The 56,168-nt window shown below is 60.7% G+C and carries 57 protein-coding genes and 1 tRNA gene (2 of these 58 cut by a window edge); 34 read left to right on the top strand and 24 right to left on the bottom strand.

What is annotated here, in order from left to right; all coding sequences use genetic code 11:
* Both QRN60_RS12015 and QRN60_RS12020 read right to left on the bottom strand, forming a co-directional pair.
* Window positions 1–479: the 5' portion of a TrmH family RNA methyltransferase gene (locus QRN60_RS12015; protein WP_004429996.1), read on the bottom strand. 376 nt of this gene lie to the left of the window's left edge; only the first 479 of its 855 coding nucleotides appear in the window; its start codon is at window positions 477–479; its stop codon lies beyond the left edge, outside the window.
* Window positions 469–861: a hypothetical protein gene (locus QRN60_RS12020; RefSeq protein ID WP_004429994.1), complete on the bottom strand. Its 393-nt coding sequence runs from the start codon at window positions 859–861 to the stop codon at window positions 469–471. Before QRN60_RS12020 ends, QRN60_RS12015 begins: the two co-directional genes overlap by 11 nt.
* Before the next feature lie 38 nt (window positions 862–899).
* Between QRN60_RS12020 and QRN60_RS12025 the strand changes: the two genes are divergently transcribed.
* From QRN60_RS12025 to rpoH, 3 genes are all read left to right on the top strand, one after another.
* Window positions 900–1,922, top strand: coding sequence for an RluA family pseudouridine synthase (locus tag QRN60_RS12025; RefSeq protein ID WP_004429992.1), 1,023 nt, complete (start codon window positions 900–902; stop codon window positions 1,920–1,922).
* A 287-nt stretch (window positions 1,923–2,209) separates the two neighbouring features.
* Window positions 2,210–3,034 (top strand): class I SAM-dependent methyltransferase, encoded by an 825-nt coding sequence (locus QRN60_RS12030; protein ID WP_020811946.1) that lies wholly within the window; start codon window positions 2,210–2,212, stop codon window positions 3,032–3,034.
* A gap of 166 nt (window positions 3,035–3,200) precedes the next feature.
* Window positions 3,201–4,103, top strand: coding sequence for an RNA polymerase sigma factor RpoH (rpoH, locus tag QRN60_RS12035; RefSeq protein ID WP_003491840.1), 903 nt, complete (start codon window positions 3,201–3,203; stop codon window positions 4,101–4,103).
* Window positions 4,104–4,452: 349 nt separating this feature from the next.
* Here the strand turns inward: rpoH and QRN60_RS12040 are convergent, their stop codons facing one another.
* Window positions 4,453–6,750, bottom strand: coding sequence for a hypothetical protein (locus QRN60_RS12040; protein ID WP_165000630.1), 2,298 nt, complete (start codon window positions 6,748–6,750; stop codon window positions 4,453–4,455).
* A 70-nt stretch (window positions 6,751–6,820) separates the two neighbouring features.
* Window positions 6,821–8,119, bottom strand: a complete 1,299-nt coding sequence (locus tag QRN60_RS12045; RefSeq protein WP_004429984.1) for an adenylosuccinate synthase — start codon at window positions 8,117–8,119, stop codon at window positions 6,821–6,823.
* 241 nt (window positions 8,120–8,360) lie between these two features.
* On the opposite strand from QRN60_RS12045, the gene QRN60_RS12050 reads away from it, so the two are divergent.
* On the top strand, window positions 8,361–9,248 hold the full coding sequence (locus QRN60_RS12050) for an EamA family transporter (RefSeq protein WP_162692636.1): 888 nt from the start codon (window positions 8,361–8,363) through the stop codon (window positions 9,246–9,248).
* Window positions 9,249–9,340: 92 nt separating this feature from the next.
* Here QRN60_RS12050 and QRN60_RS12055 read toward each other — a convergent pair whose 3' ends face one another.
* Window positions 9,341–9,874 carry a transglutaminase-like cysteine peptidase gene (locus QRN60_RS12055; protein ID WP_060723664.1) on the bottom strand — a complete coding sequence of 178 codons (534 nt, stop codon included), beginning with the start codon at window positions 9,872–9,874 and terminating at the stop codon, window positions 9,341–9,343.
* A 666-nt stretch (window positions 9,875–10,540) separates the two neighbouring features.
* Here QRN60_RS12055 and QRN60_RS12060 point away from each other — a divergent pair.
* Window positions 10,541–11,125, top strand: a complete 585-nt coding sequence (locus QRN60_RS12060; protein ID WP_004429977.1) for a transglycosylase SLT domain-containing protein — start codon at window positions 10,541–10,543, stop codon at window positions 11,123–11,125.
* A 168-nt stretch (window positions 11,126–11,293) separates the two neighbouring features.
* Here QRN60_RS12060 and QRN60_RS12065 read toward each other — a convergent pair whose 3' ends face one another.
* The 5 genes from QRN60_RS12065 to QRN60_RS12085 all read right to left on the bottom strand — a co-directional run bounded on the left by QRN60_RS12065 (window position 11,294) and on the right by QRN60_RS12085 (window position 15,548).
* On the bottom strand, window positions 11,294–11,908 hold the full coding sequence (locus tag QRN60_RS12065) for an alpha/beta hydrolase (RefSeq protein ID WP_111834089.1): 615 nt from the start codon (window positions 11,906–11,908) through the stop codon (window positions 11,294–11,296).
* 256 nt (window positions 11,909–12,164) lie between these two features.
* On the bottom strand, window positions 12,165–13,109 hold the full coding sequence (locus tag QRN60_RS12070; RefSeq protein WP_004429973.1) for a VOC family protein: 945 nt from the start codon (window positions 13,107–13,109) through the stop codon (window positions 12,165–12,167).
* A 163-nt stretch (window positions 13,110–13,272) separates the two neighbouring features.
* Entirely contained in the window at window positions 13,273–14,349 is a 1,077-nt protein-coding gene (locus QRN60_RS12075; protein WP_129565096.1) for a siderophore-interacting protein, read from the bottom strand.
* Window positions 14,350–14,420: 71 nt separating this feature from the next.
* Window positions 14,421–15,134: a uracil-DNA glycosylase gene (ung, locus tag QRN60_RS12080; protein WP_031233587.1), complete on the bottom strand. Its 714-nt coding sequence runs from the start codon at window positions 15,132–15,134 to the stop codon at window positions 14,421–14,423.
* Between the two features lie 18 nt (window positions 15,135–15,152).
* Entirely contained in the window at window positions 15,153–15,548 is a 396-nt protein-coding gene (locus QRN60_RS12085) for a VOC family protein (RefSeq protein WP_004429967.1), read from the bottom strand.
* Between the two features lie 253 nt (window positions 15,549–15,801).
* On the opposite strand from QRN60_RS12085, the gene QRN60_RS12090 reads away from it, so the two are divergent.
* Entirely contained in the window at window positions 15,802–16,158 is a 357-nt protein-coding gene (locus QRN60_RS12090; RefSeq protein WP_020809365.1) for a YbaN family protein, read from the top strand.
* Window positions 16,159–16,174: 16 nt separating this feature from the next.
* Here the strand turns inward: QRN60_RS12090 and QRN60_RS12095 are convergent, their stop codons facing one another.
* From QRN60_RS12095 to QRN60_RS12105, 3 genes are read right to left on the bottom strand one after another with little or no spacing between them, the layout of a single operon-like run.
* Window positions 16,175–16,957 (bottom strand): heme ABC transporter ATP-binding protein, encoded by a 783-nt coding sequence (locus QRN60_RS12095; RefSeq protein WP_060723668.1) that lies wholly within the window; start codon window positions 16,955–16,957, stop codon window positions 16,175–16,177.
* A complete protein-coding gene (locus QRN60_RS12100) occupies window positions 16,954–18,042 on the bottom strand; it encodes a FecCD family ABC transporter permease (RefSeq protein WP_060723669.1) in 1,089 nt (362 codons plus the stop codon). Before QRN60_RS12100 ends, QRN60_RS12095 begins: the two co-directional genes overlap by 4 nt.
* Window positions 18,039–18,932, bottom strand: coding sequence for a heme/hemin ABC transporter substrate-binding protein (locus QRN60_RS12105; protein ID WP_112278474.1), 894 nt, complete (start codon window positions 18,930–18,932; stop codon window positions 18,039–18,041). Before QRN60_RS12105 ends, QRN60_RS12100 begins: the two co-directional genes overlap by 4 nt.
* A gap of 186 nt (window positions 18,933–19,118) precedes the next feature.
* On the opposite strand from QRN60_RS12105, the gene hmuQ reads away from it, so the two are divergent.
* From hmuQ to QRN60_RS12150, 9 genes are all read left to right on the top strand, one after another.
* Complete coding sequence (hmuQ, locus tag QRN60_RS12110) at window positions 19,119–19,466, top strand: heme-degrading protein HmuQ (RefSeq protein ID WP_004429958.1); 348 nt, start codon at window positions 19,119–19,121, stop codon at window positions 19,464–19,466.
* Window positions 19,467–19,475: 9 nt separating this feature from the next.
* The gene (gene hutX, locus QRN60_RS12115; protein ID WP_112278475.1) at window positions 19,476–20,000 is read left to right on the top strand and encodes a heme utilization cystosolic carrier protein HutX; all 525 of its coding nucleotides are present in this window, start codon (window positions 19,476–19,478) and stop codon (window positions 19,998–20,000) included.
* A 183-nt stretch (window positions 20,001–20,183) separates the two neighbouring features.
* Entirely contained in the window at window positions 20,184–20,573 is a 390-nt protein-coding gene (locus tag QRN60_RS12120; protein ID WP_223564872.1) for a hypothetical protein, read from the top strand.
* 151 nt (window positions 20,574–20,724) lie between these two features.
* A complete protein-coding gene (locus QRN60_RS12125) occupies window positions 20,725–21,264 on the top strand; it encodes a DUF2975 domain-containing protein (RefSeq protein ID WP_111792962.1) in 540 nt (179 codons plus the stop codon).
* 9 nt (window positions 21,265–21,273) lie between these two features.
* Complete coding sequence (locus QRN60_RS12130; RefSeq protein WP_080866411.1) at window positions 21,274–21,516, top strand: helix-turn-helix domain-containing protein; 243 nt, start codon at window positions 21,274–21,276, stop codon at window positions 21,514–21,516.
* 93 nt (window positions 21,517–21,609) lie between these two features.
* On the top strand, window positions 21,610–22,386 hold the full coding sequence (locus QRN60_RS12135) for a YbaY family lipoprotein (protein WP_020809374.1): 777 nt from the start codon (window positions 21,610–21,612) through the stop codon (window positions 22,384–22,386).
* 206 nt (window positions 22,387–22,592) lie between these two features.
* The gene (purU, locus tag QRN60_RS12140) at window positions 22,593–23,477 is read left to right on the top strand and encodes a formyltetrahydrofolate deformylase (RefSeq protein ID WP_004429922.1); all 885 of its coding nucleotides are present in this window, start codon (window positions 22,593–22,595) and stop codon (window positions 23,475–23,477) included.
* A gap of 45 nt (window positions 23,478–23,522) precedes the next feature.
* Window positions 23,523–23,819, top strand: a complete 297-nt coding sequence (locus QRN60_RS12145) for a type II toxin-antitoxin system RelE/ParE family toxin (protein ID WP_020011654.1) — start codon at window positions 23,523–23,525, stop codon at window positions 23,817–23,819.
* A 4-nt stretch (window positions 23,820–23,823) separates the two neighbouring features.
* Complete coding sequence (locus tag QRN60_RS12150) at window positions 23,824–24,129, top strand: addiction module antidote protein (protein ID WP_060723677.1); 306 nt, start codon at window positions 23,824–23,826, stop codon at window positions 24,127–24,129.
* A 13-nt stretch (window positions 24,130–24,142) separates the two neighbouring features.
* Here the strand turns inward: QRN60_RS12150 and QRN60_RS12155 are convergent, their stop codons facing one another.
* Together QRN60_RS12155 and QRN60_RS12160 are read right to left on the bottom strand one after the other, a co-directional pair.
* Complete coding sequence (locus QRN60_RS12155; RefSeq protein ID WP_129565097.1) at window positions 24,143–25,537, bottom strand: sensor histidine kinase; 1,395 nt, start codon at window positions 25,535–25,537, stop codon at window positions 24,143–24,145.
* Window positions 25,534–26,214, bottom strand: coding sequence for a response regulator (locus tag QRN60_RS12160; RefSeq protein ID WP_003491888.1), 681 nt, complete (start codon window positions 26,212–26,214; stop codon window positions 25,534–25,536). Before QRN60_RS12160 ends, QRN60_RS12155 begins: the two co-directional genes overlap by 4 nt.
* A 50-nt stretch (window positions 26,215–26,264) precedes the next feature.
* On the opposite strand from QRN60_RS12160, the gene QRN60_RS12165 reads away from it, so the two are divergent.
* From QRN60_RS12165 to dps, 10 genes are all read left to right on the top strand, one after another.
* The gene (locus tag QRN60_RS12165; protein ID WP_371412712.1) at window positions 26,265–27,362 is read left to right on the top strand and encodes an ABC transporter substrate-binding protein; all 1,098 of its coding nucleotides are present in this window, start codon (window positions 26,265–26,267) and stop codon (window positions 27,360–27,362) included.
* A 481-nt stretch (window positions 27,363–27,843) separates the two neighbouring features.
* Window positions 27,844–28,752: a Bug family tripartite tricarboxylate transporter substrate binding protein gene (locus QRN60_RS12170; RefSeq protein ID WP_153463847.1), complete on the top strand. Its 909-nt coding sequence runs from the start codon at window positions 27,844–27,846 to the stop codon at window positions 28,750–28,752.
* The gene (locus QRN60_RS12175) at window positions 28,749–29,243 is read left to right on the top strand and encodes a tripartite tricarboxylate transporter TctB family protein (protein ID WP_060723679.1); all 495 of its coding nucleotides are present in this window, start codon (window positions 28,749–28,751) and stop codon (window positions 29,241–29,243) included. Before QRN60_RS12170 ends, QRN60_RS12175 begins: the two co-directional genes overlap by 4 nt.
* Window positions 29,244–29,350: 107 nt before the next feature.
* On the top strand, window positions 29,351–30,868 hold the full coding sequence (locus QRN60_RS12180) for a tripartite tricarboxylate transporter permease (RefSeq protein ID WP_004429907.1): 1,518 nt from the start codon (window positions 29,351–29,353) through the stop codon (window positions 30,866–30,868).
* 128 nt (window positions 30,869–30,996) lie between these two features.
* Window positions 30,997–31,257 (top strand): hypothetical protein, encoded by a 261-nt coding sequence (locus QRN60_RS12185; RefSeq protein ID WP_060723731.1) that lies wholly within the window; start codon window positions 30,997–30,999, stop codon window positions 31,255–31,257.
* A gap of 335 nt (window positions 31,258–31,592) precedes the next feature.
* The gene (locus QRN60_RS12190; protein ID WP_099085886.1) at window positions 31,593–32,531 is read left to right on the top strand and encodes a siderophore ABC transporter substrate-binding protein; all 939 of its coding nucleotides are present in this window, start codon (window positions 31,593–31,595) and stop codon (window positions 32,529–32,531) included.
* Between the two features lie 149 nt (window positions 32,532–32,680).
* Window positions 32,681–33,646, top strand: a complete 966-nt coding sequence (locus QRN60_RS12195) for an ABC transporter permease (RefSeq protein ID WP_004429900.1) — start codon at window positions 32,681–32,683, stop codon at window positions 33,644–33,646.
* Window positions 33,639–34,607, top strand: a complete 969-nt coding sequence (locus QRN60_RS12200) for an iron chelate uptake ABC transporter family permease subunit (RefSeq protein WP_004429898.1) — start codon at window positions 33,639–33,641, stop codon at window positions 34,605–34,607. Before QRN60_RS12195 ends, QRN60_RS12200 begins: the two co-directional genes overlap by 8 nt.
* Window positions 34,604–35,362 (top strand): iron ABC transporter ATP-binding protein, encoded by a 759-nt coding sequence (locus tag QRN60_RS12205; RefSeq protein ID WP_004429896.1) that lies wholly within the window; start codon window positions 34,604–34,606, stop codon window positions 35,360–35,362. Before QRN60_RS12200 ends, QRN60_RS12205 begins: the two co-directional genes overlap by 4 nt.
* A 122-nt stretch (window positions 35,363–35,484) precedes the next feature.
* Window positions 35,485–35,973: a DNA starvation/stationary phase protection protein Dps gene (dps, locus tag QRN60_RS12210; RefSeq protein WP_004429894.1), complete on the top strand. Its 489-nt coding sequence runs from the start codon at window positions 35,485–35,487 to the stop codon at window positions 35,971–35,973.
* 70 nt (window positions 35,974–36,043) lie between these two features.
* On the opposite strand, the gene QRN60_RS12215 is transcribed toward dps, so the two are convergent.
* The gene (locus tag QRN60_RS12215) at window positions 36,044–36,265 is read right to left on the bottom strand and encodes a hypothetical protein (protein WP_004429892.1); all 222 of its coding nucleotides are present in this window, start codon (window positions 36,263–36,265) and stop codon (window positions 36,044–36,046) included.
* Window positions 36,266–36,633: 368 nt separating this feature from the next.
* Between QRN60_RS12215 and QRN60_RS12220 the strand changes: the two genes are divergently transcribed.
* Together QRN60_RS12220 and QRN60_RS12225 are read left to right on the top strand one after the other, a co-directional pair.
* Window positions 36,634–36,708: transfer RNA gene (locus QRN60_RS12220), tRNA-Gly, on the top strand.
* A gap of 313 nt (window positions 36,709–37,021) precedes the next feature.
* Window positions 37,022–38,983, top strand: a complete 1,962-nt coding sequence (locus QRN60_RS12225; RefSeq protein ID WP_129565099.1) for a methyl-accepting chemotaxis protein — start codon at window positions 37,022–37,024, stop codon at window positions 38,981–38,983.
* A 210-nt stretch (window positions 38,984–39,193) separates the two neighbouring features.
* Here QRN60_RS12225 and QRN60_RS12230 read toward each other — a convergent pair whose 3' ends face one another.
* Together QRN60_RS12230 and QRN60_RS12235 are read right to left on the bottom strand one after the other, a co-directional pair.
* A complete protein-coding gene (locus QRN60_RS12230; protein ID WP_129565100.1) occupies window positions 39,194–40,027 on the bottom strand; it encodes an aldo/keto reductase in 834 nt (277 codons plus the stop codon).
* 62 nt (window positions 40,028–40,089) lie between these two features.
* Window positions 40,090–41,271, bottom strand: a complete 1,182-nt coding sequence (locus tag QRN60_RS12235; protein WP_129565101.1) for an MFS transporter — start codon at window positions 41,269–41,271, stop codon at window positions 40,090–40,092.
* Window positions 41,272–41,462: 191 nt separating this feature from the next.
* Between QRN60_RS12235 and QRN60_RS12240 the strand changes: the two genes are divergently transcribed.
* Window positions 41,463–42,362 carry a LysR family transcriptional regulator gene (locus tag QRN60_RS12240; RefSeq protein ID WP_020808778.1) on the top strand — a complete coding sequence of 300 codons (900 nt, stop codon included), beginning with the start codon at window positions 41,463–41,465 and terminating at the stop codon, window positions 42,360–42,362.
* A 25-nt stretch (window positions 42,363–42,387) separates the two neighbouring features.
* Here the strand turns inward: QRN60_RS12240 and QRN60_RS12245 are convergent, their stop codons facing one another.
* Window positions 42,388–43,287, bottom strand: coding sequence for a LysR family transcriptional regulator (locus tag QRN60_RS12245; RefSeq protein WP_003504061.1), 900 nt, complete (start codon window positions 43,285–43,287; stop codon window positions 42,388–42,390).
* Between the two features lie 147 nt (window positions 43,288–43,434).
* Between QRN60_RS12245 and QRN60_RS12250 the strand changes: the two genes are divergently transcribed.
* The 4 genes from QRN60_RS12250 to QRN60_RS12265 all read left to right on the top strand — a co-directional run bounded on the left by QRN60_RS12250 (window position 43,435) and on the right by QRN60_RS12265 (window position 49,317).
* Window positions 43,435–44,244, top strand: coding sequence for an alpha/beta hydrolase fold domain-containing protein (locus QRN60_RS12250; RefSeq protein WP_020011674.1), 810 nt, complete (start codon window positions 43,435–43,437; stop codon window positions 44,242–44,244).
* Window positions 44,245–44,299: 55 nt separating this feature from the next.
* The gene (locus tag QRN60_RS12255; RefSeq protein WP_080864148.1) at window positions 44,300–45,490 is read left to right on the top strand and encodes an efflux RND transporter periplasmic adaptor subunit; all 1,191 of its coding nucleotides are present in this window, start codon (window positions 44,300–44,302) and stop codon (window positions 45,488–45,490) included.
* A gap of 136 nt (window positions 45,491–45,626) precedes the next feature.
* Complete coding sequence (locus QRN60_RS12260) at window positions 45,627–48,821, top strand: efflux RND transporter permease subunit (protein ID WP_003504054.1); 3,195 nt, start codon at window positions 45,627–45,629, stop codon at window positions 48,819–48,821.
* A 292-nt stretch (window positions 48,822–49,113) separates the two neighbouring features.
* Window positions 49,114–49,317 (top strand): hypothetical protein, encoded by a 204-nt coding sequence (locus QRN60_RS12265; protein ID WP_020810176.1) that lies wholly within the window; start codon window positions 49,114–49,116, stop codon window positions 49,315–49,317.
* A gap of 25 nt (window positions 49,318–49,342) precedes the next feature.
* On the opposite strand, the gene QRN60_RS12270 is transcribed toward QRN60_RS12265, so the two are convergent.
* The gene (locus tag QRN60_RS12270) at window positions 49,343–50,188 is read right to left on the bottom strand and encodes an endonuclease/exonuclease/phosphatase family protein (protein ID WP_099085882.1); all 846 of its coding nucleotides are present in this window, start codon (window positions 50,186–50,188) and stop codon (window positions 49,343–49,345) included.
* A gap of 48 nt (window positions 50,189–50,236) precedes the next feature.
* Entirely contained in the window at window positions 50,237–51,697 is a 1,461-nt protein-coding gene (locus QRN60_RS12275; RefSeq protein WP_107675963.1) for a phospholipase D-like domain-containing protein, read from the bottom strand.
* Window positions 51,698–51,921: 224 nt separating this feature from the next.
* On the opposite strand from QRN60_RS12275, the gene pdxY reads away from it, so the two are divergent.
* Together pdxY and QRN60_RS12285 are read left to right on the top strand one after the other, a co-directional pair.
* Window positions 51,922–52,797 carry a pyridoxal kinase PdxY gene (pdxY, locus tag QRN60_RS12280; protein WP_003504045.1) on the top strand — a complete coding sequence of 292 codons (876 nt, stop codon included), beginning with the start codon at window positions 51,922–51,924 and terminating at the stop codon, window positions 52,795–52,797.
* Between the two features lie 174 nt (window positions 52,798–52,971).
* Complete coding sequence (locus QRN60_RS12285; protein WP_003504043.1) at window positions 52,972–53,613, top strand: carbonic anhydrase; 642 nt, start codon at window positions 52,972–52,974, stop codon at window positions 53,611–53,613.
* Between the two features lie 196 nt (window positions 53,614–53,809).
* On the opposite strand, the gene QRN60_RS12290 is transcribed toward QRN60_RS12285, so the two are convergent.
* The 3 genes from QRN60_RS12290 to QRN60_RS12300 all read right to left on the bottom strand — a co-directional run.
* Window positions 53,810–54,625 carry a lytic murein transglycosylase gene (locus QRN60_RS12290; protein WP_003504041.1) on the bottom strand — a complete coding sequence of 272 codons (816 nt, stop codon included), beginning with the start codon at window positions 54,623–54,625 and terminating at the stop codon, window positions 53,810–53,812.
* A gap of 221 nt (window positions 54,626–54,846) precedes the next feature.
* On the bottom strand, window positions 54,847–55,881 hold the full coding sequence (locus QRN60_RS12295; RefSeq protein ID WP_003504038.1) for an aspartate-semialdehyde dehydrogenase: 1,035 nt from the start codon (window positions 55,879–55,881) through the stop codon (window positions 54,847–54,849).
* A 110-nt stretch (window positions 55,882–55,991) separates the two neighbouring features.
* On the bottom strand, window positions 55,992–56,168 hold the 3' portion of the coding sequence (locus tag QRN60_RS12300) for a hypothetical protein (protein ID WP_003504036.1). It continues 54 nt past the right edge of the window; the window shows 177 of its 231 coding nt (coding positions 55–231); the start codon falls outside the window, past its right edge; it ends in the stop codon at window positions 55,992–55,994.

A 56,168-nucleotide genomic window follows, 5' to 3' on the forward strand; every position in this document is an offset into this window, starting at 1 on the left:
TAAAAGGCCGCCGCATTGCGGAACATCGCCCCAAGATTATCGTGATTGGAAATGCCGCAGCCCACGAGCACCAGTGAAGACGGAGGAAGCGCCGCCGTCATTTCGGTAAGCCCGCGATCCTGAACCCGGCGGCCGAGCGCCAGAATGCCGCGATGCAGGTGAAAACCGACAATGCCATCAAGCACCGGCGCTTCGGCCACGTAAACCGGCACATCATCAGGAAAATCGGCAAGAATATCCGCAACGCCGGAAAGCCGGTTGCGCAGGATCAGGATGCTTTCCGCTGCAAAATCACCACCCGCCTTGTGGGCGGCTGCCAGCATGCGCAGCACCACCGTGCCTTCGGCAATGAAACGCCCCTGCCGGCCGGTGAGGTCGCGCTCGCGAATATCGCGAAAGGCGGCGATGCGCGGATCGGCGGGATCCCCGACCGGGATCAGCGCCCGCCCGTCCAGCAGGTCACTGCCCTCACTGGCCATCAACAGTCACATCGGCAAGGAACCGGCCGGCCGCGACGTTGAAAACCAGCGCCTTGCGCGTGCCGTTGGCGAGCCGGCCGTAAAACAGCATGTCGCCGCCGGAATAGCTGACATTGTCGATCGTGAAGCCCTGCGGCAGGCTGGCGGTGACGGCAAGCGGGCCATTACCGGTCGGGACGGCGAGGTTTGGCGCTTCCGCCTGGGTCTGAACCGCTTTCGACGGCCCCATCGCCTTGTAGACAACCGCACCGAAGACGGCCATAAGGCTGATAAACATCACGGAGCCCGACACGATCTGCAAACGGATCATCTTGCGGCGAACTTTTTCCATGGCCGGATCAAGCGGCTTGTCTTCCTGTTCGTCTTGCTCGATCTGCGTCATCGGGTTCCCTGAAATGCTGATGGATCGGAAAAATAAGAATGAACGACCCCTTTAAACAAGGCGGAGACGCAAGGAAAGTCCTGATTGCCGGGGAAGACGCCGAAGGCCGCCTCGATTCCTGGCTGGCGGGCGAGGTGAGCGGCGACTTCTCCCGCAGCCGCCTGAAGGCGCTGATCGAGCAGGGCGCGGTTTCTCTCAACGGCCAGCCGGTGACGGAGCCGAAAAAGAAGGTGCATCCCGGCGATCGCATCGAGATCGTGATGCCGGAACCGGAAGACCCGGAACCCAAGGGCGAGGACATTCCGCTCGACGTGGAATATGAGGATGAAGACCTGATCGTGCTCATCAAGCCCGCCGGGCTCGTCGTGCATCCGGGCGCCGGCAACTGGACGGGAACGCTGGTCAACGCCCTCATCCACCATTGCGGCGACAGCCTCTCCGGCATTGGCGGCGTCAAGCGGCCGGGCATCGTGCACCGGCTGGACAAGGAAACGTCAGGCGTCATGGTCGTGGCGAAGAACGACAATGCCCACCGGCATCTCGCCGCGCAATTTGCCGATCACGGCCGCACCGGACCTTTGGAGCGGGCCTACAAGGCCATCGTCTGGGGCCGCCCGCGCACCCTGCGCGGCACCATCGACGCAGCACTCGGCCGCAGTGCCGACCGCACCAAACGCGCCGTCAAACACGAGGATTCGGATGACGCTCGCGAGGCGATCACCCATTATGAGGTGATGGAGCGTTACCATGAACGACCGGACGCCACCTGCCTCGCCTCGATGGTGGAATGCCGCCTGGAAACCGGCCGCACCCACCAGATCCGCGTGCACATGGCCCATATCGGCAATCCGCTGATCGGTGATCCCGAATATGGCGCCGCCTTCCGCACCAAGGCGAACCTGCTGGAAGAACCGGCAAAAAGCACCGTTGGCCGCTTTCCGCGCCAGGCGCTGCATGCCTATCTGCTCGCCTTCGAACATCCCCGTACAGGCGAGGTGATGGAGTTCGAAACCGACCTGCCGGATGACATGGAAGCGCTGCTCGCCGCATTGCGCGGCTGAAAAACCCGCATGGCGCGGTCAAAAAAACTGCGCCATGTATTTCGCCGGAAGCCCCGGATAATAAAAAAAGATTAGCGGATAGCGATATTCCGCAGTCGGTCCTTTTTATAGACCGCCCCAATTTCGCTTCAATCGTCACACCTCCTCGGCCCCCGCAAAGCTTGAAACCGCCGCCGTGAAAACCGTGGCCGCACAAGAGCTTGGCGACCACTGACGCCGCAGGAAACGCCGAACGTTCAATTCGCCTCCCTCGAACGGAACCGGCATGATGACGGGATCTCTCGCGAATGAATATCGAAGACCGCCAGTTTATATTTCAGGAGTTGCGCAGCGTCGAAGGCTATATCGATCCGCCCGATGCGCTTGTCTTCAAGGCGCTGCTGCAGGCGCAGACGAGCCGGGGTCTCGATGGCGGCATGGCGGAAATCGGCGTTTATTATGGCCGCTCCTATTTCCTGCTGCGCAAATTCGCCCAGGCACAGGAAAAGGTGCTGGGCGTCGACCTGTTCGATCTCGACCCGCCCGAAGATGGTAGCCTCGACCAATATGAGCGCCTGATGGAAAACGGCCGCCGGCTGGGTTTTGCGATGGATGAGGAACTGATCATCAGGGGCGACAGCACGCGGCTGGCACCCGCCGACATCACCTCGAAGATCGGCCCGGCCCGTTTCTTCAGCATCGATGGCGGCCACCACCTGCACCATGTGCTGGCCGATGCGAAACTGGCGATGGAGGTGATCGCGCCGCACGGCGTCATCGTCTTCGACGACACCTTCAACCCCGCCTGGCCGGAGGTGACGGTGGGCGTCGCCGATTTCCTTCGCACCCATGGCCATAACCTCGTCTGCTTCGGCATGACCAAATACAAGACCTATGTCTGCCGGCGGGAATTTCACGCGACCTATGCCGGCGCGATTGCCGCCGATCCCGATCTGCAGGGGTTGGGCCATGTCGAGACGCAGTTCCTCGGCTCGAAGGTGATTCGCCTGCACAATCCCATGCGCCGGCGGGTCATGTATGAGCTGATGGTGCGCTCCGGCCTTGGCGGTTTTTCGGAACGAATCTACCGTTCGAAAGTTAAACAGGTCAAAGAGGGTGTCGCCTCAACATAACGCATGTGTGAACGCAGCGTTCGCTTGAAACGCGGCGGGCGCGTACATATCTGTCACATGGGTTCGTGCGGGGTCGGTAACGACCCGCAGCTTACGGTGCGCCTCCGGTGGGTTAATCGCCGACCAAAGAGGGTGCCGTTCCAGACCATAGATAAGGGGGTGCTTTATGGCCCGCAATAGTTTGCCTACGATTACAGCCGGCGAAGCCGGTCTCAATAGATATCTCGACGAAATCCGTAAATTCCCGATGCTGGAGCCGCAGGAAGAATACATGCTTGGCAAGCGTTACGCCGAGCATGGTGACCGCGACGCCGCCCACAAGCTCGTCACCAGCCATCTGCGTCTCGTCGCCAAGATCGCCATGGGTTACCGCGGTTACGGCCTGCCGATCGGCGAAGTCGTGTCCGAAGGCAATGTCGGTCTGATGCAGGCGGTCAAGAAGTTCGATCCGGAACGTGGTTTCCGTCTGGCCACCTATGCCATGTGGTGGATCAAGGCTTCGATCCAGGAATATATCCTGCGCTCGTGGTCGCTGGTGAAGATGGGCACGACGGCCAACCAGAAACGCCTGTTCTTCAACCTGCGCCGGCTGAAAGGCCGCATCCAGGCGATCGACGACGGCGATCTGAAGCCGGAACACGTCAAGGAAATCGCCACCAAGCTGCAGGTTTCCGAGGAAGAAGTCATCTCGATGAACCGCCGCCTGCATGGCGACGCCTCGCTGAATGCGCCGATCAAGGCGTCCGAGGGCGAATCCGGCCAATGGCAGGATTGGCTGGTGGATGACCATGAAAGCCAGGAAGCCGTGCTGATCGAGCAGGACGAACTGGAAACCCGCCGCCGCATGCTGGCCAAGGCCATGGGCGTGCTGAACGACCGCGAACGCCGCATCTTCGAGGCCCGCCGGCTTGCCGAAGACCCGGTGACGCTGGAAGAACTCTCCTCCGAGTTCGACATCAGCCGCGAACGCGTGCGTCAGATCGAGGTTCGCGCCTTCGAGAAGGTGCAGGAAGCGGTGCAGAAGGAAGCGCTGGAAGCCGCGCGTGCTTTGCGCGTGGTGGATGCTTAAGGCGACACTCTCTTAAGGAGAGCACGCCATCCACGAACGACATCATCCTCGGCCCTCGGCCGAGGATTTTTTATGTGTGAAAGCCAAACGGGGATAAATGTCCGGCAACGCCCGTTGCCAACCGTTGAGCCCTCACCATGACAACCCATCGACCGTCATTCCAGCCTTAAGAGCCGGAATCCAGGCGACGCGCGTCTGCGCGGCGAGAAGAGTCCTTTCAGCCCAAGGGCTAGGGCTGGCTGGATACCGGCTCAAGGCCGGTATGACGGAAGAGGGAATCTCGCCGGGCAATAAGCCAGTGCTTGGATATGTTGAAATGTTAAGGGCGGCCTGGGCCGCCCTTAAATCATCACTGTCCGGTCGCCGGCGCTGCCGCCGCCCATTCGCTGAGCGCCTTGTCGAAGGCGGCGATGCCGTCATTGCCCTTTTGCAGGGTCAGCAGCGCACGCCGGCCATTGCGATACGACACCGGAATATCGATCCAGTTGCGGCTCTTCAGAAGCTCCAGATTGGTCTTCATCGCATCCGGGAAGTCGTTGAGCGCGATCATGTGGAAATCGTCGGTGATCTTGGCCGGAACCGCGATCAGCGCGTTGCCGCGATCCTGCTCGGTGCTCTTCATCGCAATGCGCTGGACACTGTCGATGGCGCCACCTTCGAAGCCGGGCGAAACCGAGAAGACGATCTCGATCAGATGGCTCGCCGGCAGCGACGGATCGGTATTGCGCTTGAAGGTGATGAGCGCGCTGAGGCCACGGCCGGGAACCGTGATCTGGCCCTGCACGGTGGGCGAAGGTTTGCCTTCGCCGTCACTTTCCTGTTGCAGCGACCAGGAAACGCTGCCCTGAATGGCGGTCGGAACCGTCTGGCCCAGCACTTCCTCATAAAGGAACATGCGGTCGCCGGTAGCGGCAGCGGCAGGCTGCTGCGCCGGCGGCGTGCCAGCCGGGGTTCCGGCGGGCGCACCGGCATTATTGGCCGGAGCCTCGCCCGCGGGCGGCGGCGCGACATTCTGCTCATAGACCGACTGGCCTTCGGCCGTCACCGGCTGGCCGTTCGCACCGGCGGCAGGTCCCTCGTCACGCTCGGTGCCATCGGCCAGAAGCCGCTGGGTAAACTTGGTGCCGGTGACGGAGCCGTCATCGCCATGGGTCGGGGTCTGATGGTTGGTCGGGGTTGTCGGCTGCTGCCCGGTGGCGGGCGGCTGCTGGGTCGCCGGCGGTGTCGGCGTCTGCGCCTCACCCGTGCCGTTCGAAGAGGTCTGGGTGTTGCCGCCGTTCTGTGCGGAACTGACCAGCCCGCCTACCATATCGTTCAGCGCATCGCGGTTCATCCACACGGCATAACCGCCGCCGGCAAGCAGCGCCACGCCGACAAGGGCAAGCACCAGCGACGCATAGTTGCGACGCGGTTTCTTCTTGACCATATAGGCGGGCGTCGCGGCGGCAGCGCCCACGCCATTCGTTTCGTCCGAAGCCTGACGGGTGGACGGCGACGCGCCGTCATAACCGATCAGCTCGTCCAGATCGTCCCAGGGTGTGCGTTCCTTATTGTCCTTTGCCGCGGCCTGATCACCGAAGGGATCGTTATCCGCGCGCGGCAGCGCCGGCGCGTCCTTGGCGGGAATGGCAATATCCGCATCCTGGAAGTAAGACGAGAAATCCTCGACCACGGCTGTCTTTTTCGGAGCCTGCTCTTCCGTCTGGCGATGTTCGTCAAAATCGTGCCGACCACCAAAGGCGGGCGCGTGCTCCACGGCGGCAGGGCCCAAATGGTCGTCCGCCTCGCGACGCTCATCGTCTTCGTAAGGGGCCGGCTCGAAGCTTACTTCCGGTTCCTGGTAATGCTGCGCAGCGTAACCGGCAACGAGCGGACGTTCGTCGGTCTCGTTGCGAACCTCTTCATATTCCTCGGCGGCCGGACGCAGATCGTCATCCCGCGCTTCATCGAGCTTGCGCCAGTCATCCTCATCCACCGGCTGTGCCCAATGGGAAGGAACGGAATCATCGGCGGGGCCGGGCGCCGTTTCAGGCTCCGGCTGTTGAGCCGGCTCTTCATCCGCCCGCGTGAAATAGGTGCCAACGGCCTCGTCGGAAACGTGTGCCGGGGCCGGAGCGGCATGAACCGTTTCCGGCGCATCATAAAGCTCTTCCGGCTCGTGTTCGCCGTGACGCTGCTCCTCATCGGCAACGGCTTCGACGTGCCGGGGCTCTTCCTCTTCGGCCGGTTCTTCGTAAACCGGCTCCGGCTGTGCAGGCTCGGCGGGTGCGGGCTCTTCATAGACCGGCTCGTGCCGTTCCTCTTCCTGCTCAGCCTGTTCCACAGGTTCGGCGGCGCGGGCCTCGTCTGCGTCGGCAGCATCCTGCTGGTAGTAGGATGCCGCCGTCTCTTCGGCTGCCGGGGAGATAGCGTCATCATCCTCAAGCGCGGGAAGCGCCTCGGCATATTCGCTGTCGACCTCGGCAATGGCGGCGTCCAGCTTGGCGATCTGCCGGCGCAACAATTCTTCCGGCGGACGTGGCTTCATATTCTCGAGTTGGCGCACAACCGCACTGCGCGCCTTGTCGTAAACCTTCGCCCGGTTTTCGGGAGTATTGTTCGCCAAGCCATCCACGGCCTTGCGAATGACTGCTACAAAATCCGCCATAAGCACTTTCTCGTCGTGACCGGCGACGTACCGGCCCGATATGGTTTATGAATCTAGATCGCCGAGGACATTAATCCTCAAACGGATCAGTCACAAGTATGGTGTCGTCACGCTCCGGACTTGTCGACAGAAGCGCGACAGGCGCCCCGATCAATTCCTCGACCTGACGGACATATTTGATTGCCTGAGCAGGCAAATCCGCCCATTTTCGGGCACCGACGGTAGATTCTTTCCAGCCTTCCAGCGTGACGTAGATCGGCTCGACGCGCGCCTGCGCGCCCTGGCTTGCCGGAAGATGATCGATTTCCTGGCCGTCGAGCTTGTAGCCGACGCAGATTTTCAGCTCGTCGAGACCGTCGAGAACGTCAAGCTTGGTGAGTGCGATGCCGGTAATACCATTGGTGGCGACCGACTGGCGCACCAGTGCGGCGTCGAACCAGCCGCAGCGGCGCTTGCGGCCGGTGACGGTGCCGAATTCATGACCCTTTTCGCCCAGGAACTGGCCGATCTCGTCATTCAGTTCGGTCGGGAACGGGCCTTCGCCAACACGGGTGGTGTAAGCCTTGGTGATGCCGAGAATGTAACCCAGCGAACCCGGCCCCATGCCCGAACCGGCAGCGGCCTGGCCGGCAACCGTGTTGGAAGAGGTCACATAAGGGTATGTGCCATGGTCGATATCGAGCAGCGAGCCCTGCGCACCTTCAAAGAGGATGCGCGCACCGGCGCGGCGCTTCTTGTCGAGCAGCAGCCACACGGTTTCGCTGAACGGCAGGATGCGCTCGGCGATAGAGCCCAGCTCTTCCATAATCGTCTCATGCGAGACTTCGGCCGCGCCGAAACCACGACGAAGCGCATTGTGATGCGTCAGGATACGATCGACCTTGGCGGAAAGCGCCTCCATGTCGGCGAGATCCATGACGCGGATGGCGCGACGGCCAACCTTGTCTTCATAGGCCGGGCCGATGCCGCGGCGGGTGGTGCCGATCTTGGTGCCGCTGTTGGAGGCGGCGTCTTCGCGCATACCGTCCAGCTCGCGGTGCAGCGAAAGAATGAGGGTGGCATTGTCGGCGATACGCAGGTTTTCCGGTGTCACCTTGACGCCCTGCGCTTCCAGACGGCCGATTTCAGCGATCAGCGCATGCGGATCAACGACGACGCCATTGCCGATGACGGCAAGCTTGCCGGGACGCACGACGCCGGACGGCAGAAGCGAAAGCTTGTAGCTGACACCGTCGATGACAAGTGTATGGCCGGCATTATGGCCGCCCTGATACCGCACGACGACATCTGCCCGCTCGGACAGCCAGTCGACAATCTTGCCTTTGCCTTCGTCGCCCCATTGCGAGCCGACCACCACAACATTCGTCATTTCTTGCTTTCCTGCTCATGGCGCTTGCGCGCCCGATAACCCGATGGGAAACCCAAACCCGCGAATGTATACTGTGTTGTTTTACGGAAAGCGACCCTGTTTCTTATGGAGAATTTTGCTTTTTCCGTGACAAGGCGCGGATTTCCCGCATTATCTCGCCCCGTGGGGGCCAAGCGCGGGCGCAAGACCGCCATTCACCCCTTAGCCGTTTTCCCGCCCCGTGAAGAAGCGAAACATCAGCGTGCCCTCCAAAGCCTATATCGCCCTCATCATCGCCACGCTCTGCTGGGGCGGCAACACCGTTGCCGGCAAGCTCGCCGTCGGCCACATCAGCCCCATGGCCTTCACCTTCCTGCGCTGGGTCTTTGCCGTCGCCATCATCTTCGCCATTTCCGTGCCGCAGCTCATCAAGGACTGGCCGGTGGTGAAAAAGCGCCTGCCCTATTTCCTCGTGCTCGGCAGCGTCGGTTACACAGCCTTCAACGTGTTTCTCTACACGGCCCTGCAGCACACCTCGGCCATCAACGCCGCCGTCATCCAGGCCGGCATTCCCATGGTTATCTTCGTGCTGAACTTCATCCTGTTCCGCACCCGCGTGCTGTTCGGCCAGATCGCCGGTTTCTGCCTCACCATTTCAGGCGTGGCACTGCTCGCCTCGCATGGCGATCCGGTCTCGCTGCTGCAGCTGGAAATGAATGCCGGCGACGCCGTCATGCTGCTCGCGGTTCTGGTCTATGCCATCTACACCGTCATTCTGCGCTGGAAACCCACGGTTGACTGGCGCACGCTGATGGCCATCCCCGCCTTTTTTGCCCTTCTCACCTCCGTCCCGCTGGTTTTCTGGGAAATGTCGCGCGACAGCGTCATCTGGCCGGATCAAAAGGGCTGGGTGCTGGTGGTCTATGCCGCCATTTTTGCGTCGCTCATCGCGCAGATCCTCTACATCAAGGGTGTGGAACAGATCGGCGCCAACCGCGCCGGCCTCTTCATCAACCTCGTGCCCGTCTTCGGCACGTTGCTGTCCGTCTTCGTGCTCAGCGAAACCCTGCACACCTATCAGATCATGGCGCTCATCATGGCGCTGGCCGGCATTGCCGTGGCGGAACGAAAAAAATCGCCGGCATCCTGAACCCATAAGGGTCAGGAAAACCGGCGTAGTCTGGCAGGCATGAAAGAATGGAGCATCGGATCGAAAACTGTTTCCGATGCTCGAACGAGAGGTCAGAGCGCGGTTTCGCGCTCAGCCGGAGAAAGGACGGCGTTGCCGAGGACGATATCGCCCTTGTCGGTGGTAACGATCAGCACTTTTTCGAGCGATCCGTCATTGTTCAGCGAAAAGGCAAGGCGCAGGGCGCTCGAAGACCAGCCGGCGCCGGCGAGCGCAGCACGCTTGATCGCGGCGCAATCACCGCAATCGCCAAGGCTTAACGACGGCGTTGCCGGAACATCGGCTGCAAAACCGGAAAAATAATCATCGAGCGCGCCCATTGTGGCGTTCACATCGCGGTTGACGCGCAGCAGTTCCTCGCGGCGCTCGCCGGTCAGCGGCGCGGCGATGGTGGAAACGCATTGGCCGGCGGAAAGAACGCAGCCATCAAAACCACCCGGCGCGGAAATGCCGATCTGGGTGACGGCGCTTTTCTCGACGGCGGCAAAACCACGGGCAAAACCGGCAGCACCGGCCGCATCGGCATGGGTGGACATGGAAGCAACGGCAATTCCGCAGATGGCGGCAGCAATAATCTTCTTCAGCATTTCATACCCCGTTTTGCGATCCGCCGGCTTGTGCCGGTCTCGATTTCTGTTTCGTGGAAGCGTCTCTTTCAAAGGCCGCTCCCCGTCTGTGATCCCACAATGGCACACGACTGTTTTCAGCCGCTTTAAGCCGATTGCTACAATTTTATCGGTTTTCATTTTTGTACAGAGAACACTTTTTTTCGAATATGCGCCGGTATCGTCGCCGCGAATTCCGGGGCAACGTCGGGAAGCGATAAAGGGGCCGCATCGCTGCGGGGGGTATCAAAGGGTAGTGCAGGGTTTTGCAGACGATGCGGCCCCGGCTTCAAACATATGACCCGCCCACCAAACCGGTTCCTGTTTGGAGGATGGGCATATGCCGGCCGCCTCAACCGTGACATCGGGAAACTCCCCGGTTTCGGCCGCCTGCCCCGCCCATCCTGCGCCGCGCGCACGCCTGATAACCGGGATGGGCCGAGTATAGCCGGGCCGGCGGGACCGGGGATGCGCGGGGATAAACGCATCTTGAAAAAGGCGCTCGGGGGGCGGTTTCGCCCCATCCCGGACACAGGAATTTTCAGCGGGTTAACAGGCCCTTGATCGGCGGCATTTGAATTAACCTTGTCTTAAAACCCGACGTTAATGGTTAGCAATTTAAGAATAGCGGAACGAAAGGGTTCCGTTATGCGTGGCGTATCTGCCGTTGTTTTCCTGATGCTCGTTCTCGCCGGCTGCGCCACCGCACCGTCGCAGGTGACCAATGCCTGCGCGATTTTCGAGCAGCGGAACGGCATCTTCAACAATTGGCGGCGCGATGCGAAAGCGGCCGAGCGCGAGTTCGGCGTGCCCGTGCCTGTCATGATGGCGACGATCTACACCGAATCCGCCTTCCGCCCCTATGCACGGCCGCCCCGCACCAAGCTTCTCGGCTTCATTCCGTGGAAACGCCAGTCGACGGCCTATGGTTATGCGCAGGCGCTTGATGGCACATGGAGTGTTTACCAGCGTGAAACAGGCCGCTGGTCGGCAAGCCGCACCGATTTCACCGACGCCATCCACTTCGTCGGCTGGTATCACGCCAAGAGCCGTCGCGAAAACGGCATTTCGCTGAACGACCCCTACAATCTCTACCTCGCTTATTATTCCGGCCATGGCGGTTATGCGAAGGGCAGCTGGCGCAACAATTCCGCGGTCCAGAAGGCCGCCCGCCGCTCCGCCAACATGGCGATGCGTTACGAGGCGCAGCTGCAGCAATGTGGATATCGCTGAGGCTGGGGCGGGAATAGCCTAGTCTGCGGTTGCTAGTGCCCAAACCTCTCCTCCGTCGTCCTCGGATCAAGCCCGAGGATGACGTCGAGTTTGTGTGACGCTTTGTCAGGAACTGACATGCGCCTGAGTTCCCCACCTGAGGGAGAAAGCCGATAGTAGCGGCGCACTTTACGCCCCGTAAGCCGCCAGAAAACCCCTGACCGCATCGATCTCGCCGGAGCGGATTTCATGCCCACCCGGGTGCCACACGGTTTCCACCGTGCCGCCCTGCGCCTTGAGGTTCTGTTCCAGCGCCTTGGTCAGCGGTACGGGGCAGATCGGATCGCGCTCACCGGCGGTGATCAGCACCCGGCGCGTGGCTTTGGCGGGGGAGGTCTTCGGCTCGAACGGGATGAGCGGATGCATCAGCACCGCAGCATCGAAAAGCTCGGGCTGTTCGATCAGCACATTGGCAAGAATATTCGCGCCATTGGAAAAACCGAGGCCGATGACCGGACCGGCCTGATAATGCTCCCGGTTCGCCTTGACGAAATCGGCGAGCTTTTCGGTTGCGCGCTGAAGGTCCGCCATGTCGTAGACGCCCTCGCCCGTACGCCGGAAAAACCGTGCCGCGCCGTGTTCGGAAACATCGCCGACCGGCGAGAGAATGGTGGCCTCAGGCAACAGACGCGAGCCGAAATCGAAGAACTGGTTTTCATCACCGCCGGTGCCGTGCAGCAAGACGAAAAGCGGAGCACCCGCAACGCCGGCGCGGGATTTGTGGAAATAGCTGTCCTTGGTCATGGGAGAATCCTTTCTGAAAGGAGGAGGTTCAACGGCTTCCGCGCGGCCTCTTCGGCCAGGCGGGGCGATCAGATGGAGCAAACGGATGCGGCTTGTTTCTTCTCCCCGCCGGGGAGAAGGTCGCGGCAGCGGGATGAAGGGGGCACGGGTGCGATCTATAGCTGACGTTGCCCCCTCATCCGACCCTTCGGGCCACCTTCTCCCCAAACGGGGAGAAGAAATACGTGGCAATGTCCTGCCAAACGCTATCGAGCGGTTAAACCGCCTTCTCGTCGCCCAGCGGCTCCAGATGCTCTTCCAGCACGGAGCGCAGATGCGCATGCTGGGTCGGCAGCTTCAGCGCCTCGCCGAGATGGGCGGTGTCCTCGTCGCGGTCGAAACCGGGCTCGTTGGTGGCCACCTCGAACAGCACGCCGCCCGGGGTGCGGAAATAGATCGCCCAGAAATAATCGCGGTCGATGACAGGCGTCACCTGATAGCCGGTATCCATCAGCGCTTTGCGCACCTCCAGCTGCTTTTCGCGGTTTTCGACCGCAAAGGCGATGTGGTGCACGGACCCTGCACCCAACCGCGCGCCAGAGATATTCGGCATGGTTTCGATGTCGATAAAGTCAGCACCGTTACCGCCGGGCATACCGAGGCGCAGAACGCCGTCCTGGCGATCCACTTCCTGATAGCCCATGAATTTCAATAGCTCGGCCGTCGCACCTTCATCGCGAAGTCGCAACGAGGCACCCTGAAAGCCGTGGATCGCCTGATCCGCGCCGACGCCGTTGCCGATCCACTGCGCACGATTGTCGTCCCTGACTTCAACCAGCGCAAAACCGTCTCCATCGGGACCTGCGAAATGCAGGCGCTTGTTGCCAAAGGCTTCATCGGCCTTCAGGCCATCCACGCCGGCCTTGGAAAGACGGTCCTGCCAGTAGCCGAGCGATCCCTCGGGAACGGAAAACAGCGTCGTGCCCACTTCACCGGTGCCGGGACGGCCACGAGCGATATGCGGGAACGGGAAATAGGTCATGACGGAGCCGGGCGTGCCGACTTCATCACCATAATACAGGTGATAGACGTCAGGCGCGTCGAAATTGACCGTCTTCTTCACCCGGCGCAGGCCGAGCGTATCGGTGAAAAAACTGTTGTTCTGACGCGCGCTCGCCGCCATCGACGTGACGTGGTGCAGGCCCTTGATCTGGTTGAGCATGATAAACCCCTTTTTGCCTGGCGAGCCTCATGGTTGGGCCTGCCCTGTTCATGGCGTAAAGATGGGGTAACAGCGCTCTCAGGCATAGAGTGGACAACGGGAACGGATTGTTCCCGAATGGTGAACGATAAAACCGACTGTTCAACGAGCCCGATGGGGCAGTTCAATGATCGTCGGCAACGCCCAGGGTCCAGTAGCCGACGGCGCGCAGCGACGCTTTCGGGAAAGAAATCTCGTCGGTGAGGAAGGATTTTGCCGCCCTCGCCTCGGATTTTTCGCAGGCGACAAAGACGTGCAGGCCTTCATGATCCGCGCTCCAGGCATGGTCGCGCAACGCCTTTTCAATGAGGCCGGCGGTGCCGGCGGGCTTGCCGCGGCGATAAAGCCATGTCCACTCGACATTCGCCGCGCAGACGATCTCCTGCCGCTCGGCTTCGTCATCGACTTCAGCATAGACGTTGAGCTTTTTCCCAGCCGGCATTTCGGCTGCCATGCGCAGCATCACCGGCAGCGCCGTCTCGTCACCGGCGAAGACATAACGCTCGGCTTCCGGGCAAACACCGCTCGGGCCGATGATGCCGAGAACATCGCCGGGCTTCGCCGTCGCACCGAAGGTCGCGCCCGGCATGTGGTCGCCCTCATGCATGACGAAGTCGATATCGACTTCACCACGCGCGATATCGCCAGAACGGATGGTGTAGACGCGCCGTGTGAGAAGATCATCGCCCGCCGGCCAGACGATCGCCCCGGTGGGCGCAAGATAAGGCCAGATCGGTGCGCGGGCCTGATCCGGCACCAGAAGCAGGCGCACATGCATGCCGCCGGTCAGCAGCCTTTCGATGCCGCTTTCGACCGATACCACCAGCCGGCGCATATGCGGTGTCAGATTATAGGCGCGGGCGACCTTGCCGACGAAAAGATTGGGCAGTTCACGCTGCTGCGCGCCATGGCCGCTCCAGCGGAAATCCAGCCCCGTCTCGCCGGAGAATTCGACGATATGCTCGGCCACCATGGCCTTTACCGACATCAATATATGTTCGGAAATGCAGCTGACCCTTGCAGCGAAATGGCCGCCTTCGGCGCTGAAGCTGCCATGGCCATATTCGGTCTTGAACCGCACTGTCGCACCGTCGCGTTCCATCTCCATATGCTCGGAAAAATGATCCTCAAAAGCATCGACGATCGACAGCGGATCGGACAGCGAGACGGAGGTTTCGGCAGACAGGAGAGACACGGGCATAATCCTTCACTTTGTAGTCCGGTTATCTTTAATCCCGACAACCGCAAAGCGTAAAGACATTTTATGAGTATCTAGAGAAGGTTTTTGTCACTGCCCGCCGTTTCAGGCAATTGCCAGTCGATCGGCTGGCGGCCATGGGAGACGAGAAAGGCGTTTGCCTTGGAAAAATGGCCATTGCCGAAAAAGCCGTTATGGGCCGAAAGCGGGGACGGATGCGGCGAGCGCAGCACGAGGTGCTTGCGCTGGTCCACGAAGGCCGCCTTCTTCTGGGCATAGGAGCCCCAGAGCAGGAAGACGACATGGTCGCATTCGTCGTTGACAGCGCGGATGACGGCGTCGGTGAATTTTTCCCAGCCCTGCCCCTGATGCGAGGCGGCGCGGGACTCTTCCACCGTCAGCACGCTGTTGAGCAGAAGCACGCCCTGTTTTGCCCAGCTTTCCAGAAAGCCGTGACCCACCGGGCGAATGCCGAGATCGGCCTGCAATTCCTTGTAGATATTGACGAGCGAAGGCGGAATGCGCACGCCGGGCTGGACGGAAAAGCACAGCCCATGCGCCTGGCCAAGCCCGTGATAGGGATCCTGGCCTAAAATGACGACCTTGACCTCATCGAGAGGCGTGAGATCGAGAGCGCGGAAATATTCCGCGCCCTTCGGGAAGATGCGCTTGCCGGCGGTCTTTTCGGCAAGCAGGAACTCTTTCAGCTTGAGCATGTAGGGGCTGGCGAATTCGCCGGAAAGAACGCGCTTCCAGCTGTCTTCGAGTTTGACGCCTGCCTCTGCCATGCCCGCCTCCATCAGAGCTTATTTAAACCGGTTGCCGCGCTGCAGCACTTCGATCTTGTAACCATCGGGATCGCAGATGAAAAAATATTTTGCGAAAGGCTGGCCCTTATAATCGGCCTCGATGATCTTGCCGGGAGAAAGGCCGACCTCGATGAAGCGCTGGTGTTCAGCGTCCACATCGGCAACGCTGACGGCAAGGTGGCCGTAGCCGTCGCCCAGCGCATAGGGCACTTCGCGGCCACGGTTGACGGTCAGTTCCAGCTCGAAATCGCCCTCGGCATTGCTGAGATAGATCAGCGTGAAATTCTCGAACTCGGCGCGTTCCGCAATTTCAAGGCCGAAAGCCTGTTTGTAAAATTCCACCGAACGCTTTTCGTCCAGCACCCGGACCATCGAGTGGATCAGCTTGGCCATGGTGTTTTCCTTCTTCTTCCTGTTGACGGCCCGGTTATGCTCCGGGCATCGCGGCCCAAGGGGATAAAGACTGAGCGTCGCGCTTTCAACCCTAAAGGCGCTCTGCGACAGGACGTAGCGGCCCGATCACGGCAAATGTGATGGCAAAAACCCCTTGGTTTTTCAGGTGCGGCCGGAACCTGCGGCAACGGGACCGCATGGTTTTGGGCCCGCCGCTCTATCCTGAGTGCTGAACTCATGATACCGGCTAGGCATGCGCCTTTTATACCTCTGTCTTGGCTGGCTAATGGTCGCGACCGGCATTGTCGGCGCGTTTCTTCCCGTTTTGCCCACCACGCCGTTCCTGCTTCTGGCGCTCTGGTGTTTTTCGCGCTCTTCACCAAAACTCGAGGCGTGGCTGCTGGCCCACCCCAGATTCGGCCCTTCCCTGCAGCGATGGCGCGAACGCGGCGCAATCGCCCGCAACGCCAAGATCGCGGCGCTTTCGGCCATGTCCGTCAGCTACGCCGCTTTCTGGTTCCTGAGCGAGCCGCCGCCGCTACGGGCAGCCATCGTCGCCGCCGTCATGCTGGGCTCTGCGCTCTTCATCGCCACGCGCCCGGAAAGCTGAGGCGAAGGACAGGTCCTTAACGGTGGCGCGACTGCGGCAGCACGTAAGGAATATGCCGCGCGGGCAGACGGCCGACGACGCCGCCAATGCCATAGACCCTGGCGATGGTCTCGTCGCTGATCGTTTCCAGCGAAGGACCGCTCGCCGTCACCCGGCCGCCATGCATGACGATAAGTTGATCGGCAAATTCCGCCGCAAGATTGAGATCGTGCAGGATGGCGAGCACCAACCCACCGCCGCTTGCAAAGTCGCGCGCCGTTTCCAGCACGGCGATCTGGTGGCCGATATCGAGGCTGGCCGTCGGCTCGTCGAGGAAGAGCGCCCGCGCCTCACCATTTTCCACCGGAAAAGGCACCTGCGCCAGCGCCCGGGCAAACTGCACCCGCTGCTGCTCGCCGCCTGAGAGCATGTTGTAGGACCGTTGCTCGAAACCGCGCAGCCCGGCCTTGGCAAGCGCCCGGCGGGCCTGTTCTTCCGGCATACGAGACCCCTGTGCAACCGCTCCCATGCGCACGATTTCGAGCGCCGTGAAAGGAAACGCAAGCTGGGTGCTCTGCGGCAGCACGGCCCTGAGACGCGCAAGCTGGACCGGCGTGAAGGCCGGCAGGTCGACGTCATTATAGGTCACCGAACCGCTCTCGGCGCGCATCTCGCCCGAGAGAACCTTCATCAGCGTGGATTTGCCGGCGCCGTTGGGGCCGATGATGACATTGACCTTGCCGGGCTTCAGATCGACGCTGACCGTGTCGAGCAGCCGGCGGCCGGAGCGGATGAGGGTGAGGTTTTCGGCCCGGATCATGACATGTTCCGCATGGAAAAGCCGCCGCGTCCCAAGAGCAGGAACAGGAAGACCGGCGCGCCGATGAGCGCCGTGACGACGCCGATCGGCAGTTCCGCAGGTGCGGCCACCGTGCGGGCGAAACTGTCGGCCAGCAGCAGAAGCGCCGCCCCGCCAAGTGCCGACGCCGGCAGTAAAAAGCGGTGCGACGGGCCAATGGCAAGGCGAAGCAGATGCGGCACGACGATGCCGACGAAGCCGATGGAACCGGCCGCCGCCACACTCGCCCCGCAGGCGGCGGCAACGGCCAGAATGACGATCCGTTTTAGCCGCTGCACCGGAATGCCCATGTGAAAAGCGGCCGCATCCCCGAGGATCAGCGCATCGAGCCCGCGGGCAACGAAGGGAATGATGGCGAGAACGACGATGATGAAAGGCAGGGTCGCGAGCACCTTGGCGGGCGTTGCACCGCCGAGCGAACCGAGCGACCAGAAGGTGATGTCGCGCAGCGCCCGGTCATCCGCCACGAAAATCATCAACCCGGTCAGCGCGCCGCTGATTGCCGCCACCGCAATGCCGGCCAGAATGAGCGTGGTGGTGGAGGTCGCGCCGTCCTTGGTGGCGATCAGGTAAAGCACCCAGGTGTTCAGCAGCCCGCCGAAGAATGCCATGATGGGCAGGAAATGCGGGCCGAAAAACACCGCCACCGTGGCAAGCGCGCCTTCCCCAAGGGAAATCGCCGCGACCGCAAACAGCGCCGCACCCGAGGTGACGCCGACAATGCCGGGATCGGCCAATGGATTGCGGAACAGGCCCTGCATCATCGCCCCTGAAACGGCAAGCCCGGCGCCGATCAACATGCCGAGCGCGGTGCGCGGCAGGCGCACGGCCTCGAGAATGATCCTGTCGCGCGCATCGAGCTGGTCCGCGCCGCCGGTAAGATAGGCAATGAGCTCTGAAATGCCGACGCCCGTGGGTCCGCTGACAAGCGACACGCCACAGGCAAACAGCAGGATGCCGACGAGCACGGCAAGGGCGACAACCCCCTGGCGGGATCTGTCGCCGGCAACGCCGCCCTCGGTGGAACTCAAGATCGCAAGGCTCACGGCTTCACCACGTCAGGGTAGAGCTTGTTTGCCAACTCGCGACCTGCTGCAGGCGTGCGCGGGCCGAAACCGATGAGATAAAGCCCATCCATGCTGATGAGCGCCTTGCTTGCGGCGGCAGGCGTGGACTGGAAAGCGGGAAGCGCGAAAGTCTCATCCGCCTTGGCGGCGTGGTCGCCGCGCGCCATGGTCAGCACCACGTCGGGTGCTGCGGCAATGACCGCCTCATCCGTCAGCGGCTTGTAACCCGTGATCTCCTGAGCCGCATTGATACCGCCCGCCATTTCGATGATCGCCGCCGCTTCGGTATCCTTGCCCGCCGCCATGATGCGGCCTCCGGCGGTGGAGAGCACGAAGAGAACACGCTTCCTGCCCTTTTCCGGGATGGCGGAGACATCCTTGGCGAGTGCATCGAGCCCAGCCCTGGTCTCGGCAGCCAGCGCCTTCGCCTTGTCCGAGAGACCCACGGCCGCGCCGACATCCTCGATCTTCTTGGGAATGGCGTCGCCGCTCGGCGGCGTATCGACGGTGACGAAAGGCACGGCACTTGCCTTCAGGATGGCGATGACATCAGCCGGGCCGGAACCGTCTTCCGAAAGAATGAGATCCGGCTTCTGCGACAGGATGCCTTCCGACGACAGCGCTCGCATGTAACCGATGTCAGGCTTGGCGAGCGCATCGGCCGGATAGCTGCTGGTGCTATCGCGCGCCACGATACGATCTCCTGCACCCAGCGCATAAAGGATTTCCGTCACCGTGCCGCCCACTGCGACGATGCGTTTCGCCTCCGGATTACCCTTGTCCGAAGCCATGGCAGCCGGCGCGGCAAAGCTGATTGCGGCGGGCACGAGGGCGGCGAGAACGAAGGAACGAAGGCGGGAATTCAACATGGCGTTATCCTGAAACACGACCCGGCGCCGGTTTGCCCGCGCCACTAATCTTGAGTTCTTTACACATGTTTATACACCGCGCAATCGATAAGTGGAGTAAATTTGTTCGCTTTGTCGTGAACCCCTTCCCAACCCCATCCGGGCCGGATATCCTGACTGAAACAGGAAACTTAAAGGGAGACTTTCATGTTTATCGCAATGAACCGCTTTCGTGTCGTGCCGGGTTATGAAGACACCTTCGAATCCATCTGGCGCGAGCGCAAATCGCACCTGAGCGAACTGCCGGGCTATATCGAATTTCACATGCTGAAAGGCCCGAAGGCGGACGACCATACGCTTTACGCCTCGCACACCGTCTGGGCCACCAAGGATGACTTCCTTGCCTGGACGAAATCCGAACAGTTCCGCGCCGCCCACGCCAAGGCCGGCGAAAACCGCGGCAAGGTGGAATATCTTTCCGGCCCGCATTTCGAAGGCTTCGACGTCATCATCCATGAAGACAAGAATGGCGAGCGCCGTTCGATTGCCGCCTGAGGCCGTCCGATGAGCATTGCAGCCCAGAAGACCGATGACGACAGGCAGGCCCGCGCCGCATCAGCCCTTGCCGAAAAGCCCGATGGCATCGTGGAGGCCATTGCCGCCAAGGCCGAAGTGACGCCTGCCGAAATTCTGGCGATTCTGCCTGAGGGTGCGGCCGTTTCCGCTGCCGCCGACCAGTTCGACGCCATCTGGAACGAGATGCGCGGCTGGGGAGAAGTCCTGATGATCGTGCAGACCGGCGATATCGTGCTGGAAGTGCCCGGCCACCTGCCGGAAGGCACGGAAAGCCATGGCTGGTTCAACATCCATGGGGACAGCCCCATAGGCGGTCACATCAAGAAGGACAATTGCGCCGGGATCACCTTCGTCGATCGCGGTTTTCACGGTCGCCGCTCCTGTTCCGTCTGGTTCATGAACGCCGCCGGCGGCGCCATGTTCAAGATTTTCGTCCGCCGTGACGAGAACAAGGAGCTGCTGGCCGGACAGCTTGCGAAGTTCGAAGCGCTGCGGGACGGTTTCCGCGGTTGAGCAGGCGCGGGCTGCCACGGCAAAGTGGCAGCCTCTTCCGAGGTCGATTATCCACCGGCGGAATGAAACTGCTTCAAAATAAATAATTATCGTTTTACGATAAAAAATGTTGAAAAATCGATGTTCCTGATTGAGATTGGCCGCCGTCGGCCGATCCAGCCGTCATTTGAAAAAGGAACCTCGATGATGAAGAAATTATTCACCGCCGCCGTGGTGAGCGTGGTGCTGCAGGCCTGCCTTGTCTCACTCCCCGCGCAGGCAGCGGGCGGTCAGGACCCGGCCTCCGCGGAACGCACGCTCAGAACCGTTCTTGAGGAAGCACGCAGCGGCAACCTCAACCTCTCGCGCTTCGAAGATGACATCGTCGCCGATGTCCGGGCCAATGCCGGGGCGGTTTCGGGTGAAATCAGACGCCGTGGCAAGGTGACGGCCATGCAATATCTCGGAAGACAGGCGACCGAGGCGGGTGATCTTCACAGATTCAAGGTCACTTTCGAAAAGGGCCAGATGCTCTGGTCGCTCATTCTCAACACGCGCGGCCAGATCGCCAATATCGACATGGAAGCCCCCTGACCCCTTTTTCGTGTGCCGGTGGGATACAAAGCGCGCCCGCCGGCAGGCATGAACGGCGTCATCAGCCCAGCAAGATGGCCTGCCGTCTCGATTGACGTTATAAATTTATCGTCTTACAGGAATTGAAGAACAAAAACCACCGGATCACCTGATGACCGACCCATCCATCAGCCGCCGCATCGCCCGGGTCAGCCGTATCCTGATATGGCTTTCCTTCGTTTTTGCAGGCACCCTCATCGCCGCTTATGTCGCCATATGGGCCGATACGGAAACCCTGCGGACGGTGATTGAAGGGCAGATCCTGCCGCCTGCCACACCTTACCTGCTCACCGACGCCGTGCGTGTCACCGGTTTTGTCGTCGGGCTTCTGCCGCTTCTGGCCGTGCTTAGCGGGCTCTGGTTTGCCGTCCTTCTTTTCCGGCTTTTCGAAAGGGGCGAGGTCTTTACGCAGACGTCAGGCAAAAGGCTGATCCAGGTCGGTGTCGCGCTTGCCGCATTGCTGCCGGCGCAGATCGTCATGACCGGCTCTGCTTCCTTTCTGCTGACGGTGGGCAATTCCGTTCCGAGCATCTCCTTTTCTTTTGAGAGCACGCAGATGCTTGTGGGCTTTGCCGGCGGGTTGATGATTGTCGTTGGCTGGGTGCTGGGGGAAGCGACGCGCATCGCCGACGAAAACCGCGAATTCATCTAGGAAACGACCGTGCCGATCATCGTCAATCTGGATGTCATGCTTGCAAAACGGAAGATGCGATCAAAGGAGCTCGCGGCCCGTATCGGCATTACCGAACAGAATCTTTCAATCCTGAAATCCGGCAGGGCGAAAGGCGTGCGCTTCGAAACCCTCGAAAAGATCTGCGAGGCGCTGGACTGCCAGCCCGGAGACCTTCTCGAATACAGGCACGGCCCCTCTGTCGTCACCGAGGAGGTGACGGACGAAACCTGAAAGCGACGGGCAGTCCCGTCGGTTCATCGCCCGTTCAGTGCCGTTTTCTATCATCCGTTGAAATTCGAACGGAACCAGCACGGAGCAAGCACCATGACCGACCACCGACCTCTTCTTTCGCGCCGCAGTTTCGCCGGGCTTGTCGCGCTTGCGCCGCTTTTTGCGGCAAGTGGTGCGGTCGCCGCGCCGGCAAGCCTGCGTGGCAGCGTCTCCTATCGCGAGCGCATCGCCCTGCCGCCGGGCGCGACCGTCACCGTGCGCCTGATCGATGTTTCGCTGGCGGATGCGCCGTCGCAGACGATTGCCGAAACCACCATCCGCCCGCGTGGCCAGGTGCCGGTGCCTTTTGTACTGCGTTATGACGACCGCGACATTCGTGGCCGCCGTTCCTATGCGCTGAGCGCCGAAATCCGCGACCGCGACCGTCTGCTCTTCACCACCACCCGCCGTTACTCCGTCCTGACCGGCGGTCGCGACGATACCGATCTCGTGCTGGAGCGTGTCGGCGCGGGTCCGGGCAGACCGGAGCCGGAAGCCGGCATCGATGGACGCTGGCTGGTGCAGGAGATCCGCGGCGAACGGATTCGCGGCCGCCGCCAGGCGACACTGGAAATTACCCGCGAGGGCCGCGTTTCCGGCAATGCCGGCTGTAACGGCATCGGCGGCGAGGTGAAGATCAGCCGCAACCGCGTCGATTTCGGCCGGATGATCTCCACCCAAATGGCCTGCGCGCCCGACATCATGCGCCAGGAGCGGCAGTTCATCGAAGCTCTGGAAGGCGCGCGCTCCTTCCGGCTGGAACCGCGTCGCGGCACGCTGGAACTGATCGACGGCCGCGGCCGCCCGGCCATGCGTCTGCGCCGCGCCTAACCGGCGCAGCCCTCCCCCTCAGAATGCCGGCGCCGCCGTGCTGGCCATGGAACATTCCATGTCGCTTCCGGCACGGCGCGCGCCCGTTTCCCGCCCTATGACTTTGGCTACGTCGCCTTGGCGCTTTGCTCCGCCGCCAAGCTGCGCTATGGAACGCGCCGAACTGTGCCGGCCGATGCCGGCGTGAAGTCTTTGAGGGAAAACGAATGACATCCTATGTTCTGACCGTAGCCTGCAAATCGACCCGTGGCATCGTCGCCGCGATTTCCGGTTATCTGGCGGAAAAGGGCTGCAACATCGTCGACAGTTCGCAGTTCGACGACCTCGAGACCGGCAAGTTCTTCATGCGCGTTTCCTTCATTTCGGAAGAAGGCGCCTCCCTTGAGGCCATCACCGAAGGCTTTCAGCCGGTGGCGAAAAAATTCGGCATGGAGGCGGAGATCTACCCGGACGGCCAGCGCATGAAGGCAATGCTGATGGTGTCGCGTTTCGGCCATTGCCTCAATGACCTCCTCTATCGCTGGAAGATCGGCGCGCTGCCGATCGATATCGTCGGCGTCGTCTCCAACCATTTCGATTACCAGAAAGTGGTGGTCAACCACGACATTCCCTTCCACCACATCAAGGTGACGAAGGAGAACAAGCCGAAGGCCGAAGCGCAGCTGATGGACCTGGTCGAAACGAGCGGCACGGAACTCGTGGTGCTGGCCCGTTACATGCAGGTTCTGTCCGATGACCTCTGCCGCAAGATGTCGGGCAAGATCATCAACATCCACCACTCCTTCCTGCCGAGCTTCAAGGGCGCAAACCCCTACAAGCAGGCCTATGAGCGCGGCGTGAAGCTTATCGGCGCAACGGCGCATTACGTCACCGCCGATCTCGACGAAGGCCCGATCATCGAGCAGGACACGGTGCGCATCACCCATGCACAATCGGCCGACGACTATGTCTCGCTTGGCCGCGACGTGGAAAGCCAGGTGCTGGCTCGCGCCATCCACGCCCATATCCACCACCGCACCTTCATCAACGGCAACCGCACGGTCGTCTTCCCGCCGAGCCCCGGCAGCTATGCTTCCGAGCGGATGGGGTGAAACCTTCGTCATTGACGAAATGACAACCACAGTTTACATTGCACCATGCTCACGATCCGGGAAACAAGCGAGTTTGCCGACTGGCTGGCGGGTCTGCGCGATGTGCAGGCGCGCGCCCGCATCGCACGCCGCATTTACCGGCTGGCGGACGGCAATCCCGGAGACGTGAAACCGGTTGGCGAAGGCGTCAGCGAACTCAGGATCGACCTTGGACCCGGATATCGGGTCTATTTTGTCCGGCACGGCGATGTCGTCATCATATTGCTGTGTGGCGGCGACAAGGCATCGCAACCCCGCGACATCGCCAGAGCCAAGAAACTGGCCAGAGCGCTCAAGGAGTGAGACCATGCCACTTGTGACACGCGATTACGATGCTGCCCGCTACCTTGATAGTGACGAAGCGCTTGCCGCTTACATCGCCGACGCCACAGAGAGCGGCGATGCACAGGAGCTCGCCCATGCGCTGGGCGTCGTGGCGCGGGCCAAGGGTATGACTGACCTTTCGAGACAAACCGGCCTTCCCCGCCAGACCTTGTACAAGGCGCTGAGCGGCGAGGGAAATCCGGAACTGGCGACGATTGCCAAGGTCGCCGACGCGCTGGGCTACAGGCTCTCGCTGGTGGCGAAACCGCCTGCAGACACGGCCGCCTGATAAACCCGGCGGGCTACGGCGCCTTTTCCACGCCACCAAACTCCACCCGCGCCCTCAACCCGCGCCCGCCCGCGCCGTCCTCCAGCGTCAGTCGCCCGCCAAACAGCCCGGCGATCTCCTCGATGATCGCAAGGCCGAGGCCGGCGCCGGGGGCGGCGTTGGCTTCGCCGCGGGCGAAGCGCTGGCGCACCATGGCGCGTTTTTCCGGGGGGATGCCGGGGCCGTTATCTTCCACTTCCAGCCAGACAGCGCCCGCTTGCCTGCCGACGCGCACGGTGACTTCCGCCCCGCGCCCGGCATAATTGATGGCATTGGAAACGAGATTGCCGATCAGTTCGCCGATTAGGAGCGGCTCGGCGGGAATTGTCGCTTCGCCTTCACCTTCGAAACCGAGATCGATGCCAGCCTCCGCTGCGCGCGGCACGAAATCGGCGGTCACGTTCTGCGCGACGGCCACCAGGTCTATCGCGGAAAAATCATGTTTTTCGCTCGAACCGGCGGCATCGATATTGGCCATGCGCAGCAGCTGGGCGAGGATATGTTCGGCATGCGCCACCGAAGCGCCGCCCTTCAGCGCCGCCGCCTGCGCCTCTTCAAGGCTTGCGGCGCGGGCGGAAAGGGCCAGCTGGGTGCTGATGATGGCAAGCGGTGTACGCAGCTGGTGGCTGGCATTGCCGGTGAAATGCCGGAGCGCATCGAGCGCCGATTGCAGCCGCACCATAAAGGAATTGACCGTTTCCACCAAGTTTTCCACCTCGACAGGCACGGATTGGCGGATGGGGTGCAGGTCGTTCGGGCTGCGCTCGGCAATGGCTTCGCTGAGCCGGTAAAGCGGCCGGAGCGAAATCGTCACCGCGATCCAGACGATGATCGCAGCCCCCACGATCATCAGAAGCAGGCGGAGCGCGGACCGCAGGATGATCGCCTGCGCCAGCTGGCTGCGGGCAATCGTGGTTTCGGCAACGGTGACGGAAAAGGGCACGGAATTGATGCCGGTGGAAGCGAAACGCCTGATAGCGGCGATGCGGATCGGTTCATCGCGGAACACGGCATCGCGATAGGCGGGCGTATCACCCGCCGGGTTCGCAACGGTCGGCAGGTTCTGGTAACCGGTGAGGAATTGCCCGTTCGGCCCATCGACGCGGTAAAATACCCGGTCCTGCGCCGCCGATGTCAGCATTTCCAGCGCGACATAGGGAATGTCGACTTCCAGCGAGCCGTCTTCTGCCACCACCACCCGCTCGGCAATGGCCAGAGCCGAACCTGAGAGCACCCGGTCGGAGACGACATTGGCGGTGTTGACCGCCTCGCGCCAGGTATCGGTGAGCGCAACGCAGCCGATAATGGCGGTGGAGATGAGAAGCCAGCCTAGAAGTCGCCGCCTGAGCGAATAGGCGGCCTGTATCATTCAGCCATCTCCGGCAGCTTTTCGAGATAATAACCGATACCGCGCGCCGTCTTGACCGTCAGCCCGTGGGGCGCGAGCCGCTTGCGCAGGCGGCTGACATATTGCTCGATGGCATTGGCGGAAATATCGTCGTCGAAGCCGGTCAGCGACTGCACGATCGCCTCCTTGGCGACAACCTTGCCGGCCCGCATGAACAGCACCTCAAGCAGCGCCACCTCGCGCGCCGGAATATCGAGCGGGCGCCCATCTGCGGAAAAGGTGCGGGAATTGAGATCGAAAAGCACCTTGCCGAAACTGAGGGCGGAGGAACGCAAGCCGGCATTGCGGCGCAGCAGCACCCGCACACGGGCCTCGAATTCCGTGATGTCGAACGGCTTGATCATGTAGTCGTCGGCGCCGAGATCGAGCCCCTTGACCTTTTCTTCCGGCGTACCGCGCGCCGTCAGGATCAGCACCGCCGCCTTGTCCTGGCGCGAACGCATGGAGCGCAGCACCTCGATGCCATCCATTTCCGGCAGGTTGAGATCGAGAATGACGAGGTCGAAACTTTCCGCTGCAATCGCCGCATCGGCGGAAGCGCCATCGGAAACCACGTCCACCGCATAACCGCTGCCGCGCAGAAGTGCGGAAAGCCCTTCCGACAGCACCTGATTGTCCTCGACCAGCAAAATACGCAAATCTTCCTCCCGCAATCCGCCGAATTTAACCAAGCCCTTGCCGCTTGTGAATGGCAAGCGCGTGCGGCATGATCTTTTCCATGCGTATCTGCCTTTTTCTCTGCCTCTGTCTTTGCATGGCCTCGCCCGCGCTTGCGCAGGTCGCCATTTTTCCCGCCCCATCAGGCAAGGCGGGTGCGGAAACGCTGGTGGTCTATTCCTCGCTCGATGAGCCTCTGGCGACGCCGATGATTGAAGGTTTCCAGAAGGCCAATCCCGATATTGCCGTCCATTATGAGGATATGCTGACCGGCGAAATCTACGACCGCATCGTAAAAGAAACCGATGCGGGCAAGAAGACCGCCGATTTCGCCTTTTCCTCCGCCATGGATCTGCAGGTGAAGCTGAGCAATGACGGTTATGCGCAGCGCTCCGATCTTGCCATGAGCGCCCGCTGGCCCGCCTGGGCGAACTGGCGCAACACCGCCTATGCGCTGACCTTCGAGCCGGCTGTTTTCGTCTATCACAAGCCGAGCTTCACCACGGAAAAGCCGCCCGCCACCCGCGCCGAATTTGTCGATTATCTCGAACGCCACGCCAGGCAAGTGCATGGCCGCATCGCAACTTACGACATCGAACGCTCCGGTGTCGGCTTCCTGTTCATGTCACGCGATCAGGAGCAGTTCGGCGATATATGGAACGTCATCAAGGCCATGGGCGCGGCGGGCGTGAAGGTCTACTCCACCTCCTCCGCCATTCTGGAGCGGGTCTCCGACGGCCGCTTCGTGCTGGGATACAACATTCTTGGCTCTTATGCGGCCGACTGGGCCTCGCGCCACCCCGATGTCGGCATCGTGCTGCCGAAAGACTATACCGTGGTCATGTCGCGTATCGGGCTGGTGCCGGAAGCCGCCGCCAACCCGGCGCTCGGGCGTCGTTATCTCGAGTTCTTCATGTCCAAGGAGGGCCAGACGATCATGGCCCGGCAATTGCAGATTCCCGCCGTCAGCCCTGAGGTGGCGGGCGAAAACACCGCCAACACCATGCAGGCCATCCACGGCGCACAATTGCGCCCCGTACCCGTCAGCCCCGGCCTGATGGTCTATCTGGATCAGGTGAAACGCAGCCGCCTGATCGAGCGCTGGAACGAGGCGCTTCGCTCACAGTAGTTCGAGGATGCCGGGTGCGCTCACCTCCCTCATCCCTGGGCTTGTCACAGGGATCCAGCCAGCCCAAGTCCTTGGGTTGAAAGGAGTCCTTCCGCCGCGCCGGCGCGCATCGGCTGGATTCCCGTGGCAGGCACGGGAATGAGGGTGGAGCAAGCTTCAAAAGCGCAAAACAAAGTCGCCCACACACGCCACAGTAGACGTCCGACGGAAATTAATAGAGAGTAAATGAGCAAGGACTTGCGTAGCGTCAGTTAGATGACAGCTTTTTGTGATGCTCTGCAATCCTTCTTCATTCCGTGGAGGCGGAAGAAGATGCGGGAGGAAATCCAGGACGATTGCCAAGCACCACGCTGACTATTCAGCGCCGGCACAGACGCGTCCTGAAAGCCCCCCGCATAAACGAAAAACGACGCCCAAAAAGGGCATCCTGAGGAGGGTTTTCTACGTGAAACATTTTCTTATCGGCACATTTCTGGCGGGCATGATCGCTCTTCCGGCCGCTGCAGCGGATTACACCATCATTGCCCCGGCCAATCCCGGCGGCGGCTGGGACCAGACCGCGCGTTCCCTGCAGAGCGTGCTGCAGGAAGAAGGCATTTCCAAGAGCGTTCAGGTACAGAACGTACCGGGCGCCGGCGGCACCATCGGTCTTGCGCAGTTCGCCAGCCAGCAGAAGGGCAACCCGAACGCCCTCATCGTCGGCGGTTACGTGATGGTCGGCGCCATCCTCACCAACAATGCGCCCGTCACGCTTAAGGAAGTAACGCCGATCGCCCGTCTGACCGGCGAATATGAAGCCATCGTCGTTCCGGCATCCTCGCCGCTGAAGACCATCGGCGACCTCGTCGACCAGCTCAAGAAGGACCCGGGCAGCGTTTCCTGGGGCGGCGGTTCCGCCGGCGGCACCGACCATATCGCCGTTGGCCTGATCGCCAAGGCGGCCGGCGTCGATCCGACCAAGATCAACTACATCGCTTACTCCGGCGGCGGCGAAGCGCTTGCCTCGATCCTCGGTTCGCAGGTAACGGCCGGCATTTCGAGCTACGGCGAATTCGAAAGCCAGGTGAAGGCCGGCACGCTGCGCCTGCTCGCGGTTTCCAGCGAAGAGAAGCTGGAAGGTGTCGACGCACCGACACTGAAGGAAAGCGGCCTTGATGTCGTCGTCCAGAACTGGCGCATGGTCGCCGCTCCTCCCGGCCTGACGCCGGAACAGGAAAAGGCCGTCAATGCCGATATCGAGAAGCTGGTGAAATCCGCCAAGTGGCAGGAAACCCTGAAGACCAAGAGCTGGATGGACACCTATCTTGCCGGTGACGAATTCAAGGCACAGCTCGCCAAGGATACCGACGCCACCGCCGCCATCCTCAAAGACATCGGACTGGTAAAATGAGCCAGGGTTCCAACCCTTCTGAGCATCAAAAGCGCCGCCCTGACTGGGCGGCGCTGGCGATCGCCATCTTCCTCGTCCTCATCGCAAGCGTGATCTTCTGGGACAGCGCCCGCCTCGCCAGCGTCACCGGTTATTCGCCGGTCGGCCCGGCAACCGTGCCTTACGCCATCGGCTTCTGTCTCATCGGCCTGGCGCTCTGGACGGCCATCGAAGCATGGCGCGGCGATTTTCCCGAACGCGACAGGCAGGAAATCGCCCCTGTTATCTGGGTTGTCGCCGGTCTTGCCGCGCAGATGCTGCTGCTGAAGGTGGCGGGTTTCTCCATTGCCACCGGCCTGCTTTTTGCCTTCACGGCGCGCGCCTTCGGCAAACGCAAGCTCTGGTATTCGATCCCCATCGGCATCGCCCTGAGCTTCGTCATCTGGTTCATTTTCGCGCGGCTGCTGCAGCTTTCGCTGCCCGCCGGGCCTCTGGAACGGCTGCTCTTCTAACAGCCATTCCGACCAAAATTCGAGATCACAGGAAACCGCAGGCGCGCGATGACGCATACGCCAGCCGTTCCGCCCGCCCATCGGGTCCACTTGGGGGACATCTGTCCATGAGTACCTTTGAATTCCTGCTGCACGGTCTTGAGGTTGCCGCCCAACCCATGAACCTGCTCTATGCGCTGATCGGCGTCACACTCGGCACCGCCGTCGGCGTTCTGCCCGGCATCGGGCCGGCGCTGACCGTCGCGCTGCTTCTGCCCGTCACCTACAGGCTCGATCCCGCTGGCTCGCTCATCATGTTCGCCGGCATCTATTACGGCGGCATGTATGGCGGATCGACCACCTCGATCCTGCTCAACACGCCGGGCGAAAGCGCCTCGATCGTCACCGCGCTCGAAGGCAACAAGATGGCCCGCAAGGGCAGAGGCGGCCCGGCCTTGGCCACCGCCGCCATCGGCTCCTTCGTCGCCGGCCTCATCGCCACCATCGCGCTCGCGTTTATCGCGCCATACATCGTCAAGCTGGCGTTGGTCTTCGGCCCGCGTGAATATTTCGCGCTGATGGTGCTGGCCTTCGTGACCGTTTCCTCCGCTTTCGGAGATTCGGCGTTGCGCGGCCTCACCTCGCTGTTCATCGGCTTTGCCCTTGCCATCGTCGGCATCGACCAGCTGACCGGCCAGACCCGCATGAGCTTCGGCATTCCCGATCTGCTTGACGGCGTGGAAGTAACGACGCTTGCGGTGGCCATGTTCGCCATCGGCGAAACACTGTTCATCGTCGCGCAGGGCAGCACCGGCCCGGACAAGGTCGAGGCCGTCAAGGGTTCGGTCTGGATGAGCGCGCAGGACTGGGCGCGTTCCTGGAAAGCCTGGCTGCGCGGCACGCTGATCGGCTTTCCTATCGGCGCCATGCCAGCGGGCGGTGCTGAAATCGGCACCTTCCTGTCCTATGCCACCGAAAAGAAGCTGACCAAATATCCGGAAGAATTCGGCCATGGCGCCATTGAAGGCGTGGCTGGTCCGGAAGCCGCCAACAACGCGTCCGCCGCCGGTACGCTGGTGCCGCTGCTGACGCTCGGCCTGCCGACGACGGCGACCGCCGCCATCATGCTCGCCGGCTTCCAGCAATATGGCCTGCAGCCCGGCCCGCTGCTGTTCGCCACCAATCCGCAGCTGGTCTGGGGCCTGATTGCCAGCCTGTTCATCGCCAATCTGATGCTGCTGGTGCTCAACCTGCCGCTCGTCGGCCTGTGGGTGAAGCTGCTGACCATTCCGAAGCCATGGCTCTATGCGGGTATTCTGTTGTTCGCGACGCTCGGCACCATCGGCGCCAACCCGTCCGTGTTCGAACTCGGCATGCTGCTCGCCTTCGGCATCCTCGGTTACATCATGCGCATCTTCGGTTATCCGATTGCGCCTGCGGTGGTCGGTCTCATCCTCGGACCGCTTGCGGAACAGCAGCTGCGCCGTGCGCTTGCCATCGGCCAGGGCGACCCAACGGTGCTGTTCACCTCACCGATTGCCGTTGGCCTTTTCCTTGTCGCGGCAGCCGCCTTCATCATTCCGCTGATCATGCGTATCCGCGGCCGCGGCGAGGTGCTGACGCAGCTTGCCGCCAACGAGGACTGATAAACCGGAAACCTCCCAGGGCAACTGGCCCCGTATCTTCGGATGCGGGGCTTTTTTATTCACGCCAACGGGATGTGTGGCGCAGACGCGGCCATGATATGATTCCGCTCCAAACGCAGGAGAAAAACATGCGCAAGATCGCGATCTTGATGGTTCTGGCCCTCGTCGGCTGCGCCACCGCCGCACCCGACGTGGAGCCCATTCCCGGCAGCATCACCTATGGCGGACAGCCCCGCACCAAATTGACCAAATCTCCCATCGGCAGCACGCTCAGTAATGAATTCGTCATGGGCGACGGACGGCTGGCGATTGAGACCTACCGAATACAGCCAGACCGCTCCCTGAAGCTGGAGAGACGCGAAATCGTTGGTGACTGGCCGCCAGAGTGAGCGCGGCTGTCGTGATGGGTAAAACACAGACGGATAAAAGGGCACCCACGACATTGGCCCCGGCCTCTCCTCACCCTCAACGTCATCCTCGGGCTTGACCCGAGGATCCATCACCCCAGCACAGTGGATCCTCGGGTCAAGCCCGAGGATGACCGGGAAGAGGTTTGAGCAAATGTTTCACTGTCCCCACATTTCCCGCTCACCGCAATTCAGAACCGTTCTAAAACATATTTTTGATTTCCGCATACCTTGCCAATAAAGCTGATAGCGAACATCAAGTTAACCCTGCGGGAGCACTTCCGCCGGTTCAGAACCATATTGCAAGGGACATATAAGTGGCCATCAACTTCACCTTCCCCGTTCGGCTGCTGGCGGCAGCGGCCTTCAGCCTTGGCGCGATGACTGCGGGCGCTGAGGAAATGACGATCAAGCACGCGCAGGGCGAGACCGTGCTGAAGGCGGCACCGAAGAAGGTTCTGGTTCTCGATATTCCCTCGCTCGACAATCTCGATGCGCTCGGCGTCGAGCCAACAGGCGTCGTCGGCTCCAACCTGCCGACCTACCTGCAGAAATATGCCGACGGCAAATATCTGAAGGTCGGCACGCTGTTCGAACCCGACTACGAGGCTATCAATGCGGCGGAAGCCGATCTCGTCATCGTCGGCGGCCGTTCGCGGGCGAAATATCCTGACGTTGCGAAGATCACGCCCGCCATCGACATGTCGATCGATTCCAAGGAATTTATCAACAGCGTCAAAGGCAACATCACCAAGCTCGGCGATATCTTCGGCAAGCAGGAAGAAGCAAAGAAGCTGGATGCCGTCATCGATGAGAAGGTCGCGAAGCTGAAGGAGATCGCTCCCAACTCCGGCACGGCGATGATCCTCGTCACCAATGCCGGCAAGGTCGGCGTTTACGGTCCAAGCTCGCGCACCGGCTGGCTGCACACCGAAATCGGCTTCAAGCCGGTCGCCGCCGATATTGACGACCGTTTCGACCGCGGCGACGTCGTGTCCTTCGAATATCTGGCCGAGGTCAACCCCGAATGGCTGTTCGTGATCGACCGCGATGCCGGCATCGGCCGCGCAACCGATCCGGGCAAGGCAGCCGCGCAGGTGCTGGACAACGAGCTGGTGCACCAGACCAATGCGTGGAAGAAAAAGCAGATCGTCTATCTCGACCCGCAGGCGGCCTATATCGTCAGCAGCGGTTATACGGCGCTCACCACCCTGCTCGATCAGGTCTACAAGGCCGTTTCCGATAAGAAGTCGTAAAAACTGCTGGGCACTCGCTCCTGAAGGCTGCTCCACACTCCCCGTCATCCTCGGGCTTGACCCGAGGAGGACCAAGGAGAGGTCGGGCGCCTGTTTCGGCAGCCTGCCAAGCCACCGGGAGCTTTCGCTATTTTCGAAATACCACCAACGTGAAATCCCTGTCTCTCATCCTTGCCCTTCTTCTGGCGCTGACACTCGCAATCGTCAGCCTGTTCGTCGGTGTGAGCAACGTTTCTCTGGCCACGCTTTTTGCACCTGACACAAGCACGGATGCACTGCGCGTGCTGCTCGTCAGCCGCATTCCGCGCACGCTGGCGCTGATACTGGCCGGAAGCTCGATGGCGATTGCAGGTCTCATCATGCAGATGCTGGTGCGCAACCGTTTCGTGGAGCCTTCGACGGCGGGCACCACCGAATCCGCCGGTCTCGGCCTGCTCACCGTCACCCTGATTGCACCCGACACGCCGATCTTCGGCAAGATGCTGGTGGCCGCCGTTTTCGCGCTCGCCGGCACCGCGCTGTTCCTGCGTATCCTGAGACAAGTGCCATTGCGGGACGTGCTGCTGGTGCCGCTGATCGGCATCATGCTGGGCGGCGTCATCTCCGCCGTCACCACCTTCTTCGCTTATCGTTTCGATCTCTTGCAATCGCTCGGCGCATGGATGACGGGGGATTTTTCCGGCGTGCTGCGCGGCCGCTATGAATTGCTCTGGGTCGGTTTCCTCTTCGCCATTGCCGCCTATCTCGCCGCGGACCGGTTTACGGTGGCTGGCATGGGGCGCGACTTCACCACCAATCTCGGCCTCAACTATCGCCGGGTGATGGCGCTCGGCCTCACCATCGTCTCGCTGGTCAGCGCCGTTGTCGTCGTCACCGTCGGCATGATCCCCTTTCTCGGGCTGATCGTGCCGAACGTCGTCAGCCTGATGATCGGCGACAATATGCGCCGCTCGGTTCCATGGGTGGCGACGCTTGGCGCAGTCTTCGTTCTCTCCTGCGACATCATCGGCCGAACCGTGCGCGCGCCTTATGAAATACCGATCGGAACCGTGGTCGGCGTCATCGGCAGCGTGCTGTTCCTTTATCTCCTGCTGCGGAAACGCCACCATGCGTGAGAGAAACCCCGAAAGGCGCGCAAAAACCGTTCTGCTCGTGCTTGCGGCATTCGCGCTCATCTCCATGGCCGCCTTCATGACGCTCGGCGCAAAGGGAAGCTGGAGCTTCGTGCTGCCGTTTCGCGGCATCAAGCTTCTGTCGCTTTTGCTGGTGGCCTATGCCATCGCGGTCTCCACCGTGCTGTTCCAGACGGTCACCAATAATCGCATCCTCACCCCTTCGGTCATGGGCTTCGATTCGCTTTACGTGCTGATGCAGACGGGGCTGATTTTCGTCTTCGGCTCGGCAACCGTCGTGATGATCGATCCGCAACTGAAGTTTCTCGTCGAAACCGGGCTGCTCGTCGCCTTTTCCGCCCTGCTCTATCGCTGGCTGTTCGTCGGCGCGGAACGCAGCCTGCATCTTCTCGTACTGGTCGGCATCGTCTTCGGCGTGTTTTTCCGCAGCCTCTCGGGCTTCATGCAGCGCGTGCTCGACCCCAATGAGTATACGGTGCTGCAGGACGTGCTGTTCGCCAGCTTCAATTCCATCGATCCAACCCTTCTCATGGTCTCCGCCGTCATCATCGGCGTGGTGACCATCATCGGGCTGAGGCTCATGCACACGCTCGATGTCCTCTCGCTCGGCCGTGCGACGGCCATCAGCCTCGGCGTCGAATACAAGCGCACGGTCACCATCATCCTCGTTCTGGTCTCCGTGCTCGTTGCCGTCTCCACCGCGCTTGTCGGCCCGGTCATGTTCTTCGGGCTGCTGGTTGCGGCCCTTGCCCATTATCTCACCGGCAATGGCAAGCACGCATATGTGCTGCCGGCCGCGATCCTCATCGCCGTGATCTGCCTCGTGGGCGGTCAGGTGGTGCTGGAGCGGATATTCGCCTTCGATACGGCGCTCTCGATCATCATCGAATTTCTGGGCGGCATCGTCTTTATCGGTCTTATTCTGAAACGAGGTGCGCGATGATCATCGCCAATCAGATCAGCAAATCCTATGGCGACACGGTTGTGATAGACGGCGTCTCCGTCTCCATTCCGGCAGGCGGCGTCACCTCCATCATCGGGCCGAACGGGGCGGGAAAATCGACGCTGCTTTCCATCGTGGCGCGGCTGATGTCGATGGATGCCGGGACCGTCACGGTCGACGGGCTCGATGTTACGAAAACCGCTTCCGACACGCTGGCGAAGCGGCTTTCTATCCTGCGGCAGGACAACCACATCTCCTCGCGCCTGACGGTGCGCGACCTCGTCGGTTTCGGCCGCTACCCCTATTCAAAGGGCCGCCCCACCATCGAGGACAAGGTCCATATCGACCGGGCGTTGGAATATCTGCATCTCGAACCCCTTGCCGGCCGGTTTCTGGACGAGCTTTCCGGCGGCCAGCGCCAGCGCGCCTTCGTGGCCATGGTGCTGTGTCAGGATACGGATTATGTGCTGCTCGACGAACCGCTCAACAATCTCGACATGAAACACGCCTCCAGCATGATGAAGATCATGCGCAAGGCCGCCGACGAGCTGAAAAAGACCGTGGTTCTGGTGCTGCACGACATCAACTTCGCCTCCTGGTATTCCGACACCATCATCGCCATGCGCGAGGGCCGCATCTGCCATCACGGACCTGCAGAAGAGATCATCCGCCCCGAGATTCTCCAGGAAATCTACGACATGCCGATCCGCGTCAATGAGATAGACGGCCGGCGCATCTGCCTGTTTTACGAATGACATGATGATTGTGCAGGATTTTTACTGTCCCAGTGCTTAGCATGGAACAGGGCCACAGGCCCGGACGTTAAACGACGGACTTTTCCAAAGCGGCATTCCGTCCGCAACTTCAGGAGACATCGATGAAGACGCACAAGACGAAGAACGACCTGCCTTCCAACGCCAAGTCGACCGTAATCGGCATTCTGAATGAATCGCTCGCTTCCGTCATCGACCTTGCGCTCATCACCAAGCAGGCGCACTGGAACCTCAAGGGCCCGCAATTCATCGCCGTCCATGAACTTCTCGATACGTTCCGCACACAACTCGACAATCACGGCGACACGATTGCCGAGCGCGTCGTCCAGCTTGGCGGCACGGCGCTTGGCAGCCTGCAATCCGTCTCCTCGACGACCAAGCTCAAGGCCTATCCGACCGATATCTACAAGATCCACGACCATCTGGATGCGCTGATCGAGCGTTATGGCGACGTGGCGAACATGATCCGCAAGGCCATCGACGATTCAGACGAGGCCGGTGATCCGACGACGGCCGACATCTTCACCGCCGCCTCGCGCGATCTCGACAAGTCGCTTTGGTTCCTGGAAGCGCATGTGCAGGAAAAGAGCTGAGCGGAAAAATCCGCCACCCCAACAACAAAGCGCCCGGATGATCCGGGCGCTTTTTTCTCGTATTCAAGCGTCAGTGGCGCCGCAGAACGGCAAGCCCGATGTCCCGCAGCATCTCGTGATCGAGAATGCCCCGCTGGGCGCTGCGGATAAGAACCGCTGCGCACTCATTGGCAACGTGGCTACTGCGATCTTGAAAACACTCGAAACATACGCCATCGAAAATATTCTGCAGATCGGTAATCTGCTCCGGCGACAATTGTGCGCCAACCCGTTCAAAAGCTGCGTACGACAAGGCTCATCCTCCTGATGATATGCCAAGTATCGTTTCTTTTTTTTCGTGGACATCAAATTTGTACACCCGAACGAATCACTTGTCGAATCAGATTTTAACCAAATGTAAATAGGTTATTTTCTGGCCTCCTCCACCGCCATATTCTGCGGGAAGGAGATAAAACCCAATCGAAACAACATCTTCTCCCTGGCGCGCTCTTGTTTCGGTTCCCGGCCGCCCTTGTACTGCGGAAAAACGCGCAGCCGCGTGGATTTCCACCGAAACCACAAAAGAAACTGTTGCATTCCAAAAACGATTGAGCGATATAGCACCCGTCGCCGCTTCGGTGGCCCACGGTTCAGCGTACTACCCCGGACCGGTGGATTTGAGCGGGTGTAGCTCAGGGGTAGAGCACAACCTTGCCAAGGTTGGGGTCGAGGGTTCAAATCCCTTCGCCCGCTCCAGTTTTCCCAGCAGATACAGAACTATCAAAAAAGAATTTCAGCTCTGCACCATGATTGGCTGTGCCACAGGCATGGCGTTCAGCCGCATTGCGCGTTGAACAGAGGCCGGAAGATGCCACCGATCACCTCACGCCCTCAAAGTATTATGCATTACTTTTACATAATTTATTCAAAGTAAAAATGAATATTAAATGCATATCCGCTAATAATACATAATTATTTCTTAATTTACCAAGTATATAATTCCCAATAAAAGCGCATGATGCCGACACAGAACCCATGAAGGGATCAATTTCCTATCGGAGTTGTTGCCATGAGAAATATTCCTGTCGTTGGAAAATTCCTGACGGTATTTGCGCTGTTCGGCATTTGCGCAATCTTGATCGCGGCTTATTCCGCAGTGCAGATCAAGACAATCGACAAGAGCTATAGCGACCTTATCGAGCATGACAGCGCGGCAGCCCTTAACCTGGCACTGGCAAACCATGCCTTGTTGAACGGACGCGCCGCTTTGGCCGATATGATGATTGCCTTTACGGAAGAGGGCAATGCCGCCGCCGAAGTCGAGGCAAAGGCCACGCGTGGGGAATTTGCCCAGTTGATGGATAAGGCCATCGCCTCGGTCCCCGGTGACAGCCGTCTGCCCGCACTCAAGGACGAAGCGCTGAGACTCTACAATATTACGTGCAAGAATGCCTGGAATCTGGGCCGCACCGCATCGAACGTGGAGGAGGCACTGGCATCGCAAAAGGCATTCGGCATGGAATGCCAGCCGGTCTTCGCCAGGATCGGCGCGAAACTGACGCAGATCGCCACGGAAATCACAACCCGCAACGACACGGAGAGCGGCGCTCTGACGGAGACGAGCGACCAGACCGCGCTGATTACCGTCGTAGCGGTCATCCTCGGTTTCCTTACGGTGGTCGTCGCCGGATATTTCGCGATCCGCACCTGGCTTGTCACGCCGATGCAGGGGCTTGCCGGCACCATGCAGAGGCTTGCCAATGGCGACCTTTCCGCCAACATCGACGGAACGGACCGGCGCGATGAGGTCGGCACCATGGCCAAGGCCGTGCAGATCTTCAAGGACAACGAGCTGAAGGCCCGCCGGCTGGAAGCGGATGCGGCCCAGGTGCGCGACCAGTCCGAAGCGGACCGTCAAAGGGCCGCCGATATAGACCGCAGGCGCGCGGCGGAAATGGCGGAGGCGACAAGCGGTCTGGCAGGCGGCCTGAAGCATATGGCCGACGGCGACCTCTCCTATCAGCTGACGACGCCTTTCGCGGCGGATTTCGAAAGCCTGCGGGCGGACTTCAATATGGCCGTCGGTCAGTTGAACAAGACATTGCTCTCGGTTGCCGAGGTCACGGCGACGATCGATGGCGGCTCGCAGGAACTGAATTCGAGTGCGGGAGACCTGTCGCACCGTACCGAAACACAGGCCGCTTCGCTGGAGGAAACAGCCGCCGCGCTCGACCAGATCACCAGCAACGTCAGCAATTCGACGAAGCGCACGGAAGAGGCGCGAAGCGTGGCGGTGGAGGCGAACCGATCGGCGCAAACCTCCGGTCAGGTCGTCGCAAATGCGGTTGACGCCATGAAGCGCATCGAGAGCTCCTCAAGCCAGATTTCCAACATCATCGGCGTCATCGACGAGATTGCCTTCCAGACCAACCTTCTGGCGCTCAATGCAGGGGTCGAGGCGGCCCGTGCGGGTGAGGCGGGCAAAGGTTTTGCGGTTGTCGCGCAGGAAGTGCGTGAGCTGGCGCAGCGTTCGGCGCAGGCGGCCAAGGAAATCAAGGAGCTTATCCGCAACTCCGCCGACGAGGTTCAAAACGGCGTCAAACTCGTGACCGCCACGGGCGATGCCCTGAAGGTTATTGAAGGCCACGTCATCGCCATCAATACGCAGCTCGACGCCATCGCAACCTCCGCAAGGGAGCAGTCGGTCGGCCTGGCCGAGGTCAACAGCGCGGTCAACCAGATGGATCAGGTGACGCAGCAGAATGCCGCGATGGTCGAAAGGGCCAAGGCCTCCAGCACATCGCTTGCCGGCGATGCCGAGACGCTCCGCGAAATCATCGGCCAGTTCAGGCTCGACGGCACCGCCGCAACCGCCCGCAAAACCCGAAACGCCCATCAGCCATCGACGCAGCTGCGCGTTGCGGACAATGCCCAGCCGAGACCATCGCCGGCACGGCGCATGATGGGCCAGGTGGCCGCGGCACTCGGCGTATCCACCGCGTCAAAAGAGCAGAGCTGGGCGGAATTCTAATACCATCCACTCAAAAGACACCCGGATCACTATCCGGGTGTCGTGAAGTTGGTGACAAAGGTTGAAAATCTCTCCTCCGTCATGCCGGGCTTGACCCGGCATCCAGCCATGGCGCGTCGGCGCCATGAAAGGAATCTTCCGCGATCAATGACTTGATCGCACTGGACCCCGGATCAAGTCCGGGGTGACGTCCCATGCCCGCCCTGATAATCAGGCAACCTCGTCCCACTCAGGCGCGAGCCCATCCGGCGAGACAATACGGCCATCCTGCTTGGCGAGCGCATGGATCGTCGCCATTTCATCGGCCGAAAGCTCGAAATCGAAGATGGCGAGATTTTCATCGACACGGGCTTCGCTGACCGTTTTCGACAGGGCGACGACACCCTGCTGCTGCACGAGCCAGCGCAGCACCACCTGCGCCACAGACTTGCCCCGGCTTGCGGCGATCTCCTTCAGCACCGGGTCGGCAAACACCTTGCCATCGGCCATGCCGTAATAGCCCGTTACCGACATGCCGGCAGCCTTGGCGGCAGCGATAACCACGTCCTGATCGATATAGGGGTGGTATTCGATCTGGTTGGTCACGATCGGAGCCTTGGAAAGCTTCACCGCCTCGGCCATCAGCGCCGTATTGAAGTTGGAGACGCCGATATGGCGCACCTTGCCGGCTTGCCTCACCTCGTTCAGCGCTCCGATCTGTTCGGCAAGCGAGACCGCGTCGTTCGGCCAATGCAGCAGCAGCAGGTCGACATAATCGGTCTTCAGCTTTTTCAGGCTCTCGTCGACGGAGGCGAGGAAGGCCTCGTGCTTGTAGTTCTCGACCCAGACCTTGGTGGTGAGAAACACCTCGCCGCGTGCAATGCCCGAAGCAGCAATGGCTTCGCCGACCTCGGCTTCGTTGCCATAGATCTGGGCGGTATCGATATGACGGAAACCGGCCTTCAGCGCATGCGGAACGATGCGCAGGACATCGGGGCCGGGAATGCGGAAGGTGCCGAAGCCGAGCGCCGGGATCGAAGCGCCATTTGCGGTGACATCAAACATATATTTTCTCCTTTGAGGTTGCCCGGCCAGCCTGGGACATGGCCGGGAATTTTGCGAAAAGCTCAGGCGGTTTTCAGCGTCAGCGCGGCACGGCGGTCGAGCGCGCTGCTCCAGAGGGTCAAAAGCAGGGCGATGGCGACGAGGATGGCGCCGACCCAGGGCGTTGCAGCAAGGCCCATCGGCGATTCCACCACCAGACCGCCGAGCCATGCGCCAATCGCGATGCCGAGATTGAAGGCGGCGATATTGAGCGCCGAGGCGACATCGACCGCGCCGGGACGGTGTTCCTTGGCAAGCTGCACGACATAAAGCTGCAGGCCGGGAACATTGGCGAAGGACAGGAAACCGAGCGCGGCAAGCGTGATAAGCGTCAACACCGGCGAAACGGCCGTAAAGGAGAAGACGAGCAGCACGATGGCTTGCGCGAGGAAGAGACCGATCAGCGCCTTGGCCGGGTTATGGTTGGCGATCCTGCCGCCGCCAATATTGCCGGCCGCAATGGCGATGCCATAGAGCACGAGGATCAGGCTGACGCTCTTTTCCGAAAAGCCGGTCACATCCTGCAGGATCGGCGCAAGGAAGGTGAAGGCGACGAAGGTGCCGCCGTAACCGAGCGCGGTCATGGCGAAAACGATGAGCAGGCGGCCGGAACCGAGAACGCAGACCTGATCGAAGAGGCTTGCCGGCGGCGCTTTCTTGAGCGTGTTCGGCAGAAGCGTGGCGATGCCCAGGAAGGCAATCACGCCAAGGGCGGCAACAGCCCAGAAGGTTGCGCGCCAGCCGAAGACCTGCCCGATATAGGTGCCGAGCGGAACCCCGGTGACGATGGCGACCGTCAGCCCCATGAACATCATGGCGATGGCCGAGGCGCGGCGGTTTTCCGGCACGAGATCGGCGGCGATGGTGGAGCCGACCGAGAAGAAGACGCCATGGGCGAAGGCGGCAATGACCCGGGCGACGAGCAGCATCTCATAGCTCGGCGACAGGGCCGCAGCGCTGTTGCCGACGATGAACAGGGCCATGAGGCCGAGCAGCAGCGGCTTTCTTTCGATCCGGCCGGTCAGCGCTGTCAGGATCGGCGCGCCGAAGGTGACGCCAAGCGCGTAGACGCTGACGATGAGACCGGCCAGCGGCAGGGTGATGTGAAGATCGTTGGCAACCGTCGGCAGCAGGCCGACGATGACAAATTCCGTTGTTCCGATCGCATAGGCCGCGATCGTCAGGGCAAATATGGCCAATGGCATGATGACTACCTCTCCGCCCGGAGCGGGATCGCGGGCGTTCTGGACAGCAGGACTGTCGGTTTGGATCATTTGGACAGCGGCGCTGTCCGGTTGGATCAAATCTATGGATGCAATATGGGCGAAGGGGACTTGCATGATAATCGGCAAGATCGGATAAACGCCTTTGAATTGATTTCACAGATGGTGAGGCGATGGACAACAGGGCCGGAGAAATGGAAGTCTTCGTGGCAGCGGCGGAACTCGGCAGCTTTTCCGCGGCCGGGCGCAGGCTGAAGCTTTCTCCCTCGGCGGTGAGCAAGCTTGTCACACGCATCGAAGACCGCCTCGGCACGCGACTGCTGGCCCGCTCCACCCGGCTTGTCACGCTCACACCGGAGGGCGAAGTCTATCTGGCGCGGGCAAGGCGCATTCTCGCCGACATCACTGAAACGGAGCAGATCGTGGCGAGCGGCGGCAAGGTGGTGCCGCGCGGCCTGCTGCGCGTCAATGCGACGCTGGGCTTCGGGGAACGTTATCTCCTGCCGCTTGCACCGGAATTTCTGTCGCTTTATCCGGAGATCGAGCTGGATATCTCGCTGACCGATGGCGTCATCAGCCTGATCGAGGAACGCACCGATATTGCGATCCGCTCCGGCGCCATGGGCGATTCATCCCTGAAGGCAAGAAAGCTGAAAGAAGTCCGCCGCGTCATCGTCGCCTCCCCTGCCTATATCGAAAAACACGGCATGCCGGAAAAACCGCAGGATCTGGCGCAGCACAATTGCCTGAGCTTCAATTTCAGCCGCAGCCTCAACGAATGGCCCTTCCGCGATCCCGGATCGACGGAGGTGTATCGCTTCCCCATCACCGGCAATGCATCGGTCAATAGCGGCATGGCGATGCGCAGGCTCTGCCTCACGGGTCTCGGACTAGGAAGGGTCGGGGAATTTCATATCGAACCCGATATCAAGGCCGGCCTGCTCATCCCTGTCCTTGAGGACTATAATGCCGAGGACATGGAGGTAATCCACGCGGTTTATGCCGGCCACGAGCATCTCGCCGCCCGCGTGCGCGCCTTCATCGATTTCCTCGCCACAAGGGTCGGGCGCTGATTGGGCCGGAAGGTGATTGGCCGCCTCACACCAGGCCGTGAACGAGCTTTGCCAGCCAGTCGACGAAAACGCGGACCTTGTTGGTCACATGCCGGGTTTGTGGATAGACCACATAGATCGGCATGGCTTCGCGCCGCCATTCGGAAAGCACCGGCACCAGTTCACCCCGCGAAAGCGCATCCCTCACCATGAAGACGGGAAGCTGCACGATGCCCATGCCGGCCAGTGCCGCGTTGAGATAGGTACGGCTGTCATTGACCGAGACGACATAGTTCGGGGTCAGTTCAACGCTGCGCACACCATTGTCGAAGGAGGCCGGCATGATCTGGCCGGTGGTGGCATTGAGGTAGCCCACCGAATAATGATCCTTCTCCAGATCCTCCGGTTCTCGCGGCATGCCGAAGTTTTCGATGTAGGATGGCGAGGCGAATGTTTCGAACCGGAGTTCGCCCACTTTTCGGGCAATCAGCGACTGATCGCGCAGCACGCCGACCCGGAGTGCGCAGTCGACATTCTCCGCGATGTAATCGACCAGACGGTCGCCGACACCGAGATCGAGACGGATATGCGGATAACGCTGGTAAAATTCGCAAAGATGTGGGATAACCACCAGGTCCGCGAAGACACCGGCCATTTCCACCCGCAACCGGCCGGATGGCTGCACTTGTGCGCTGGACATGCTGCCGTCAAGTTCTTCGATTTCCGATAAAATCTGTGAGGCCCGCTCATAATAGAGAGCGCCGTCCGTTGTCAGCATCACCCGGCGCGTGGTGCGGTTGAGAAGTGTGGTGTGCAAATGCGCCTCAAGCGCCTGCACCATGTTGGTGACAGTGGTTTTCGGCATGTTCAGCGCGGTGGCGGCGCGGCTGAAATTGCCGGTTTCCACAACTCGCGTAAAAACCCGCATGGCGGAGAGCTGATCCATTCACTGCCTCGGAGATATGATTATCCGTGATTTCGGAATAGTGTTTTCAAATTTGCATGCTTGATCGTTTCGATCCGAACAATAATATGGATTTCAGATTTTGCAATACGATCCGCCTATTGGTGGCGGCGCAAAGGATCTGGAGTCATGAACGCGCATTGGGAAAACATCGGCAGCAGCGAAGCGTCCGCGCCGAAGCTCTCCGTGCGCCGTTATGAAGGTTCCTGCCTCTGCAGCCATCCGCCTGTCGTGCTTTATCTGCGCGGCGGATCCTTTCTGGAACCCGGCCTCGAGCCGGGCGGCAATTGCCCCGAGCTTCCGGTGGCCCGCGCGCTTGCGGAAAGCGGTGCAGTGGTCGTGGAAGCCGATTACAGCAAGCCGTCCGGCAACGAGTTTCCGATGGTGATCGACTGCGCCTATGAGGCGCTCGATCATCTGAGCCGGGATCGCAAGCACTATGGCGGCGCGAAATCGCTGCTGTTTGTGGCCGGCGAAGAAGCAGGCGGCAATGTGGCGGCGGGGCTTGCCTTGAAGGCCCGTGACCGCATGCCGGGCAAGCTCGCAGGCCAGATTCTTCTGTCGCCCATGATCGACCCGATGATGACGACGGAATCCTTCCGCGACGCGGACAGGATCGGCATGCGCCAGCGTTGGGCCGATGGCTGGAGCCATTACCTTGCCAAGGCGTGCGGGTTCTTCCACCCCTATGCCGCGCCCTGCCAGTGCACGCGGCTGAACCGGGTGGCGCCGGCGCTGATCTTTACGGCCGAGGACGACCCTCTGCGCGACGAAACGGTCAATTATGCAGACCGCCTCATCGCCTCAGGCGTCAGCGTCCGGCAGCATGTTTTTCCCGCCGGCGTCGGCTGGACGGGGCTCTATCAAGGAGAGGGCGGCGGATGGGTCTCATCCGTCTGTTCGGAATTCAAGACCTTCGTTGACCAGTTGAAACACTGAATACCGCATTTATTGAGAAACTGACCGGCTCCTGATCCGAGCCAAGGAGAAACCCATGACGCTGAACACCAAGCGCCGGGCCCTGACGGGTGCCGGTATCGGGCTGGCTATGTCCGTTGCAGCCGCAGCATTGTTTTTCGACCTCCCCACCAGCCGCGATGCAACGGCCGCTTCCACCCCGGCTGAAACACCAGCGATCCCGGTTACCGTCGCCAAGGTGGAAAGCCGTGACGTGATGCGCTGGGAAGAATTTTCCGGCCGTCTCGAAGCCGTTGACCGGGTGCAGATCCGCTCCCGCGTCGCCGGCCAGATCAAGGCCGTGCATTTCCGCGAAGGCGCGCTGGTGAAGGAAGGCGATCCCCTCTTCACCATCGATCCGGCCCCCTATCAGGCTGCCGTTGCAGGCGCTGAAGGACAGGTCGCTTCCGCCGAAGCCAAGGTCAGCCTGGCGAAGACGGAACTCGACCGTGGCCGCAGGCTTTCCGACAACCGCACCATCTCCCAGAGCGATCTCGACCAGCGCCAGAGCTCGTTTGCGGATGCCGAAGCCCAGCTTCGCGCCGCCCGCGCAGCACTGACCACGGCCCAGCTTGATCTCGGTTATACCGAAATCATCGCACCGGTTTCCGGCAGGGTCGGCCGCATCGAAATCACCGCCGGCAACCTCGTCGCCGCCGGCTCGACCTCGCCTGCACTGACGACGCTGGTATCGGTCAACCCGATCTATGCCAGCTTCAACGCCAGCGAAGGCACGGTTGCGAAGGCGCTTGCCGAACTGCCGAAAACCGATGGCGCCCTGCCCGCTCTCGAACAGATCCCTGTCGAAATCGGCACGCTTTCGGATGAGGGCACGCCGATCAAGGGCACCCTGCACCTGATCGACAACCAGGTGGATTCGGCAAGCGGCACCATCGGTGTCCGCGCCATCTTCGACAATCCGGACGGCAGGCTCATTCCGGGCCAGTTCGTGCGGGTGCGCATGGGCGAACCGAAGCCGGAAAACCGCATCGTCATCAGCGACCGCGCCATCGGCACGGATCAGGACAAGCGTTTCGTCTTCGTGGTCGATGCCGAAAACAAGGTGAGCTACCGCCAGATCAAGCCGGGTGCACCGGCTGATGGCCAGCGCATCATCGACAGCGGCCTTGCCGCCGGTGATACGATCGTCGTCAACGGCCTGCAGCGCATTCGCCCCGGTGCAACCATCGCACCACAGGCGGAGGACAAGGTTGCTGCCTCGCAGTAAGTAACCGCCTTTTTGATCAATAAGCGTCCCGCCCTCCCGCGAGACGCCCCTTCAGACAGAACCGGCCTTCACCGGCGGCAGAAAAGCCGCCGGAACGGCCTTTGCATTCCAAAATATACCCGGAGAGGGACTGGATATGAATATTTCCAGATTTTTTGTCGACAGGCCGGTATTCGCCGGCGTTCTGTCGATCCTGATTGTGGTGGCAGGCCTTCTTGGCATGCGCGCCCTGCCGATTTCCGAATATCCGGAAGTCGTTCCGCCATCCGTCGTCGTCCGCGCCACCTATCCGGGTGCGAACCCGGCCGTTATCGCTGAAACCGTCGCCACGCCGCTTGAAGAACAGATCAACGGTGTCGAAGGCATGCTCTATATGGGCAGTCAGGCGACATCCGACGGCGTGCTGACGTTGACCGTGACCTTCAAGCTCGGTACCGACCCCGACAAGGCGCAGCAGCTGGTGCAGAACCGCGTTTCGCAGGCCGAACCGCGCCTGCCGGCGGAAGTCCGCGCACTCGGCATCACGACGGTCAAGAGCTCGCCCGACTTCATCATGGTCGTCAATCTGGTGTCGAAAACCGACGCCTATGACATCACCTACCTGCGTAACTACGCAACGCTGAACGTCAAGGATCGCCTCGCCCGCATCGAAGGCGTGGGCCAGGTGCAGGTCTTCGGCGCAGGTGACTATTCCATGCGCGTCTGGCTCGATCCGCAGAAGGTCGCCGAACACGATCTGGCTGCCAGCGACGTCTCCGACGCCATCCGCCAGCAGAACGTACAGGCGGCAGCCGGTGTCATCGGCGCTTCGCCGAGCCCCAACGGCGTCGACCTGCAGCTCAACGTCAACGCCCAGGGCCGTCTGACGACGCCGGAGGAATTCGGCAACATCATCGTCAAGAGCGGCGCCAACGGCGAAATCACCCGCCTTCGCGATGTCGCCCGCATTGAACTCGGTGCTGCCGATTACACGCTGCGTTCGCTGCTCGACGGTGAACCCGCCGTGGCTGTGGCAGTTCTCCAGGCTCCCGGCTCCAACGCCATCGAAATCGCCGACAATGTCCGCGCCACGATGGACAATCTGCAACTGGCAATGCCTGACGGCGTGAAATACGAGATCGTCTACGACACGACGAAATTCGTGCGCTCCTCCATCGAAAAGGTCGTTGATACACTCCTCGAGGCCGTTGGCCTCGTGGTGCTTGTCGTCATCCTCTTCCTGCAGACATGGCGCGCATCGATCATTCCGCTGATCGCCGTTCCGGTCTCGATCATCGGCACCTTCGCCGTCATGTATGCTTTCGGGTTTTCCATCAACGCGCTAACGCTGTTCGGGCTGGTGCTCGCCATCGGCATCGTGGTGGATGACGCGATCGTGGTCGTCGAAAACGTCGAACGAAACATCGAAAACGGGCTCTCGCCGCGTGACGCCACCTACAAGGCGATGCGGGAAGTGTCCGGGCCGATCATCGCAATCGCGCTGGTTCTGGTCGCGGTCTTCGTGCCTCTTGCCTTTATCTCCGGCCTGTCCGGTCAGTTCTACCGGCAGTTCGCACTGACCATCGCCATCTCCACCGTCATTTCGGCGATCAATTCGCTGACGCTGTCACCCGCTCTTGCAGCCCTGCTGCTCAAGGAACATGGTGCACCGAAAGACTGGCTGACCCGTTTCATGGACCGGATTTTCGGCTGGTTCTTCCGCGGCTTTAACCGCGCCTTCGGCGCCGCCTCGAACGGCTACGGCAAGACCGTGGGCGGGCTGGTGACTCGCAAGAGCCTGGTGATGCTGGTCTATATGGCGCTGGTGGCTGCAACCTACGGCATGTTCACGACCGTTCCGAGCGGCTTCGTGCCGGCGCAGGACAAGCAATATCTCATCGGCTTTGCCCAGCTTCCTGATGGCGCAACACTCGACCGCACCGAAAGCGTCATCAAGCGGATGAGCGATATCGCCATGGAAACGCCCGGCGTCAGCCACGCCATCGCCTTCCCGGGCCTGTCGATCAACGGCTTCACCATCGGCTCGAACTCCGGCATCGTCTTCGCGATTCTCGATGACTTCGAAAAGCGCAAGACGCCGGAACTGTCCGGCGGCGCCATCGCCATGCAGCTGAACCAGAAATATGCGGGCATTCAGGATGCCTTCATCGCCATGTTCCCGCCGCCGCCGGTCAACGGTCTCGGCCAGACGGGCGGCTTCAAGCTGCAGATCGAGGACCGCGCCGGTTACGGCTACCAGACGCTTGACGAAGCGGCGAAAGCCGTGATCGCCAAGGCATACCAAACGCCGGAGCTGGCAGGCATCTTCTCCAGCTTCCAGATCAACGTGCCGCAGCTCTTCGCCGATCTCGACCGGGCCAAGGCCGAGCAGCTGGGCGTTTCGGTCAGCGACGTCTTCCAGACGCTGCAGATCTATCTGGGTTCGCTCTATGTCAACGACTTCAACGCCTTCGGGCGGACATATAGCGTGCGTGTGCAGGCAGACGCCCAATTCCGCGCCCATGCGGAAGATATCGGCCGCCTGAAGGTTCGCTCCGCAACGGGTCAGATGATCCCGCTTTCGACGCTGCTGAAGGTGGATGCGACGACGGGACCGGAACGCACCAACCGTTATAACGGCTTCCTTGCAGCCGATATCAACGGCGGTCCGGCACCGGGCTATTCCTCTGGACAGGCGCAGGCGGCGATGGAAAAAATCCTCGCGGAGAACCTGCCGGCCGGGATTGACTACGAATGGACGGACCTGACCTACCAGCAGATCCTTGCCGGCAACTCCAGCATCGTCGTCTTCCCGCTGGCGCTGCTCTTGGTCTATCTCGTGCTGGCTGCGCAATATGAAAGCCTCACATTGCCGATCGCGATCATTCTGATCGTGCCACTCGGTGTGCTCGCGGCCCTGACCGGCGTCTGGCTGACGGGAGGGGATAACAACATCTTTACGCAGATCGGCCTTGTCGTCCTTGTGGGCTTGTCGGCGAAGAACGCGATCCTGATCGTGGAATTCGCCCGCGAGCTGGAATTCGAGGGACGAACGCCGCTTCAGGCGGCGGTCGAGGCAAGCCGGCTTCGTCTTCGCCCGATCCTGATGACCTCGCTCGCCTTCATCATGGGCGTGGTGCCGCTGGTCGTCTCCACCGGAGCAGGTGCGGAAATGCGCGCGGCCATGGGTGTCGCTGTCTTCTCCGGCATGATCGGCGTGACGTTCTTCGGCATCTTCATGACACCGGTCTTCTACGTGCTGGTGCGCAAGCTGTCGGGCAACCGCCCGCTCATCCAGCACAAGCAGGAAGAACCGGCCAATTCGGACTACAAGCTCGAAAAGGCCGGCTGAGACCATACTCCCATCCACCGCCACCTTCGACGCAAGCCCGCCGCGCATCCCCCCGGATGCGCGGCGTTTTTCATGGGCGGGAACGTCTATGCAACCATCCTGAAATAGAATCAGATTCAAATGCTTAAGTGGCAAATACGGCTATATTGCCCCGCTTTAAAACTGTCGAAAATCAATATAGAGCCATCACACGAAGAGAACTGCAAGAAACAGTGCTATTTTATGCTTTGTATTTTGTGGTAATTTCCAAGAACAGGGTGATTCGGACTAAATGATTTAGTTCAGGGGCTACATGATGGAGCAGGACTACGAAAGCTGGGCAACGACCGTTGCCTATTCGATAGTGATGCATGAAGGTCTGGATCTGGCGCTTTCCGCGCAGAACCTGGACAGGGGCAAGACCAAGAACAATCGCGAGCGGCTGATGGAGGCCATTCGAACATCGTTGCTTGAGGCACGTTTTCGCAGCCATCTGACGGCAGCGCACCGGCTCTGAACGCTGCGCCTGATATCGCAGCGGCTTAGACCGGAAGCAGGTCGGTCCGAACCGCGGCCTTCAGCGGCAGATGGTCCGAGGCGATACGCGCCAGCGCGCTGTCATGCGCCTCCACCTGCTCGATCAGCCCTTTTCGATTGGCGATGATCCTGTCGAGCGCCAACACCGGCAGGTTGGACGGAAAACTCGGCACCGCCGGCGGCAGGGCGCCGAAAGCATCCCGGAACGTATTGAGCGACGAACCGTTGCCGAGACGCCATTCATTCAGGTCTCCCATAAGAATGGTGGCGCATTCGTTGCGCGCTTCCAGAAGGCCGATCAGCGCTTTCGCCTGCTGGGCGCGGGAATGCCTGAGAAGGCCGAAATGGGCGGCGATGACCCGCAGCGTGCCGCCGCTTTTCAGATCCAGTTCCACGACAAGCGCGCCGCGCGGCTCCAGCCCCGGCAATTTCAGCGTATGCACATCCCTGACGACGCCTTCCTTGAACAGGACGACATTGCCGTGCCAGCCATGGGCCTTCACACCGGCCAGCACCGGCACTGGGATGAGGCCGCTTTCCCGCTCCAGCCGGGCGAGATCAAGCAGGCCGGTGCGCTCGCCGAAACGGCTATCCGCCTCCTGAAGCGCGATGATGTCAGCGCCGATTTCCTGAATGACGCGGCTGGTTCGATCGGGATCGAACTTGCGGTCACGACCAACGCATTTATGCACATTGTAGGAGGCGATGACCGGGAAGGAATGGTCTTTCGTTGCCGGCGCCGCACTCTGCCGCTGACGGCGGTCGCGCAGCGACTGCATGACGAAAGCGGACAGGCTGGTGTTTTTCGTCAAAGCCGTTTTTTCATCCTCCAGCAAACCGTTCTTTTTCACGCGTTTATGCCTCCGGTCTCGCGCTGCGCCTGTCGGACACACCGCACTCTAAAGATAAGGCGAAGCGAGCCACAGGACACGCTCCACAAAACGGACAACGAATGGCCGCGCATTCAGTTCGCTGAGCCGCACGGGCAAGGCGGTCGCACGTGCATCCCGGATGCGCTCCCCGATCGTTGCTGCGAATTCCTCATCCATAACTTCGAGATCGATCTCAAAGTTCAACCGCAAAGAACGCGGATCGAGATTGGAAGAACCGATGTAGCTCCAGCGCCCGTCGATCACCAGAAGCTTGGAATGGTTGAAAGCCCCCGTCGCCCGCCAGATGCGGCAATAATTCTTCAGCATCTGGTCGAATTGCGCCGTCATCGCCCTGTCCACAAGCACCAAATTGTTGCTTTTCGGCACGATGATATCCACCACGACCCCCCGCCTTGCTGCGGTAATGAGCGCCGAAATAAGCTCCCGATCGGGGAGAAAATAGGGCGACATGATGAGAATGGAGGAACGGGCGACGGAAAATGCCCCCATCAGCATCTTGTGACTGGTCTCGATGCTCCTGTCCGGCCCCGAGGAGCAGACGCGGGCGGCGATCTGCGAGCCCGGCACGCCGTCGGGAATGGCGATATCCCAGACCGGCGCATCCAGAAGCTCCTTTGTCGTAAAGCGCCAGTCCTCCGCCGCGATGGAGAAAAAATCCGATACCACCGGTCCGGTGATCTTGAAATGCGTGTCGTGCGACTGGCTTTCGCCGCCAAATTCCAGCGTGAACCCCTCGCGGATATTCATGCCGCCGCTAAATGCAATGCGCCCGTCCACCACGAGGATCTTGCGGTGGGTGCGCAGATTGGCATAGGGCAGCCGCAGCCCCATGATGACATTGCCGTTGAAGACATCGCAGACGATGCCCTTTTCCCTGAGCGTCGGCAGGATGCTCGGCACGGAATAACGCGCGCCCACCGCATCCACCAGCACACGCACCTCCACGCCGCGAAACTTCGCCCTTTCGAGCGCCGCGACAAAACGGGCGCCGATCCGGTCATTGTCGAAAATATATGTTTCGAGAATGATCGACCGCTTCGCCTCCCCGATCGCCTCCAGCATGGCGGCATAGGCCGCGTCTCCGGTCACAAGCGGCTCGATACCATTGCCTGTCGTCAACGCATGGCGCGTCACCCGGTCGCCCAGCGTCTTCATAGCCTCGAAACGCCGTCCGAAGCGCGCGGCGATCATGTCCCCGCTCGCATCCAGACGCGCCACGCGATCCATGATCTCGTCCAGCATGAAGGACCGCTTCTGCGTGATATTGGACCGGCGGATGCGGTTGATGCCGGCAATCGCATAGATGACCGCACCGACGATGGGCGACAGAACGATAACACCGACCCAGCCAAGCGCGGAGCGGACCTCCTCCTTCGTCATCGTGGCATGCACGGCCGCCACGGTTCCCATCAAAATCGAGAGAACGGCAAGGATATGCGGCCAATAGGCAATGACGAGATCAAGCATGGTACAACTATAGAGTACTTCGGCAATCCCGCAATGACACGCAGGAAACGCTGGCAGAGACAAAGAACCTGACCGCGCCATGCTTTTGCGGGACAGACCCTTGCGGGATTAACGGTGGAAACCGGGCTTGCGATATGTCATGAGAGCGCATCTTGATCTTTGGCAGTGGCAGGGCGAGGTGCACTTGCGGGCTTTCTGCCTCGTTTGAAAGCAAGAAGGCCGTGATGCAGGAAAATACACAGGGCGCTGTCATCGTCATTTCCAGCCATGTCATGCGTGGCTCCGTCGGCAACCGCGCGGCGGTCTTTGCGCTTGAGACGCTGGGTTATCCGGTCTGGGCGGTGCCAACCATCGTCATGCCCTGGCATCCCGGCCACGGCCCGTCCACCCGCATGCGCTTTCAGGACGACGATTTCGACAAGGCAATGACCGACCTCGAAAACGCCAAATGGATCGGCGAGGTTAAGGCTGTCCTGACCGGTTATTTCGGCAGCGCGGCGCAGGTGCGCTCCGTCGCAAGGCTGATCCGCAATCTGAAGGAAAAGAACCCGTCGCTGATTTATGCCTGTGACCCGGTCATGGGCGATCTGGGCGGGCTTTACATTCCCCTTGAGACTGCCGAAGCCATCCGTGATCACCTCATCCCGCTTGCCACGGTCGCCACGCCAAACCGTTATGAACTGGCCTGGATGAGCGGCGCCGAGCTTGAGACCAACAATGCCATCATGGATGCCGCACTTTCCCTCGGCCCGCCGAAAATGCTGGTCACCTCAGCCGTGCCGATGATGACGGGCGGCACCGGCAACCTCTACCTCAGCGGCCGCCACGCACTGCTTGCCGAACATCGCGCCATCGAAAATGCGCCGAACGGTCTCGGCGACCTGATGTCGGCGCTGTTCCTCGCCCGCCTGCTGGAAGGTCTCGATGATGAAAAGGCGCTGCAGCTGGCAACCGCCAGCGTCTTCGAAATTCTGGCCCGCACCAAAAAACGCGACATGAACGAACTGACGCTGGAGACCGACTCTTCAAGTCTCTCCACACCCATGGCCATGGTGCAGATGCGTCATCTCTTGCATCCTTCGCGCAGCAAGCGCAAATAGCGACTAGAGCATTTCCAGGAAAAGTGGCCCCCGGTTTTCCGGCTGGAAATGCGGAAACAAGGAGTTGGAGCGGCTTCGCGGTTCGAAGAAAAGCGAAAATGCTCCAAAGGATTGGTCTTCAACGCACCGAGTTCTTCTCTTGATCTTGGTCCAAGCACAACGGTACTGCGATAGATGAAAGATTTTCCGGAAAACCTTCTCAACGGCTACAAGAACTTCATGAGCGGTCGTTATGTCGACGAACGCGAAAGATATCGCGTTCTGGCCGAGACCGGACAGAAACCGCAGACCCTGTTCATTGCCTGTTGTGACTCCCGTTCGGCGCCGGAAACCATTTTCGACTGCGGACCGGGAGAGCTTTTCGTCATGCGGAACGTCGCCAACATGGTGCCGCCCTACGAGCCGGATGGACAGTACCACGCCACCTCCGCCGCCATCGAATATGCCGTGCAGGTTCTGAAGGTGAAGGACATCGTCGTCATGGGCCACGGCCGCTGCGGCGGCATTCAGGCAGCACTCGATCCCAATCTCGAGCCGCTGTCACCCGGCGATTTCATCGGTAAATGGATGAACATGGTCAAGTCGGCGGCCGAACAGATCCAGAGCAACGACATCATGACCGCCTCCGAGCGCCAGACGGCGCTGGAGCGCGTTTCCATCCGCAACTCCATCGCCAATCTGCGCGGCTTCCCCTTCGTCAAGGCGCAGGAAACCGCCGGCAAGGTGAAGCTGCACGGCGCATGGTTCGATATTTCGACCGGAGAATTGTGGGTGATGGACAGCAAAACGGGCGACTTTCGCCGCCCGGACCTGTGATTGAAGCGGATTGAGAGAGCGAGACGTCCTGGGTGGCCATTAATCTGCCCGGCAATCAAACCTCTCCTTCGTCATCCTCGGGCTTGACCCGAGGATGACGTCGGTTATGCGGGAAGCCTCTGTCGGACGCTACGTCGCTGGATGCCGGATCAAGTCCGGCATGACGAAAGCGAAATTTTAGTCCGCAGAAACAGCCTTATTGGCCGTCGATCGCCTTGCCGATGAACGCAATGGCCTGCTGGTAGACGCTTGCAGCGTTCCAGCCCTGAATGGCGGCATAGTTCGCCTGACCCTGCTGATAGCCCGCACCACGCTGCCAGCCATGGCCGACGAGGAAGTTCGCGGTGGAAGCCAGCGCATCGGCGCGCGAGCCGACGAGATCGATACGGCCGTCGCGGTCGAAATCCACGCCATAGCGCACGACGTTCAGCGGCAGGAACTGCGTCTGGCCGATTTCACCATGGGCAGCGCCCTTGGCGTTGACGTTCAGCGAGCCGCTGCCAACGAGCTTAAGGGCCGCATAGAGCTGCTCGGTGAAATAATCCGAACGGCGGCAGTCGAAGGAAAGCGTCGCAACGGCGGAAAGCGTATGCTGGTTGCCCATGAAGCCGCCAAAACCGGTTTCCATGCCCCAGATGGCGAGCAGCGGACCAGCCGGCACGCCGTAAGCGCGTTCGATGGACGCAAACAGAGCTGCATTGTTCTTCTTCATGGTCTTGCCGCGTGAAATGATCGTCTGACCACCGCGCTTCTGCATGAACTGTTCGAAGGACAGCTTGAAGCTGTGCTGACCGCGATCGGCGCGGATCGTCGCCTGGTTGTAGGAGACGCCGGAGAAGGCACGGTCAAGCACCGAGGCGCTGACGCCGCGGCCCGCGGCTTCCTGCTTGAAGGCGCCGACCCAGGCATCAAAGCCCGCCGAGGTGTTGCTGCATTGTGCAGCCATAACCGGCGTCGCTGCCAGAACCGAAACCATGGCCACACCAGCCAGAATTACCTTCATTGCCCGCATCAAAATCTGCCTTCGATATCCTTTGGGGAATTTTTCCCGAGAACCAAACCGTCAATACTGTATGATTCAGGTGCCAAAACTGTCTTTTGGCGGCCTAAATTGCCTTTCGACAGCAAGGCCTGCAAATAAACTGGCCGTGATCTCGCCAATTATAAAACCCGCCTGCCCCACACAGAACAGACGGGTTATACTTAACGAACCTTAAAAAATCGTATCGTAGATCAGGCAGCCGCCTTGCGGGGCTTGATGAGACCACGATTGACCAGGAGTTCGGCGATCTGGATGGCATTGAGGGCAGCGCCCTTGCGCAGATTGTCCGAAACAACCCAGATGTTGAGGCCGTTTTCAACCGTCGCATCTTCGCGGATACGCGAGATGTAGGTTGCGTCCTCACCGGCGGATTCGACCGGGGTGATGTAGCCGCCATCTTCATGCTTGTCGATGACGAGGCAACCCGGCGCTTCGCGCAGGATGTCACGCGCCTGATCGGCGGTGATCTCGTTTTCGAACTCGATGTTGACAGATTCCGAATGACCGATGAAGACCGGAACGCGCACAGCCGTGCAGGTTACCTTGATCTTCGGATCGAGCATCTTCTTGGTTTCCGCCAGAACCTTCCACTCTTCCTTTGTATAGCCGTCTTCCATGAAGACATCGATATGCGGAATGACGTTGAAGGCGATACGCTTGGTGAACTTCTTGGTTTCGACGGGATCGGCCACGAAGACGGCGCGGGTCTGCTGGAAAAGCTCGTCCATGCCTTCCTTGCCGGCGCCGGAAACGGACTGGTAAGTGGAGACGACGACGCGCTTGATCTTGGCGAAGTCATGCAGCGGCTTCAGCGCGACGACGAGCTGTGCCGTGGAGCAATTCGGGTTGGCAATGATGTTCTTCTTGGTGAAGCCCGCTACCGCATCAGCGTTGACTTCGGGAACGATCAGCGGAACGTCCTGATCGTAGCGCCATGCGGACGAGTTATCGATGACGACGCAGCCCTGCTGGCCGATCTTCGGCGACCACTTCTTGGACACATCACCGCCGGCAGACATCAGGCAAATATCGGTGTCGGAAAAATCGTAGTTTTCGAGGTTAGAGACCTTCAGCGTGCGATCGCCATAGGAGACTTCCGTGCCCTGCGAACGGGCGGAAGCAAGCGGCACGACTTCATCGGCGGGAAAACCGCGTTCGGCCAGGATATTGAGCATTTCGCGACCGACGTTGCCGGTGGCGCCTGCAATTGCAACTTTGAAACCCATGATCAAGCTCTCTTTCTGTCTCTCCTCTTTTTGGTGAGGTGGGAACCCGCATTAGATCGCGGCTTCCACGATCCCCGGCCAAACCGGGGAGAGAGCGGTGGCCAGAGACGTCAGACGGTTTTAATCGTCGTTTTGGCCGTAATTCGGATAGAATAAGAAAGGCGCGGATCATCGCCGGCGGATTGTGCCGGTCCTTCCATGACGAACATGTCTGCAACATGCATGCGCAAGGTGATGCTCCTTCTTCGCCAGAAGCTATTAGAAGGTTTCTTGTTTGTGTCAAGAAA

This window comes from Agrobacterium sp. CFBP2214, from assembly GCF_030209895.1.
Classification (GTDB): Bacteria; Pseudomonadota; Alphaproteobacteria; order Rhizobiales; family Rhizobiaceae; genus Agrobacterium; species Agrobacterium radiobacter.

Bases quoted from the DNA above. Each gene is read 5' to 3' on its own strand.
- QRN60_RS12020 (WP_004429994.1), bottom strand. From the start codon at position 861: ATGACGCAGATCGAGCAAGACGAACAGGAAGACAAGCCGCTTGATCCG.
- QRN60_RS12025 (WP_004429992.1), top strand. From the start codon at position 900: ATGAACGACCCCTTTAAACAAGGCGGAGACGCAAGGAAAGTCCTGATT.
- QRN60_RS12030 (WP_020811946.1), top strand. From the start codon at position 2,210: ATGAATATCGAAGACCGCCAGTTTATATTTCAGGAGTTGCGCAGCGTC.
- rpoH (WP_003491840.1), top strand. From the start codon at position 3,201: ATGGCCCGCAATAGTTTGCCTACGATTACAGCCGGCGAAGCCGGTCTC.
- QRN60_RS12040 (WP_165000630.1), bottom strand. From the start codon at position 6,750: ATGGCGGATTTTGTAGCAGTCATTCGCAAGGCCGTGGATGGCTTGGCG.
- QRN60_RS12045 (WP_004429984.1), bottom strand. From the start codon at position 8,119: ATGACGAATGTTGTGGTGGTCGGCTCGCAATGGGGCGACGAAGGCAAA.
- QRN60_RS12055 (WP_060723664.1), bottom strand. From the start codon at position 9,874: ATGCTGAAGAAGATTATTGCTGCCGCCATCTGCGGAATTGCCGTTGCT.
- QRN60_RS12060 (WP_004429977.1), top strand. From the start codon at position 10,541: ATGCGTGGCGTATCTGCCGTTGTTTTCCTGATGCTCGTTCTCGCCGGC.
- QRN60_RS12065 (WP_111834089.1), bottom strand. From the start codon at position 11,908: ATGACCAAGGACAGCTATTTCCACAAATCCCGCGCCGGCGTTGCGGGT.
- QRN60_RS12070 (WP_004429973.1), bottom strand. From the start codon at position 13,109: ATGCTCAACCAGATCAAGGGCCTGCACCACGTCACGTCGATGGCGGCG.
- QRN60_RS12075 (WP_129565096.1), bottom strand. From the start codon at position 14,349: ATGCCCGTGTCTCTCCTGTCTGCCGAAACCTCCGTCTCGCTGTCCGAT.
- ung (WP_031233587.1), bottom strand. From the start codon at position 15,134: ATGGCAGAGGCAGGCGTCAAACTCGAAGACAGCTGGAAGCGCGTTCTT.
- QRN60_RS12085 (WP_004429967.1), bottom strand. From the start codon at position 15,548: ATGGCCAAGCTGATCCACTCGATGGTCCGGGTGCTGGACGAAAAGCGT.
- QRN60_RS12090 (WP_020809365.1), top strand. From the start codon at position 15,802: ATGCGCCTTTTATACCTCTGTCTTGGCTGGCTAATGGTCGCGACCGGC.
- QRN60_RS12095 (WP_060723668.1), bottom strand. From the start codon at position 16,957: ATGATCCGGGCCGAAAACCTCACCCTCATCCGCTCCGGCCGCCGGCTG.
- QRN60_RS12105 (WP_112278474.1), bottom strand. From the start codon at position 18,932: ATGTTGAATTCCCGCCTTCGTTCCTTCGTTCTCGCCGCCCTCGTGCCC.
- hmuQ (WP_004429958.1), top strand. From the start codon at position 19,119: ATGTTTATCGCAATGAACCGCTTTCGTGTCGTGCCGGGTTATGAAGAC.
- hutX (WP_112278475.1), top strand. From the start codon at position 19,476: ATGAGCATTGCAGCCCAGAAGACCGATGACGACAGGCAGGCCCGCGCC.
- QRN60_RS12120 (WP_223564872.1), top strand. From the start codon at position 20,184: ATGATGAAGAAATTATTCACCGCCGCCGTGGTGAGCGTGGTGCTGCAG.
- QRN60_RS12125 (WP_111792962.1), top strand. From the start codon at position 20,725: ATGACCGACCCATCCATCAGCCGCCGCATCGCCCGGGTCAGCCGTATC.
- QRN60_RS12135 (WP_020809374.1), top strand. From the start codon at position 21,610: ATGACCGACCACCGACCTCTTCTTTCGCGCCGCAGTTTCGCCGGGCTT.
- purU (WP_004429922.1), top strand. From the start codon at position 22,593: ATGACATCCTATGTTCTGACCGTAGCCTGCAAATCGACCCGTGGCATC.
- QRN60_RS12145 (WP_020011654.1), top strand. From the start codon at position 23,523: ATGCTCACGATCCGGGAAACAAGCGAGTTTGCCGACTGGCTGGCGGGT.
- QRN60_RS12150 (WP_060723677.1), top strand. From the start codon at position 23,824: ATGCCACTTGTGACACGCGATTACGATGCTGCCCGCTACCTTGATAGT.
- QRN60_RS12155 (WP_129565097.1), bottom strand. From the start codon at position 25,537: ATGATACAGGCCGCCTATTCGCTCAGGCGGCGACTTCTAGGCTGGCTT.
- QRN60_RS12165 (WP_371412712.1), top strand. From the start codon at position 26,265: ATGGCAAGCGCGTGCGGCATGATCTTTTCCATGCGTATCTGCCTTTTT.
- QRN60_RS12170 (WP_153463847.1), top strand. From the start codon at position 27,844: ATGATCGCTCTTCCGGCCGCTGCAGCGGATTACACCATCATTGCCCCG.
- QRN60_RS12175 (WP_060723679.1), top strand. From the start codon at position 28,749: ATGAGCCAGGGTTCCAACCCTTCTGAGCATCAAAAGCGCCGCCCTGAC.
- QRN60_RS12180 (WP_004429907.1), top strand. From the start codon at position 29,351: ATGAGTACCTTTGAATTCCTGCTGCACGGTCTTGAGGTTGCCGCCCAA.
- QRN60_RS12185 (WP_060723731.1), top strand. From the start codon at position 30,997: ATGCGCAAGATCGCGATCTTGATGGTTCTGGCCCTCGTCGGCTGCGCC.
- QRN60_RS12200 (WP_004429898.1), top strand. From the start codon at position 33,639: ATGCGTGAGAGAAACCCCGAAAGGCGCGCAAAAACCGTTCTGCTCGTG.
- QRN60_RS12205 (WP_004429896.1), top strand. From the start codon at position 34,604: ATGATCATCGCCAATCAGATCAGCAAATCCTATGGCGACACGGTTGTG.
- dps (WP_004429894.1), top strand. From the start codon at position 35,485: ATGAAGACGCACAAGACGAAGAACGACCTGCCTTCCAACGCCAAGTCG.
- QRN60_RS12225 (WP_129565099.1), top strand. From the start codon at position 37,022: ATGAGAAATATTCCTGTCGTTGGAAAATTCCTGACGGTATTTGCGCTG.
- QRN60_RS12230 (WP_129565100.1), bottom strand. From the start codon at position 40,027: ATGTTTGATGTCACCGCAAATGGCGCTTCGATCCCGGCGCTCGGCTTC.
- QRN60_RS12235 (WP_129565101.1), bottom strand. From the start codon at position 41,271: ATGCCATTGGCCATATTTGCCCTGACGATCGCGGCCTATGCGATCGGA.
- QRN60_RS12240 (WP_020808778.1), top strand. From the start codon at position 41,463: ATGGACAACAGGGCCGGAGAAATGGAAGTCTTCGTGGCAGCGGCGGAA.
- QRN60_RS12245 (WP_003504061.1), bottom strand. From the start codon at position 43,287: ATGGATCAGCTCTCCGCCATGCGGGTTTTTACGCGAGTTGTGGAAACC.
- QRN60_RS12250 (WP_020011674.1), top strand. From the start codon at position 43,435: ATGAACGCGCATTGGGAAAACATCGGCAGCAGCGAAGCGTCCGCGCCG.
- QRN60_RS12255 (WP_080864148.1), top strand. From the start codon at position 44,300: ATGACGCTGAACACCAAGCGCCGGGCCCTGACGGGTGCCGGTATCGGG.
- QRN60_RS12260 (WP_003504054.1), top strand. From the start codon at position 45,627: ATGAATATTTCCAGATTTTTTGTCGACAGGCCGGTATTCGCCGGCGTT.
- QRN60_RS12265 (WP_020810176.1), top strand. From the start codon at position 49,114: ATGATGGAGCAGGACTACGAAAGCTGGGCAACGACCGTTGCCTATTCG.
- QRN60_RS12275 (WP_107675963.1), bottom strand. From the start codon at position 51,697: ATGCTTGATCTCGTCATTGCCTATTGGCCGCATATCCTTGCCGTTCTC.
- pdxY (WP_003504045.1), top strand. From the start codon at position 51,922: ATGCAGGAAAATACACAGGGCGCTGTCATCGTCATTTCCAGCCATGTC.
- QRN60_RS12285 (WP_003504043.1), top strand. From the start codon at position 52,972: ATGAAAGATTTTCCGGAAAACCTTCTCAACGGCTACAAGAACTTCATG.
- QRN60_RS12290 (WP_003504041.1), bottom strand. From the start codon at position 54,625: ATGCGGGCAATGAAGGTAATTCTGGCTGGTGTGGCCATGGTTTCGGTT.
- QRN60_RS12295 (WP_003504038.1), bottom strand. From the start codon at position 55,881: ATGGGTTTCAAAGTTGCAATTGCAGGCGCCACCGGCAACGTCGGTCGC.